Below are 57671 nucleotides of genomic sequence, written 5' to 3'. Positions count from 1 at the left end.
ACTTTTCAAAGATTGCTCAGAAGATGGTTGCGCTATACTATCAAAACAATGTTGTACATGATCAAGATATACTCTATGCAATTGATGATGAAACATTGAATAAGATATGTATGGATATTGTAACAACAAAAGAATTTCAGGATATTACAAATCATAAAGAGAGGTTAGAGGCATATGTAGTTTTTTTTAAGAAACAAAACAGCAAGAAAGATATTCACCAAACAAAGAAGAAAATGTTAGAAATCGTTAAGGCTGGCAGTAACGAGAAAGATATTGTCATGTTGTTAGAAGAATTTCACAAAAAAAGTAGAAATATCCATACCTTAAAAAAATAAGGTCTATATCTAAAGTTGTTTTTGTGATACTTAATGAGAGATAGATTGAGATAAAGACGATAAAGATTAATCATCTCCATTTACATAAATAATATTGTTAAGGGGGGTCTATCTTTAATATGGAAAATTTAAATCAAAAAATCAAACACCTTGTACAAAAAGGTAAAGAAAAGGGCTATTTAACCTACGAAGAATTGAACGATATGCTGCCCGACGATGCAGATATTTCTCCTGAAAAGATTGATGATATTTTGATGATGCTCGATGAGTTGGGAATTGATTTAATTGATGAAACAGATATAGAGGCTCGCGATACCGCTGACGCTGAAGAAGCAGAGGTCTTTCCAGAAGTAGATTTGGAATTTGGTGAAGTTCCGACAATTACAGAAAAGATAGACGATCCCGTCCGTATGTATCTTACCCAAATGGGAGAGATTCCCTTACTTACGAGAGAAGAAGAGATCATGCTGGCAAAAAAGATCGAAATTACGAGAAAGAGATTCCTGAAGAAGGTACTGCACTCCGATCTATCTTTGGCAACGTGTTTAAGAATATTGGAAGATGTAAATAATGGTGAACTCTCGTTTGATCGTACCCTAAAAGTCAACACGATGGTCGATAATGGTAAAGATGAAATTTTAGAACAGTTTCCAAAAAACGCTAAGATTTTAAAGACTATTCTTCAAAAGAATAAAGAGGATTATTTCCTTACCAAACGAAAACAAATTTCTGAAAAAGAAAGGATAAAACTGCTTCGAACAATCCGGAATAGAAGGCGAAAGGGAATTGATCTCCTTGAGGAAATCAATATTCGCACAAAACGAATACAACCGATGATGAAAAGACTCCAAGAGATTGTTTTTGAAATGAGTGACTTAGAGATACAAATCATGGAATGTAAACCACGCCCTAAGTCTAATGGCCGCCATAAAGAATTGGAGATCCAATACGAAAATCTGGAGAGTATGGTTTTAGAATCACCTACCAGACTAAAGCGCCGTGTGGAGTCTATTGAAAATATCTATAGGGAGCATGAGGCTGCCAAGAGAAAACTTTCTGGTGCAAATCTAAGGCTGGTTGTAAGTATTGCTAAAAAATACAGAAATCGTGGCTTGAGTTTTTTAGATTTAATCCAGGAAGGTAATACGGGTCTTATGCGCGCAGTAGATAAGTACGAGTATCGAAGAGGTTATAAATTCAGCACCTACGCTACATGGTGGATACGTCAGGCGATTACCCGTTCGATTGCTGACCAGGCAAGAACGATACGCATCCCCGTTCACATGATTGAAACCATGAGCAAAATTAGAAATGTTTCGAAAAAGCTTTTACAAGAAAAAGGTCGTGAACCGACAATAGAGGAAATTTCTAAAGAGGTAAAGATTACTGTAGAAGAGGCAAGGCGGGTTCTTAAGATATCCCGACATCAAATATCTTTAGATAGACCAGTTGGTGAAAGCGAAGACAGTTCATTTGGTGATTTTATTGAAGATGAAAAGGCAGAATCTCCTGTATCTGCAGCAACTCAGGAGATGTTAAAAGATAAAATTGAAAGCGTATTGGAAACATTGACCTATCGTGAGAGAGAAATCATTAAACTGAGATACGGTATAGGGGATGGATACACCTATACTTTAGAAGAAGTTGGCAAGATATTTAAGGTCACAAGGGAAAGGGTAAGACAAATCGAGGCAAAAGCCGTACGAAAATTGCAACATCCGATCAGAAGCCGGAAGCTCGAAGGATTCCTTGATGGAATTGGTAGTTATTAACCGTTAGTAGCTTATCTGATTTTGTTATAAGTGAAATTATTTTAAAGAGGAATCTATGAACGAGAGGATAGCGGTACTTCGGAACTTGCAATCAATAGATACAAAGTTAAAAAGATTGGAAGGCGATAAACTCTACAGGAGCTACGATGTTCAGAAAAAACAAAATCAAATTCAACAAGAGAGGGAAAAGTTATCAAAAATCAGTGAAGAGGTAAAAACAGCTCAAAAAGATATTAATATTAAAGAGCTTGACTTAAGAAGTATAGAAGCAGATATCAATAAATTACGAATTCAGATGAATCAGGTCAAAACAAATAAAGAATATAGCGCAATGAAGACTGAGATTGGAGGAAAGGAAGCTGACAAATCGGTTTTAGAAGATGAAATCTTGCGTATGATGGAAAAATATGAAGAAACGCAGGGAAGATACAAGTCTTCGGAAAAAGAAATTCAGCAGGAGGAATTAGAATTAAAGGATCTTCAAAAACGAGTAGAAGACGATTTACAGTTAATAGAAGATGAAATCACCAAACTCAAGAAAAAGCGGAGTGAATACACAGCCTTGGCAGATAGTGAAGCTTTACAGCATTATAGTAGACTAGTAGGTCACAAAGATGCTGTAGCTATTGTGAACGTTGTGAATAAAGTTTGTCAAGGTTGCTTCATGTCTATAACATCACAGACGCTTAATCAACTTTTATCTGGTAAAGATCTCACCTTTTGTCATAGTTGCGGCCGGATCTTATATCTGGATAACAGCAATGAAGAATGAGGATGAAGTAGACAAGGTGGTCGCCGGTTCTCATACTTGTAAAAGAGAACGGGAGGAAAGTCCGAGCTCCATAGGACACAGTGCTCCGTAACCCGGAGTCTTGGTAACAAGAAGGAAAGTGCAACAGAAAATATACCGTCCACGTATAGGTGGATAAGGGTGAAATGGTGGGGTCGTTTACGACTTAATGTAAGAGCCCACCGCTTCAATGGCGACATTGGAGGCATGGCAAACCCCACTGGGAGAAAGGCTAAATAGGGAGGGATGAAGTGGTCCGCTTCGTTATTACCTCTGGGTAAGCCGTTAGAACCTGCTGGCAACAGCAGGTCTAGATAAATGATCACCCACGACAAAACTCGGCTTATTGTCTACTTAAAGCAAATTCCCTCCGATAATGTGAATTACCGGAGGGAATTTTTTATTTCTTCTTTTCTTTTTTTACCTCTTTTTCTTTTCCTGATTCTTCCGTCTTTTTCTTTACGGTCGGGTTATGTTTCGCACATGTTGTGCACATAAGCGTCTCCTTTCAAAAATGCAATCGCTAAGATAAAATACGGTTAATGGCTCTTTATTGAGAAAGATCTACTCTATGATAGTGCGAGGATTCGGCGCTTATCATATAAAAATTTATCGTAGCTGCTCGAATTTAATTCTATACGAAAGGCTGATGAAGTTAGCGTAGGATTTGCACGTGCCGTAATAATAATAGCATCCTGATCTATGCCAAGCTGTGGATAATCCCAGAATCATCATTGTTCTTGAAGTTTACATCAACATTATAAATAAAGAACGCACCCTCAGGATTTTCTGGTCTGGAAACTGCAATAAATTGACGTTGTACGGTAGCTGATTCTTCAAACGCTTCAGCTATAATCACCCAGCGATTCCATGTTTGAATGGGATTTTTATTGCCTTAGGCACTTTACCAAACGCTAAAAGAACACAGTCTCCGCTAACTGCATATCCTTTGGGGTTCTTAGGAATGCCGGCCTAACTTTAATGGTAGCCGCCGGAGTTAATCTTTCAGCTTTGACTGCCGCATGGATACCCCCTACAAGTGTTAAAGCAAACTGCATAATCAAGAATGCTTTAAATACCTCCCGCATAAAACGCCCCTCTCCTTTCCAGATTTGTACTCCTAAAAGTTATGAGGAAGTTAGCGGGTTAGTTAGCTGGACTTCAATGGGTTTAATTGTCTTATGTATTATTTCCTTAGAATGGATAACATTTAATTTTTTAAACAGAAATTCAAATTTAGCCTCAAGTTCCTCACCGATCTTATTTTTTACGTCAGAAGGCAGATTCCAAAATCTTTCCTTAAATGGGCCAAAACCCATTTTTCTTGTCTTATAGATAAATTGTTCATCGGTTTCTCCCTCTTTGCGGTCAGCAACACAATTTTTTTTCAGAAATTCATAAATATCAGTTTTAAAATCCTTCGGGAAGGAACTGTTCTCATAGATCATGTTTTGGAATTCAGTAGCAAGGTGTACTTCGGCGGTACCGGTCTCCGGAAATTTATCAAAAGCATCGCTCGGAAGCGTAGACGCCCCATGTTGCACCGCTCCACTAAGACCGTATCGATCCCTGGCTACTCTTGATAAATCTCTTAGGGTATCAAAGTCTAGTTTCACTTTAGCAATCGTCCCATCTGGCAGAGGAACTCCTCCGTGAGAAGTGCCTGTCTGCACACTGATCTTACTAATACCTGTTAATCCTTTTCCCTTTGCAATTAAGGTGCTATTATAACCGTCCATGAATGCAGTCAACTCTTCAATAGTACTATTCTTCTTACCCACTTCCCCTATTTCACCGCCGATAGATATGGTAATTTCTTTTGGTTCTAATGTCCTGATATAAGCGGTAAATTCAGCAGCAAACTCGAAATTAAGTCTTTGTTGCTCGGTAATGTTTGGTTTACTGAGATCTACCAATGTTGAGGTGTCGATATCAATATTATAAAAGCCCGCTTCGATGGCTTCTTTAATAAGTCCCTTTACCGTTTTAATCTCCACATCTCGATCTTTCTCATATTTCTTTGCATTAATCTGGAAATGGTCTCCTTGGATAAACACCGGACCTTCATGTCCTTCTTTGATAGCAGCAGCAAGAATGACCGATGCATATTCCGAAGGCCTTTGATCTGTATAACCAATTTCAGATCTTGCAATTTCGAAGATAAAGGCACCTACATGATTCTTTTTTGCAGCTCTAAAAATGGAACGTGCCACATCATATGTTAGGCCTCTTATATTAATGGCTGGCACGGTAAATCCCTTGTATTGTTTCTTACCCATAGCTTCATAAAGTGATTGAATAGACGAAGAAACAACAGAAAGTTTATTTCCTGTAGTACGGATCAACCATCGGCATATATCTCTCATAGTATTGTCTTTATTAAAGACGGCATTGTAAACAATCGTATCTATTTTTTTATTCCTTAATGCATTACTATCAAGTATTTTTATAGCACCTGCTTTTTGCATGTCAATAATACCTTTAAGATCGTTTAACAAATCTTCTTTGATACGATAAAGCATGAGTTGTTAACTCCTTCTCTTTTTACTTTTGGCTAAAAAACTTCTCATAAGTTAATACATCTTCTTTACTTCCGATAACGAGAGGTACCTTTTGATGCAATTCGGTTGCCTGAATATTCAGAATGCGTTCTTTTCCTGTTGACGCCTTACCACCAGCCTGCTCAACAATAAAAGCAAGTGGAGCAGCCTCGTAAAGTAATCGTAATTTTGCCTTTGGTTTCTTTGGATCTTTATAATCAACAGGATACAGGAATATGCCTCCGTAAAGCAAGTTCCTGTGAAAATCTGATACCAGCGACCCTATATATCTTAGGGAATAAGGTCTTTCTGTTGAAGGATCATTTTCTTTGAGATAAGCAATGTATTTTTTTGTTCCCTCATCCCATGTATTTGCGTTTCCCTCGTTAATGCTATATATCTTGCCCTTAGATGGAATGCGAATATTTTCGTGCGAGAGTAAAAATTCTCCAATGCTAGGGTCTAATGTAAAACCATGGACTCCCTGCCCTGTGGTGTATACCATCATGGTACTTGACCCATAAATTATATATCCTGCTGCAACTTGATCTGTTCCTTTTCTAAGACAATCCTCAATGGTTGATTCCTTCCCCGTTGTCTTTCTTCGATAGATCGAGAATATAGTCCCAACACACACATTGGCATCGATATTCGATGAGCCGTCCAGGGGGTCAAAAAGGAGGACGTACTTACCCTTTGGAAATTCATCTGGTATTGGAATAATATCTTCATTTTCTTCTGATGCCATGATACAAAGGTGGCCACCATGGTTCATCGATTTATATATCTTTTCATTAGCATAGACATCTAATTTCTTTACTACATCACCGTGGATATTATTTTCGCCTGTGATGCCCAAAATATCTGCAAGGCCTGCCTTATTTACCTCACGGGAAATAGTCTTTGCGGCAATAGTTAAATCCCATAGGAGACAGGTAAAGTCCCCTGTAGCATTTGGATGTAATCTCTCTTGCTCAACAATGTGCCTTTGGATGGTAACAACCTTACTCTTCTGCATATAGCTTTAGTTTCCTCCATCAATACCACAAGGAAAGATACATAGAAGTACCCATTTTACAATCTTAATACTTAAAGTCAAACATTATCCAAGTACAAAAAATGTTATCAAAATCAGAATAAATAAAATTAACAGACTAAGGCAAATGGTAGTATTGGTTTTGTTTAATTACATACTAAATCTTAAGATCCGATAAAATAAAATTAACAATCGAAGAGGCTTTGTCATCGATGTGGAAAAAAGGTATACCAAGTTTAGGATTTTTGTCTCCAATAACGGCAATTAAGTTCTTATCTCCCTGGCATACTAACTCAGTGCTAACCTCAGTACGAAACACTTCTATCTTTGGTATTGATTCGGCCTTATAACCCTCAACAAGAACAATATCCATATCTTGTAAATAGGTGCTCACAATATCTGATAGGAGAAATTCCCCGGGTGTCCAGCGAATAATACCCATCATCGATTGAGAAGATACCACAACCGCATCAGCTCCCGCCTGTGAATACAACCAACTATCCTTACCTTTTGTATCTAATTCAATGTGATGATGACTATGTTTAATTGTAGCGAGTTTATAACCCCTCAATTTCAGTTCTTTAACGAGTCTTACCATAAGGGTAGTTTTCCCACTGTTAGACCTGCCTACAATAGACATTACTAGAGTTTTTGGTTTCATAATCCATAAATTATAAAAAATACATTTCAAAAACAAACTAAATTCTGCTAATTCTTCATTAATAGTTGCATTACGTGGATCAGATTTCACCTTGACAACCTGTTTTTGTTTAAGTACACTTTATTACACTTTTAACTATATTTCAGTTTTTACCATTAATTTCTTTATGTTCGCTGTGTTATGGATAATGCGGAAAAAACAGTAGATAGGCGACAGCTTTTTAAAGACTTATTTGCCTTCATGGGTAATACAGTCGCAGACTATGCTCAGAAAAAAGTCAATCGCATAATGCCAAAAGGAGAGTATTTGCGGCCTCCTGGTGCGGTCGAAGAAGCAGAATTTCTCTCCTTATGTACCCGATGTGATGAGTGTATTAAAGTATGTCCTGCAAAGGCTATCAAGAGATCTACTGGGCTGGCAGATGTAGCCATAGGCACGCCTGTTATTATACCGAAGGAAAGTCCGTGTGTTTTATGCAATGGGTTACTCTGTAGTGCGGCTTGTAAGGAAGGCGCCCTAAAACCTATCGAACGGGTGGACAATGTCAGGATAGGTATCGCAAAGATTAACCGGTCACAATGCTTGGCATGGGGAGATCAGGATTGTCAGCTATGCTTTATAAAATGCCCTCTCCGTGGAGATGCAATATATCAGGAAGATGGCAAGCCGGTGATTAACCCTGATAAATGTGTCGGTTGCGGGGTTTGTGAGCATGCCTGCCATACAATAAATACTATTTGTGCTATTAAGATTACCACAAAAAGATGACTTTCCGCCTTTACTACGGACATAGTTGAATATGCATTAAAGGGAGAATTCAATGCAAGATTGTAAAATTCCTTTTACCTGTGAGCTTTGCGAGAAACAATTATCTTGCCAATTAGATCAAATAGAACACAACAAATGGGTAATTGTTCAACGGATGAAAGAGATTACCTATAAAATTGTTGTGATGAGCAATAAAGGCGGGGTAGGTAAAAGTACGGTAACAACAAACCTTGGTGTTGCCCTGGCTCAGAAGGGTTATAAGGTTGGAATAGCTGATGCAGATATCCACGGTCCTAATATCCCGATAATGTTAGGCGTAGAAGGGAAAAGGCTTAAGGGGAGTAGCGGTGGCGTGCTGCCTTTGGAAGTATTGCCAAATTTAAAAGTCGCTTCCCTCTCCTTTTTGATTGAAGACCCATCAATGCCAGTTATTTGGAGAGATTCTGCAAAATGGGATTTTCTTTGTGAATTAATGGGAAGCGTATGTTGGGGAAATCTAGATTATCTCTTGGTAGATTTACCACCGGGAACCGGAAACGAGGCCATTTCTATTATAGAACTTATTGGAAAAGTAGACGGTTCCGTAATAGTTACAACTCCACAAGATGTGGTTTTATTAGATGTAAAGAAAGCGGTACTCTTTTCCCGAGACAGTAATGTCCCTATTATCGGAGTTGTTGAGAACATGAGTAGCCTTGTATGCCCTCATTGTAGCCAGCATATCAACGTATTTAAAACAGGCGGAGGGGAAAAAATTTGTACGGAACTAGGCGTAGCATTTCTTGGTAAGATACCTTTAGATCCGGGAATTACAGAAAAATGCGATAATGGCGAAGCCTTTGTGGCAGCCTATCCCAATTCTGATGCAGCAAAATCATTTGAGAAAATCGTTAAAAAGTGTGAAGAATTTGTTAAAACCCGTAAGGATGAAGCAGATAAAGTTACTGAATTTCGGGAGATCCCTCTTTTAGGTAAGATACCAGTAGATCCGGATTTTATTGAGGGATCCAATAAGTCATTAATTTAGCGACTCTACCGATATCGAATAAATTATAATTTAAAGGAACAAGCATGCTTTAGTGTTTTTAAGTAGAAATACATAAGAGTATTCAATCTTGAATCATCTCTTCTGCCGCATTTCGAAGCATCCCCTTCCCAAAACCATTTTTATAAATGGATAATTCAACGGTAATGGTAAAGGTAGCGATATGTTTCGCTCAATAAAAAATAAATTAATCTTTCTCTTCTTAATCGCTGTCCTTACACCGTTATTGGTAATGCGACTTATCGCGTATCCTACAGCACGAAAATCCTTTCAAGAAACAACCATTAGTAATCTACAATTAGTCGGCTCTAAAAGAGTATCACAGATACATGATTGGTTAAAAACACTGCGAAATACCACTGAACATCTTACATATAATTTACCCCTACTATCTGCAACCGATTTAACAAAAGTAACGGCTGATACTATTTTACAATTCATTGCTCACATTTCTCCCGAAGTAAATTTTCACGAATTTATCTTGAGCGATACATCTGGCGTCATCACAGCATCAACAAATGAGAAGCTTATAAAATTAGACATATCTCACAGCAAAGGCTTTCAACATGCCATAAAGGGTATATCGTATATTTCAGATACTCATTCTTCGCTTTTTCATGGTCAGGGTAAACTGACAAATCAGCCATCAGGGTTACTTCCAGTCTGTATCTCTCTGCCTATAAGAGGAAATGGTAAAAATGTATCAGGGGTAATGATGATCCAAACTGATTTATCCTTCCTTAAGAAGGAATGGAAAGAAATACCTTACGGATATAATTATGATGTATATATCATTAATCAACATGGCGTGATGATCTCTGAATTAAATTATGAGAAGCAATCGAAGGATATAAAGGATGCGAAGAAAAATACCATGTTGGAACTTGCAGTTGTTGAGCCGCAAACTAAAAAATTTACAAAGAGTATAATCTCCTGTCTGAAAGGAAATGATGGGTTTGATGTAGACGGCTATATAAGCTACACAGGAGAAAAAGTGCTGGGGGTATGGTTTTGGATCCCTGAACTTAAATGGGGTATTATTACAGAAATTAGTGTTGATAAAATATCCTTGGCAATGAATAGCTTAAAAAATCCCTTTTTAAAGATACTTTCTTATTTAACCATTGCCGGAGTAATTTTGGCAGTTGCTGGAATTGTATTTGCCTTTTTCATTGGAGAAAAGATAGCCAATCCCATTATGGAATTAATAATTGCAACCCGTAAAATGTCGGCAGGAGATTTATCGCAACGAGTAGTGGTAAAAACACAAGATGAAGTACGGGAATTAGGGGATGCATTCAATGTGATGGCAGAATCGGTACAGGAAAAGACATCAAAGTTGCAAGAGACAACGAACTTTTTAAATAGTATTCTGGTTGGCTCTACCGAGCATTCAATTATTGCAAGTGACCTTGATGGAAACATTCTGGCGTTCAATGAGGGTGCAAAAAGAATGTATGGGTATGAGCCGGAGGAATTAATTCGTAAGTCGGGCATTCAAATATTGTATACAAAAGAAGACGTTGCATCAGGTAAGGTTAGAAAGATACTGGAAACAACATTATTGACAGGCAGATACAAAAACGAAGTGCAATTAATTCGGAAGAACGGGGAAATATTTACCGGATACACAACCTTTACAACTCGACAATCCACGGATGGAAAACCAATTGGTTTTGTAATGATTGCAAGGGATATAACAGAGCAAAAATTATTAGAACAAATACTCCATAATTATACAATGCAACTCGAGAAGATTGTTGAAGAAAGAACACAAAAACTAAGGATATCAGAAGAAAAGTATAGGCGCCTTTTTGAAACGAGTAAGGATGTTGTATTTTTCTGCGATACTGAATGTCAATTTATAGATATTAATCAAGCCGGCGTGGATCTATTTGAGTATGAATCGAAAAATGAGATTTTAAAATTGAACTTAATCCTGCACCTGTTCTTCAGCCCAATTGAAGGAAAAGCAATGAAGGAAATAGTATGTAAGAACGGTTTTGTTAAGGATTATGAGGTAGAACTAAAAAAGAAAGATGGGACCAAAGTGCCCTGTATGATGACAAGTAATCTAAGACGGGATGAGCGAAATAATATCATTGGTTACGAGGGAATTATTATTGATCTGACAGAAAGAAAGAGGATTGAACAAGAGAAGGATATTATGAACAACATAAACAAGATCCTTGCCTCGAAACTCGATATTCGGGAAGTATACAAATCTTTCAGTGAAGAGCTTAATAAAGTTATTAATTTCGATCGAATGAGCATTACCCTTCTTGATGAGAAGAGAGATGAGCTTTTAATTTTTGCCGTATCGAAAGAGTATAGCGCCTCCAAATTAGAAGAAGGTTTGCATTATTCTAAATATGGAACACTGGCGGGAAAAGTGGTAGACAACGGCGAGGTTTATATGGTTAGAGATACATCTCAAGGCCCTTTTTCCACAGACCCAATTCTCTTTAAAGAGGGAATTAAATCGCGTTTATCCTTTCCCCTAATATGCAAGGGAGAAATCATTGGAAGCCTCAACTTCGGGAGCAAAAATATTCATAATTACTCTGAAAACCACGTTGACATTATTAACAAGATTGCCCCTCAGCTAGCTATTGCAATTGACAATACACGTCTTTTTGATAAAATTAAAGAATCCGAAGAAAAATACAGAAATCTTGTAGAAGATATTGAGGATGTAATATTCAGACTCGATAAAACAGGGCGATATTTATTCCTCAATAGCGCATTAAAGAATGTAACGGGATATGACCCTCAAGAGTTTTACGATAATCCTTCCATCGCCAAGGAGATTATCCATAAATATGATATAGAATCAGTTAAAGAAACAATACAAAATGTTCTTAACGGTGATTTAAAAGTTTCAAAAGATTTAGAATACCGGATTTACTGCAAAAACAAAGAAGAACTCTGGGTTTCTCAGAATACATATCCAATCAAAAATAAAAAAGGGAGCATTATTGGTATTGAGGGAATTATCAGAGATATCACGGACAAGAAAAAAATAGAAGAGCAAATAAGGCGTTCTGAGAGATTAGCCTCTATCGGAGAATTAGCAGCTTCGATCGCCCATGAGATACGTAATCCTCTTGGTGCAATATCAAATTCAGTATGTATGTTAAAGAGGGATTTAGCCTTAAAAGACGACGATCAGAAATTATTTGAAATGGTAGTCGAAGAAACAGATCGTCTCAATAGTATCATAACAAATTTTCTTACCTTCGCACATCCAGCTGAATACCTTTTCGTAAAGAGCGATATTATTGAAATTATCGACGAAACGCTTTTCCTGCTCCAGCAAGATGCAAAATTTAATAATGAAATTAAGATTACGAAGGCGTATGAAAGTAACATTCCAAAGATTTATATGGATCAAAATTGGATTAGAAAGGTCTTTTGGAACTTATTAGCAAACTCAATTGATGCTATGCCGAAAGGTGGACAAATTTTTATCCGTGTGAGAAGGCCAAAGATACCCAATGATGACGAAATAGAAATTGTAGTTGCTGATAATGGCAAGGGGATCGCGCCTGAAAATATAAAAAAGATATTCGAGCCTTTTTTTACCACAAAAAAATCAAAAGGAACAGGATTGGGGCTTTCTATTGTACATCGTATTGTAGATAATCATAGTGGTGTAATAGATGTAAAGAGTAAGCGAAATAAAGGAACTGTATTCACCATTCGCTTACCTATAAAAAACAAACAGGTCAAAACCGTCTCAGCATAAACTTTTTAAAAATTATGTTTAATATTCTGGTTGTTGAAGATCAAAAAAATATGCGGGAATCTCTCGTAATCGCTTTTAAAAGAGCTGGTTATTACGTGGATAGTGTCGATAATGGAGAGAAGGCTGTTGAGCTACAGAAAGACCACCTTTACGATTTAATTATCGTTGATCTGAAGATGGAAGCAATGGATGGACTGGAAGTGCTATCGCATATTAAGCACATTAATCCATCGACAGAAATTATCGTTATGACTGCATTTGGTACGATTGATAGCGCAATTCAAGCAATGAGAAAAGGCGCCTATGATTATGTTACCAAACCCTTTCAACTCTCGGATATACTTTCTGTAATAGAACGGGCATTGGAAAAAAAGCGTTTATTAGAGAAAGTCAATAATCTTCAAAAAGAAACCAAAGAAAAATATAAGTTTGAGGGTATTATTGGAAATTCTCCCATGATGATGCGGATTCTTAATATACTTATGGAACTGACAAACAGTGAAAGTACCGTTTTAATTACGGGAGAAAGCGGAACAGGAAAAGAATTGGTTGCGCGCGCAATTCACAATAATAGCCGTAGAAGTGAAAAGCCATTCGTTGTAGTAAATTGTGGAGCATTGCCAGAAAATTTACAGGAAAGCGAATTATTCGGACATGTCATGGGCTCTTTCACAGGCGCGGTGAAAGATAAAAAAGGGATTTTTTTAGAAGCTCAGGGAGGAACCTTATTTTTAGATGAAATTGGCGAGACATCACTCTCAAGTCAAGTCAAACTTCTTCGCTTTTTACAGAATGGAGAAATACGAAAAGTCGGAGATAATAAACCTCTCTATCTTGATGTTCGGATTATTGTTGCAACGAATAAAGATCTTGAAGAAGCTACCAAAAATGGATCTTTTAGAAAAGATTTATTTTATCGGCTTAATGTAATCAGAATCCATTTACCACCTCTCAGAGAGAGAAAAGAGGATATTCCTGTTTTAATTAACTATTTTATCAACATATACTCGAATAAACTGAAAAGAAAACCTCCGGAAATATCCGGAGATGCAATGGCGCTCCTCTTAACCTACCCCTGGCCTGGAAATATCAGAGAGTTAGAAAATGTTATTGAAAGGTCTGTTACTCTGGCAAAAAGAGACCACATTACGGTAACTGACCTGGCGCTGCAAAATACACCTTCGGCAGATACCCCTGTTGATAGTATGACAGAAAGAGGAGGTATCCGAGCCGCTTTGGCACAACAAGAGAGAAAGACTATTATAGAATCGCTACGGAAACACGCCGGAAACCGTAAACAGGCTGCAAGCAATCTCGGGATATCCACAACAACTCTGTGGCGGAAGATGAAAGAATATCAAATCATACCCAAAACGAGTTATAATACGGAAAGTACCTGAAAACTCCACATCATGAACATTATAGATAAATACTTTAGAAGGATAAACCGATTAAGAATATCAGTAACTGACCTCTGTAATCTTCGATGCGTCTACTGTAGACCAGAGAATGGATTGGAACTCACAAAGCATAAGGATATTCTAACCTATGAAGAAATTGTGATGATTGTACGGCATGCCATCAAATTGGGAATCAAAAGCTTTCGTTTAACAGGAGGAGAACCCCTTTTTCGAAGAGATATTGAACATCTATTACGCATGTTAGGAGATGTTCAAGGCATAGAAGATCTTGCCATAACAACAAACGGCATTTGTCTCAAAAACTATACAAAGGTAATGAAAGAAATCGGACTATTCAGATTAAACATTAGCCTTGATAGTTTAGAAGAATCAAAATTCGAAAAGATCACACGAGGCGGAAATTTAAAGGATGTTCTTGATGGTATTGACGATGTTATTCATTTGGGATTCAAAAATACGAAGATTAATGTAGTTGCTATGAAGGGAATCAATGATGATGAATTTGAGGAATTTGCAAGGCTCACGCTGGAGCGGGATTTGGAAGTACGTTTTATTGAGTATATGGCAATGAATAAAGAAAACCTCGCTTCTGAGGATAAGTTCATCCCCATGTCCGATATTATCGATATTATCGGAAAGAGTAATGAGTTAATATCACTCCCCTCTCCCAATTTAGGAAGCGGCGCTGCAAAAATATACAGGATTAGAGGGGCCGTAGGAAAACTGGGATTTGTATCTGCGGTAAGCCAGCCTTTTTGCAATTCCTGTAATCGCCTTCGTTTAACCTCTGATGGGAAGCTTCGTTCCTGTTTGTTATCCGGTGGAGAAGTAGACTTAAAAAATATTCTGAGAAATAACCCCACGGAAGAAATACTCACCAATGCATTTATCCGTGCCGCAAATTTGAAGCCTCCCGTACATTCCGGTAAAGGGCATGTAGTCATGCATCAAGTGGGAGGATGAGCAAAATGCAACAATTAAGCCATTTTGATGAACAGGGTGCATCGCGTATGGTAGATGTTAGCAATAAGGAAATTACGGAGAGAATTGCTGTTGCTCATGCAAAAATTATCATGAGATCAGAAACATTTCAACTTATTATGGATAAAAAGATCCAAAAAGGAGATGTCTTTGAGGTAGCCCGTATAGCCGGTATTATGGCGGCAAAACAAACCTCTAATCTCATCCCCATGTGCCATCCACTCAATTTGGCAAGCGTTAAGATTGATTACACAAACAATGATTCAGATACCATTAACATATTTGCCGAGGTGAAAGTTACGGGGAAAACAGGTGTAGAAATGGAGGCTATTACCGCAGCAAGCATCTGTGCAATTACCATATACGACATGTGCAAATCTGTCGACAAAGGAATGGTGATTAGCGATATTCATCTGGTAAAGAAGTCTGGTGGCAAGAGTGGAACTTTTGTCTTTGCACAGTCAGTGTAAATGGACAACATCAAACCAGGAAGTATCATCAGAAGTTCAAAGTGGTCTGAACCTGTCGAGTTACGAGTAGGGTGGATTAAGGCGTTGATTTTTACGCCAAATCCACTAATACTATTTCCAGTGCTGTCTGTTTTGTCGGAATAATAGGGGAGTATTGTAGAGAAGTCTTTTTTATACGTTTAGGAATGCGTTTTATACTTTTTCGTTGTTTCATATATTTTTCTACCATTGAGAGTAACTCTTCCATCCGAATTATGAGAATAAAATCAATGAAACATTTAGGCGCCCTTAAACCCCTTTTAACACCCTCTGCGCCAATTCATTCGGCAATTTTGCTTCCAGGATTTTTTTTGATGCCACTTCCGTATTGTAGGATACCCGCTTAAAGCAGAGATGTTTTGAAGAGGAATCAAATACTACATAACAGCCACAAGCGTTTCCATCCCGCGGTTGCCCTACGGAACCTACGTTGATATAATATTTCCATCCTTTGCTCAAATCGATATGAAAAGATTCTACTTTATTTGTTGATTCCTTTTCAATAAGCATGAGTCTCATATCATAATTGTCTGCTGGAATCAGGACTGAGGCGTTTACTGTTCTTATCTCTTTTGTATAAATATAGGCTGCTGGACGATGAGTGTGCCCACCAAAGGTTACCTTTGACCATAAATTCGTATATTTCAGTACACCTGCATTCTTCGCATATTCGTATCCTTTCGGATAGGCGGGTGTGCTATGTACGATTTCGAATTCTTCCTTACCCAATTTCATCCTTAGTGAAAGGCGTCTTAAAAATTTAAGATTCTTTTTCGTTAAGAGATCTTTAGTCCAGTCTATAGCAATCTTTGCTACCGGATTCATTTCTGTGGTAAGAGACGGCTCACCAACTGCCTCTCTGTCGTGATTTCCACCAATAGCAATCCCTTTTTTCTCTAATAACTGAAAGGCATTCAGTAAATTGTCTCTTTCTAATGGACTCAAATATGGTTGAGATGATATTTTATATATATTTTCTAAAGAGACTTCCCTCCTACCGTAAACTAAATACCGTATAATATCGCAGCACTCATTTGGCGATGCACCATAGCCAACAATATCACCAACAATTAATAACCTATCGATATCATGTTCCTTATCGGCGATTTCTTTAATTACTGCTAGTAAAGCATCCACATTGCTATGGATATCCGATATAATAACGTTTTTCATCCAAAAACATTTTTCCTAGAGAAAAGGTCTAAATGATACTACTTAACAATTTTTTTAATTCTTCGGCTGATGAAATCCTGGAAGAAACATGTACCTCTAATAATCCCTGAATAACCTCTTCTAATTTTTGGGACACCTGATCGTTTATCTGATGGGGTAAGGTCTTTTCTGCTTGCCATAATTTCTTTGTTAGTATTTGATACAATATAAGTCCTATAGAGTACAAGTCTGTCCTGCCGTCGAGCCGAATAGCTGAGGAAATATCTTCATAATGAAATTTTCTTGGTCTGTCTTTTAAATAAGCAAGCATTTGCAATTGTTCCGGTGATGCATATTCTTTACTGATCCCTTTAATGATCCCTCCCTTTTTGATAGCTAATTCAAAATCAACAAGGTGCACTAACTTTGTTTTATGGTTAAGGATCAAGTGTCCGGGTTTTAAATCACAATGAATATAGTTCTTACTATGAAGATATTGCAGAGGATCGCAGACGGTAATAAATAATTTAATAATTTCCTCAATAGTTCTGATGTCTTCAACATCCTTTTCGTTAAAGTAATCAAGAAGGTCATATCCATGAATGTGCTGCAATACAATAAAATTTTGCTTAATTAAAAATTTCCCATCTTTGAATAACTCAGCGTGTCCAAAATCGTAAGCTACCGGTATTTGAATATGATTCAGTTCCTTCAATATATAATACTCTTCTGAAAATTCAAAGTCTGGAGAGTATTTTATTCCTTTTTCCGGCATATCAATCAAAACGGCATAATTAGACTTATGCAAACTCGCCTGACATTTAAAATCACTAAAATGATATTTATTAATTCTATACATGATACATTATTAAAATTAAATAAATATTGTATCTTTATTAAAGACGGGAAATTTTCGAGATTATAACGGAATATAGTGATAAAACAAGAATTTTAAAATTTCTAGAAAAAATAAGAAAGAAGAATCATCATACAGAATTCTAGACTAATTATGGCTGAAATAAACCAATACAATATTTTCAATTTATAATCCAAATAGTGTATAACTCTAATTTAGCTAATATATTAAGTAAAAATACAAACTCATATAAGAAAAACTATCAATGGCGCCGATATTAAAAATCTATAACAGAAATCATAAAATTATAATCGTAGAAATAAGTCATATCTCTCAATATAAAAGGACTTATAAATTCTATCCACAATATTGAACATTATACGATATTTTTTTGACTTAAGAGAGGAATAATAATTGCGTCTTATTGATAAGTTTAGTTGTGGTCTTATCACAGAATTTACTTGTTTATTTCATGATATTTTAATAAAAATTTTTCACAAGGAGGTGTAAAGGATAAAAAATAAAAACATCATTACGTATTTTTTTGCTATTGTATTTAATTTGTATAAGAGGTAGTATTTTGCTAGGAGAGGACAGGTTTATGAAATGCATTTCTAACAAAATAATTGGCATGTGGTTATTGTTAATAACATTAGGGATATTTACTTTAAATTCCGGAGTTGCTCAAGCTGGAGACCCAAATGGAGCTGAAACATATTCAGACAGCATTGGAGGTTTGAAATATGCTGTTAACTTTACATGGACGTTACTAGGAGCTTTTTTAGTATTTAGCATGCAGGCGGGATTCACCTTTTTAGGTGGATTTTTAAGACAGAAGAACATGCTTGGTTATATGGCTCACTGCTTCATTGATTCTACTCTTGGGGCAGTTATTTTTTATCTTTTCGGATTTGCCTTAATGTTTGGCGGCTCGAAGCTGGTACCCGGGCTTGATTATGGCAATTCTTTTATTGGATGGGATGGATTTTTCCTGAGTGGAAGGTCGTACGATGTTCAAACAATTATGTTCTGGCTCTTCCAGATGGTATTTGCAACAAAAACTGTTTCAATTATTGCAGGTGCTGTAGCGGAGAGAATGAAATTTGTGCCTTATCTTATCTATAGTTGTCTTATGTGCGGCTTAATTTATCCTATTTACGGGCATTGGGTTTGGGGTGGAGGCTGGTTAGGCTCGCTTCCGATTGGAGCCGGAGTAAAAGATTTTGCGGGTTGTGCTACGGTACATACCGTGGGAGGTATTATGGCGCTGATCGGAGCATGGGCATTGGGTCCAAGGAAAGGAAAATATAATCCTGATGGTTCGCCGAATGCCATTCCAGGTCATAATCTTGTATACGTTGTTATAGGTACCCTTATTCTTGCCTTTGGTTGGTTTGGTTTTAATGCGGGCAGCACCTTGGCAGCGACAGATTTGCGTATGTCTGTGATTGCAAGCAATACCTTTATAGCTGCTGCAACAGGCGCCTCTATTATGATATTTTTCACTTGGGCCAAGATGGGTGTTGTGGACTTACCATTTGTTTGTAATGGCGCCTTAGCAGGATTAGTGGCTATTACAGCACCTTGCGCCTATGTGGCGCCATGGGCAGCCGCAGTAATCGGACTTCTCGCTGGCTTAGCGATGAGATGTGCCTTTTGGTTTGTAGAAGCTAAGATGAAAATCGATGATCCACTTGGCGCAGTAGCTGTACATGCAGCCAACGGTATCTGGGGTATGATAGCTGTGGGTATTTTTGCAGATGGCACCTATGGTGGTGTGAGTGGTTTGATTACCGGTTCGGGTTCACAATTGTTGGCACAATTCATTGGAACATTAGTCGCTATAGGATGGTCATTGGCATGGGGTTGCGCCGTATTCTTCTCATTAAAATATACGATAGGTATACGGGTATCCGATCTTGTAGAATCTGATGGAGTAGATACCCACATCCATGGTTCTCCTTGTTATCCTGTTGAGCCAGAATTCATTGCTCCTATGGTAGGAGAGGAAGAAGTTGATATACAACAGGAAAAGAGACAAGCATCTTTACTTGAGGAAGCATTAAGCAGAGACGCTGACAGGGAAAAGATATACTCAGATAAACTCGGCCGATGGGTATATGCCAGACTTAAAACGGATACGAAAAGGCGATAATTCTCACCGTGATTTAATGTAATTAGACCCTATTCAATGGATGGAGGCTTTTCATGAAAAAGATAGAAGCAATAATTAGGCCAGAAAAATTTAATATTGTTAGGGATGCCCTAACTGAATTGGGCTATCCAGGAATGACGGTTACAGAAGTGAAGGGGCATGGCAGTCAAAAAGGTATCAGCGAGGTATGGCGTGGAAGGAGGTATCGGGTTGATCTCTTATCAAAAATCAAACTCGAAATTACTGTCAAGGATTCTGATGTGGATAAGATTGTAAATACCATTATTAATGAATCCCAAACAGGAAGTATCGGCGATGGGAAGATATTCATTTTCAATGTAGAAAATGTTTATCGCATTCGTACAAAAGAAACCGGTGAGTCTGCAATATAAACTACATGATATAAATTAAATTTTTCTGCTGATGTTGTCTCTATTCACGTGAGGCAACATCAGCTATTTTTCATGAAGGACTAAAATTGAGAAAATACTTTTTTGTATTCACATTATTCATCGGATTACTAATTTTCCTAATTAAGGGTACCTTCGCCGGAGACCCGGGAGGCACCCGAACCTATTCTGATAGCATATTAGGATTAAAATTTTCTGTAAATTTTGCATGGACATTGCTCTGCGCTTTTTTAGTTTTTAATATGCAGGCAGGCTTCACTTTTCTCGGTGCTGGTTTTCTTCAAAAGAAAAATACACTCAATTATCTGGCAATGAGCTTTGCAGATTTTTGTATTGGATCAATTGTATTTTGGTTATTTGGTTTTGCATTGATGTTTGGTGGCTCAAAGCTGGCACCTGGACTCTCCTGGGGAAATCAATTTATTGGTTATAGTGGATTTTTACTTATCGGAGATTCCTATGACGTATCTGCATCTGTACTTTGGATATTCCAGATGATGTTTGCCGCCTCTGCTTGCACAATTGTAACAGGCGCTGTTGCAGAGAGAATTAAGTTTCATATACACATTATTTATAGCGCATTCTTATGCGGCGTGATCTATCCTTTGTTTGGACATTGGATGTGGGGTAAAGGATGGTTAGAATTGCTGCCCTTTGGAGCAGGCGCAAGAGATTTCGCCGGTTCAGGTATCGTACACGGAATGGGTGGTTTGATTGCTTTTGTCGCAGCATGGATGATAGGTCCCAGATTTGGAAAATATAATCCGGATGGTAGTCCGAATGTAATACAAGGCCATAATATGGTATATATTGTGATTGGAACCCTTATTTTAATTTTTGGGTGGTTTGGTTTCAATGCAGGCAGCGCACTTGCTATCACAGAATTAAGGATAGCTGTTGTTAGTGTAAACACCTTCTTATCTGCTGTTGCTGGCGCTATTACCCTTCTCTATTTTTCCTATTTCAAAACAACAAAATCCGACGTTATAATGACTTGTAACGGGGCATTAGCAGGTTGTGTAGCAATTACAGCATCAGGAGCTTATGTACCTCATTGGGCAGCAATTATAATTGGGGTTATTGCAAGTTTAATCACAAGAACCTCGCTCTATTTTATCGAAAGTAAACTAAAGATCGATGATCCTGTTGGCGCCATATCTGTACACGGAGCAAATGGAATTTGGGGTTTACTTTCTGTTGGAATTTTCTCTGATGGAACGTATGGTGGTGTAAGAGGTTTAATCACCGGTTCAGGTTGGCAATTGTTAGCTCAATTTATTGCTTGTGTAACATTAATAACTTGGTGTCTTGTGGTTGGTTTTTTGTTTTTCTTTGCACTTAAACGTTCTTTTGGGTTAAGGGTGCCAGTAAATATAGAACGTTCTGGTATTGATATTTATGAACATGGGGCAAGTTGTTATCCTGGATTATAATTTAAAAATCTAAATAAGACACATCTTCACAACAGATACTTTTAAAAATGCTATGAGGATTAACCGTTTTGTAACCTAACTTCTATAATAGGTTATGTTAAAGTATATGGTTAAATTTTTAGAGCTTTTCATAAGTAAATCCTGTTACTCTTCTCTTCTTCCTTTCCATTGTTTTAATCCCTTGTATCTCATCTTTATTATAATTATTTTGGTTTTAATCAACCATTTAGAGATTTAGCAAATATTATGCAACACAACAACTATTAACTGCAAATAAGTATTATGTTGTTTGATTATAATTGTATATAACATTATTTTTTAAAATATAATCTTTAGGTATAAAATTTGTTAGTTATATCCATAAAACTTAATTTTTTAAAATAATTATTACATTATTCAACATACTATAAATTTTAGCCTAATCAACTCAGGTATTAGTTAATGGTTTTTGCCTCATATAATTACAGAACTGGAGGCTTATATATGCTTAACCATAAATTTCTCTTCTGCTTTTTGATACTACCTCTTATTCATGTACTCGTAGCTTTTTCTGCATTCTCGCAGAATTATGTAATCAATGGAGTTCTGGAAAAAAGTGATCTTGAAATGGAAATTAAAGATAGTATTGTTCGCAAAGAATCTTTAACCATTAAAGATCATCGGGTTTATATTCAGGTAGTACTCGACGAGGGTGCAAGGAATATTGCAAATCATAAAAGATATAAAGAGATGTTTTATCTGCTTCCGAAGGAAGTAGTTTATGACGACGGAAGTAAATATATTTTTTATTATAAAGATAATACAGAAATCGAGATAGGAAAAGTAAAAAGTTTTTTAGGTTTTATGCCCTATATCACTTTAGCTGAAGGTGTAATGATAGTAAGCTCCCCTACCGATGCTAAGTTATCGATTTCACGAGCTAATAACTATCAGGATATTCCAAAATCAATAATACACTCTGAACAGTGTATGGAAGCAACTTTACGTAAGAAGTGTGGCCAATGCCATATATTGGAATATATATTTTCACACAAAAAGTGGATTGAGGAAGATATCCTACATGCATTTAATAGGCTGCAAATGGAAAAAGAAGAAAGGCTTACTGAAGATGAACAGAAGATAATTGATTTGTTCAAAAAATACCAAAAAGGCGAAGTCGATAAAGAAAAGCTTGCTGAATTTACAACACTAAAACAAATCGGAAAAACTGACATAGTTAATTTTACAAAAGACATTTATATGAATAATTGCGTGCCTTGCCATAATCCATCAAAGATAACAGACGTTTCTCTGCTCTACTCAAAACGGAGATGTAAAAGTATCGTTGAACGAATAAAGGAAAAAGAACCATCTCTCTTTTTACAAAAAGATATGGATAGTTTAGCCAGCTATTTATGGGAAATAAAGCTCAGGCCATATAAGAATTAAATTCATATTTTCATGAAAGGAGGTGATGAAACGGTATGCCTTACATGATGGTCTTTTAATGAGAATTGTTTCGTTCCATGGTATTGATGGTATCATAGCTCTTTAGTAGCGGTAAAGTAGCAGCAGTAGTAAGAGGGTATTAACTTAATAACTTTAAAAGGAGACGACAATGAGAAAAGAAGCTATTCTAGGCATTTCGTCGATTTTTGCATTATCGATGATAGCACTTTTTGCATCAGACGCGATAGCACAAGATGCACCGAAAATTGACACAGGGGATAATGCATGGCTGCTTGCATCCGCAGCGCTCGTTTTAATCATGACACCAGGTCTAGCATTATTTTATGGAGGTATGGTAAGGGCCAAGAATATGGCGAACACCCTTTGGTTAAGTTTTATTGTTATTTGTATTATAAGTATACAATGGATACTCTGGGGCTATAGCTTGTCTTTTGCGCCAGCAAACTGGTTTATCGGTGGCCTTCAATGGTGTGGACTTGGGGCAGGTATCGTTGGACAAGCACCGAGCGATGTTTACGCTACAACAGTGCCACACCTCTCATTCATGATGTTTCAATGTATGTTTGCTATTATTACCCCTGCACTTATGACAGGTGCTTTCGTAGAACGATTTAAATTTAATGCATGGTTATTATTCATACCCTTATGGGCAACTGCAGTATATGCGCCAATAGCACATTGGGTATGGGCCATAGACGGCTGGCTGCTAAAAATAGGTTCATTAGACTTTGCTGGCGGAACAGTTGTCCATATCTGTTCAGGTGCCTCAGCGCTGTCCCTGATTTTATTTGTCGGAAAACGGAAAGGATATCCAAAAGAGGTAAAGCCTCCCCATAATCTTCCCTTTATGATGTTAGGTACCGGTTTACTATGGTTTGGCTGGTTTGGTTTCAACGCTGGGAGCGCAGTTGCTGCCAATGGTTTAGCTGCAAGTGCTTTCGTTGTCACCAATACAGCTGCAGGTGCTGCAGGATTTACCTGGTCTGTTATGGAATGGATCTACCATAAGAAACCCACCTTACTTGGTGTTTGTTCAGGTGCAGTTGCTGGTTTGGTTGCTATTACACCAGCCTCAGGCTTTGTAGGTCCTATGGCATCAATTGCAATAGGAGTTGGTGCCGGGGTAATATGTTTCTATTGTGTAACAAAGATGAAAAAAGCTTTAGGTTATGATGACGCCCTTGATGTTATTGGCATCCATGCAATGGGCGGAACATGGGGCGCCTTTGCAACAGGCATCTTTTGTAGTACTTCTGTAAATCCTGCTGGCTTTGACGGGGCAATCTATGGTAATATTGCTCAACTGGGAAAACAATGGGCAGGTATTCTGGCTGCATGGGGATGGGCTTTTGGAATTACTTCACTTTTAGCTTGGTTTGTAAATGCGGTAATTGGTTTAAGGCCGACGGAGGCAGAAGAAACCACTGGCATGGATATTACCCAACACAAAGAAATCGCTTACCATTTTTATGAAACAGAACAGGCTTAATTATTTATTGTAAAGTAACCGTAGAATATAAAATGCCTAATCCAGTAATTCAATGAAATGAGCAGGATATTTTAATTATGAAGGAGGTTCATAAATGAAAAAAATTGAAGCAATCATAAGGCCGGAGCGCCTAACCATTGTAAAAGACGCATTGGAAGAGTTAGGTTATCCTGGCATGACGGTAACCGATGTAAAAGGACATGGCGCCCAGCGGGGAATAACCGAACAATGGCGTGGAAGAACTTTCAGGGTAGACTTGTTATCAAAGGTAAAAATAGAGCTGGTTGTTTCTGACCAAGATGTCGAAAAAATTGTTCAGTGCATCACTAAAGAATCACAAACGGGCAGCATTGGTGATGGAAAGATTTTTATTTCTACCATTGAGGATGTACTTCGTATTCGTACCGGTGAAAGGGGAGAAAAGGCAGTCTAAAAATTTTTAATAATTCATATCTTTCATTCATTATTAAAAGGGCGTTGGTTTTCTCATAACTCCAACGCCCCTATTTTTGATCCATAGCTATCAATAAACATAGAATACATACATGTTAACACATGCTATAGCCATTCAAGAGATGAAACTGAACAGAGTTGGCAAAAGTTGAGTCCTGGGTTGTATGCTGATGTATAGAACGCTTGAAATATCAATTCACCTCAAGGAAATTTCTCTCATGATTGAAAAACGTATACATTCATTACCCTTATGGTTTTTTCAAAACCTGATAAAATATAAGGAGATTCATCATTTTGTGTCCAGTAGAATTGGGGGATTTAGCAATCCACCGTATAATTCTCTCAATCTTGGGTTTCATGTTGGGGATAATCCAAAAGTAATACTAAAAAACCGGGAGAAACTTGCCTTAGTACTTGGAATCCCTCTGAGTAATTTCACTACTGCAAAGCAAACTCACGATTGTAATGTAGAAATTATAACAGAAGGCTTGAGAGGTAGCGGTACACTCAATTATGATACAGCAATAAATGCAACGGATGCAATGGTAACAAATATACCAAATATCTGCCTTATGGTTCTTCAGGCTGATTGTGTCCCTATTCTATTCTTCGATTTGAAGAAAAAGGTGATCGGAATTGCCCATGCGGGATGGCGAGGAACAGTCCGTATGGTAGCTAAAAAAACCGTGAGTATATTAAAGAAAAAATTTCAATGTTCATTGAATGATATTTTCGTAGGAATTGGACCTTCTATCGGTCCGTGTTGTTACGAGGTTAATTTAAAAACCCTTACTCCAGACGGTAAAACCTTTGATATCAAAAGTGAATATATCGATAATTATCGCTCAGGAAATAAAGGTTATTTCAATTTATGGAGGGCAAATAAAATACAGCTAATACAAACAGGTATCCCAGAAAAAAATATAGAAGCTGCTGAAATTTGTACCCATTGTAATCATGATACATTTTTCTCATACCGCTATGAGAAAAGAGAAACAGGAAGATTTGGAGCTGGAATAATGCTTAGTAATTTATAATATCTTACAACTTGAATCTCTAAGATAAATACTCGAAATATTGAACATACTCTTAGTATAGCGGTTAGATCCTATTCAGAACCTTTTATAAACTTTTCGTGATATAAACACTTCCAGCTCATAGCTCTTCCGTAATGGGGATATAGTCCTATTTACTTGCAAAAAATAGAAAATCTAAGGGTCAGTAACATCATCCTTTACGATTTCAAATCCTATTACAAAACTTAAGAAATTTTACAGGAAATAATCTATAAACCTTTATTGTAAGAAAATTTGAGGAAAAATACATTTATTTCTTCATCTTCCCTTTTACTTTGCCTTTTACCTTAAGTTTCGGACTTATTTTTGACTTTGGTTTTGTTGTCCCTTTACTTTTGATTTTCTCTTTTCCCATAAGAATCTGTTCAGCTTCTTCAGCATCGATATCCATAATATATTTTATGCCCGTTACTTCTGCTGCATCACGAGTAAGACAGGCTATATCATTTCTTGTTAGATACTCTAGTGAGAACTTTCTTGCACCACACATCAATTGTCTTAGCCCCTGGGATAAACGCTGGTAATATGAATATACACCAACTGCCCCAGGAGGTACTGTCCTGCCGTTAGAACCAAATAATCTCTTTACTTTAGGCGCTAAAACGAATATCTCATCCATAGTCTTACCATAAATTTCGACACTCCTGTCAATTTCCTTTTTCTCTATTTGTTCACCAAGGAGCTTTCCGACATGTGCAGCAAGGAGTGGTGGGCGCGCCATTCCTACAGCCTTGACATAAGGTGCGCCAAGCGCAAGCACCTTGAAGATATCATCCTCAAACGCAAATCCACCAGCAAGTATAACATCTGGAACATACATACCCTTAGATGCTAGTTTATGTACATAGTTATAGGTAAGAGCAGATATATATAAGGATGGCACCCCCCATTCATTCATCATATGCCAGGGACTCATACCAGTTCCACCACCAGCGCCATCAACTGTCAATACGTCAACTCCTGCAACAGAACAATAGCGAACTGCCCTGGCAAGATCGGCAGGCCTGTAAGCGCCTGTTTTCAAGAAAACATATTTAGCGCCCGCTTTCCTTAATTCTTCAACTCTTCTCACAAATCCTTCTTCTGTAACCATTCCAACCCTGGAATGTCTTTCAAATTCTTTAAATGATTTCCCAAAGACAGAAGCTGCAGCATTATCATAAGGATCGGGTAGCACAATGTAACCACGGTCTCTTAGCATTCTCGCCTTTTCCAGATTATCAATCTTAACCTCTCCCCCAATATCCTTAGCGCCTTGTCCCCATTTCAATTCCACAGCCTGGACACCTAGTTTTGTGATACCGTATTCCAGCACACCTAATCGGCTATCTTCAACATTTTCCTGCATTACAATCGCTCCATAACCTTCCTGCTGCCAATCCTGAAAGGCCTTTACACGATATTCAATATCAGGACAATAGGTAATTCTCCCTTTTTCAATCGTAGAATTGGAATCCATACCACCGACATTTTCACCGATAGTTAATGCTGTACCTGAAATCGCAGAGCCAATAGCTATTCCATCCCAATGTGTTTTAGCAACTTTTGTTGAGCCTAGACCGGGAATCATGATCGGTAACTTTAATTTAATCCCTTTATCTTTTCCTAGCCTCGTTTCTGTATTTACATTCTCAAAAATTGCCTTATCGCTATTTGTCTCTATTCCTTCAGCTCCAACAGTTGTTCCCATGATATTCAAATGGGAAAAGTCGACAGGATAACCCTTGTCTGCGCCTGCAGTAATGCTTCCAAATGGCTGTGGATATAAATTCTCAGTTGCCCGAAAGGAAGATTTTCCGATTTCACATAAACCAGGACACTCATCCACACAGACAGAACACATACCATTAGATTGCGTTCTATCATTAGGTGTTCTGTTTTTTGTACGTGTTGCTATCGAAGCATTTGGTTTTGAAAACGACATTTACGAACCCCTTTCTATAATATAAATTTATCAAGCTCTTATGCTTTGTTAGTGATGATTTCAAATTTTGAATATATACACATTTCCAAATTTACTGTCAATATAATTTTAATAAGAAGTGAAATAATTTACAAATATATAAAATAGCATAATACATACCAAGAGTACTTTTAGAATACACTCTACCTGTACTGAAATATGTATAGCATTAAATATACGCTGGATTTGCAACTGATTAAAGAAATATAATTTATTTGTAAATACAAAAGGGAGAATATATAATAGCTATTAAACATCTTATTTGTAGCATACTTTCCGCCACTTTCTTTCCTTCCGGGAATATAAAACAGGGTTGATAGTGGTTTATTAATATAGATAAAATTCATATATACTTACTCTTCTTTAAAGATTTTTAACTTACTTTATTCTAAAATAATATACAAACCTCTACAGGCTTATTCACTATGAGGGGATTAGATATGAAATTACGCGCAAAGACATTAAGTAACAGGGATTCTATCAGAGAGAAGATAGAAAAGATCAAAAAGGAAGTAGGAAAAGTTATTGTCGGCCAGGAAGAAATGGTTGAAGGTATCATAATTGCGCTTTTATCAGACGGGCACATCCTCTTAGAAGGATACCCGGGGCTTGGAAAGACCATTACCGTTAAAACAGTTGCTCGTGTGCTCGATGCAAAGTTTCAAAGGGTACAATTTACCCCTGACCTCATCCCTGGCGATATAACAGGATTTGAGATACTAGATCCGGAAACAAGGAAAAGCAGGATACAGAAAGGACCTGTATTTACCAATTTATTACTTGCAGATGAAATTAACCGGTCACCCGCAAAGGTTCAAAGCGCTCTTCTTGAGGCAATGCAGGAAAAACAAGTAACCATTGGCCGGGAAACCTACCCTTTAGAAAAACTTTTTCTTGTACTGGCAACCCAAAATCCTATTGAAATATCAGGCACATATCTCTTGCCAGAGGCTGAAATAGACCGATTTATGTTTAAATTAAAAGTGTGTTATCCATCATATGCAAGTGAAAGAGAAATTACTCAAAGGCAGGTTCTGGACACAGAGTCTACCTTAGATGTTATTTTAACGCCAAAAGAAGTGCTCTCCTTAAGACATACCATTGCAGAATGGCTGCCTTTGCAAGAAACATCAGCCATTGTAAAATACATTACGCGACTCGTCAGAGCAACAAGACCAGAAGACAACAGTGAATTAAGAGAACTCGTAATGTACGGGGCTTCTCCCCGGGCAACTATTGCTTTAGCAAAGGCATCCCGTGTATATGCCTTTATTTATGGAGATGATGTTGTATTACCCGAACATGTTCATAAAATGGCTTATCCTGTCCTTCGTCATAGAATCATCCTCTCTCACGAGGCTGAATCCCAGGATATCGATTCTGATGATATTATTGAAAAAATACTTCATCGGGTTGCAAGGTTGGAATAAGCAAGATGAGGAAAAGGATAAGGCTCTCCTTGCAGCGATTAATTGGGAACTTTTTTGATGGAATATTCTCCAGCTATCTCCATGCCCCTCACGGGTTAGAGCTTGATGAACTTCGGAGATATCAGCCTGGCGATGATTTTAGGTCTATCGATTGGAAAACAACTGCAAGGACAGGAAAATTACATGTGCGTATAAAACTTGTAGACAAACGCGTAACCATCTTCTTCCTTGTTGACAGAAGTAGATCAGAAAAGTTTGGATCTCTTGTAAATACAAAGGAAGATATTCAATCATCTGTCCTTTCACTTCTTGTTTATGCAGCCTCAGAAACTGGTAATGAGATAGGCTTCGTTACCTTTACGGATAAGGTAGAAAGTTATATCCAACCGAAAGCCGGCGCAAAAGAGGCATTAAAAAATATAAAAATTATTTTACTGAAAACCCCATCCAGTAATTATACTGATTTAAATACCGCATTCAGATTTTTAAACGAACAATCGCATTTTCCATCTCTCGTATTTATACTATCAGACTTTTTAGCACCTTATAATTATAAGCAATCTCTTAAAACACTCTCATATTACCACGAGGTAATCCCTATCATTATTTCAGACAGAATGGAAACCAACTTACCTGACGCAAAAGGATTTTTATCTGTTCAGGATATAGAAACCGGTATAATAAAATCCCTGGACATTTCAACAGCATTAGAAAAATCAGCGCCTTATCTGGCCTTGTTCAGAAAATTGAACATAGATTATCTTACATTATCTACCGGGGAAGATGAGGAAATATGGATAAAAAAAATCTCGGAGTTTTTTGACAAACGCATCAGAAGAGGAGGGAGAAGGAGACGATGATCTACACTCTTATTATTTTATTTATTAGTGCATTTCTTTTTGGAACGGGTTCTATTCCTGTCTATACGCAAACATATGCACAAGAACAACTACAAACCCAGGAACCGGCAGAAACAGAACAAGCCCCTGTCCTTACAGATAAACCAGTTGAAATCTGGACATTTATCGATGACTACAGAATAATTACTGGTAAAATATTGCATGTAACAGTTCAGATTGTATGGAAACTAGGAATAACGGTTAACCTTGAAGATTTAGACAAAATCGATCTCCATCCGTTTAAAATTGAAGGTGTAACAACAGGAGAACGCCAGATCTTTGATAATGATCATGATTATATCGTAATTACCTATACCCTTTCTTTACCCTCAGATGCCAAAGATGGTATTTATTCTATACCTTCTTTTTCTCTCTCTTACAAAAATGAAGTTGATAAGACTGAGGGCATGTCATCATCGTCACCTATCGCAATACAAAAAACACCCATCCTCGTTGGAGGAAAGATAGATAAAGATGTCATTACCCTGGGCGATAGAATTAACTATACCCTTACCATACGGCATGAGAAGAATATAAAATTATTATGGGAAAATATTGAAAAACTAAATTTCTCACCCTTTGAAATTCTCAAAAGGGATATCGAAAAACAAACTGAAGGAAACATTGAAAAGATACTCATTAACTATACCCTTTCTCTCTATGAACTAGGCGGGAAAAAAAAGACCCCTGAAATTCCCAATGTATCGATCTTATATTACACAGAGAATACTTCTCAAAACAAAATAGCTGATACTGCAACTATTGAAACGAAAGAAGTTCAAACTATTCCTATACCCATTATTATCAATAGCCTTCTTAAAGCGGTAGATGTGCCTCTGGAGGGAATAAAGGGTCCCGTATACCTATCAAAAGAACATGTCTTTTGGTACGGATATTTACCGATAAGTTTTGGAGCCGTTTTGTTATTATTTTTATGCGGAATAATTATTCGGTCTACCACAAAAAAACTTTCCTATAATATACCAAAGCCTGTATTTGAGACACCACAAGCTACCTTGCAAAGGCTAAAGAATAGTATAGCATCATTTCAGTTTGCCCATGAAGATGCAGTAAACCGAAAGAATATACACGATATTGATAAGGCATTAAGAGCATATTTGGGAATCCTTATCGGTATTCCAAATGAACTGGCGCAGTCCATCACAACATCAGATTTCCTGAGCTATGATACGCAAAAACAAATATCAGAAGAGACTTCGGCTGTTATCCAAACAGTGCTAAGACAATTAGACACCCTTATATTTGGAAACCATATTGAGAAAGAAGCGGTAGATAAAATAACGCAAGGAGTGGAGGAGATAATAAGACTCACTGGTTCAAAATCATTAGGATAAATATATTCGGATAAAAATGGATATGAGATAATGACAATCGCAAATCCCTGGTTCTTTCTACTTCTTATTCCTTTTGGTCTCTTATATCTCTTTTGGAGAGAGAGAAAGTTTATTGGGTACTCAAGCCTTTATCTTGCAAGAGAATCAAAAGGTTTTAAAAAGATTATAGGATATGTATTAAAACCTGTATTTTTTGGAGCTGTGTTTTTTTTAATAGTAGCCATTACCCATCCGCAAACAAGATATTATGAGGAAGAGACCATTCTGCATGGGCGGGAAATAATCCTTTCTGTAGATACCTCTTTTAGCATGACAGGAACAGCAATCGAAACTATTAAAAAAATTGTTGGTGATTTTATAAAAAAACGACCACACGATCTTCTTGGTGTTACCATCTTTGGTACTGATGCGGCCCTTATTGTTATGCCTACCATGGAAACTCAATTACTCGAAAAATCCTTAGAACGTGTACAAGCTTCTCAGGTCGGTTATCAGACAGCTATAGGAGAAGGGCTCTTTACCTCCATCTCGGCTTTGTTTGAAGAAGAAATGGGAAAAATGTTTACTATTAAAGACCTCAGAAACAGCATCAATAAAGAGTACCTTGCAGAGTACGCCATCTCTTTTATCAAAGAAATGGAAAAGCGGAATGTGTTGAAAAACAAACTTATTATTCTCTTCACTGATGGAATATACAATATTGGCATTTCACCAACAAGACCGTTACGATTGTTGAAAAGAATGGGAATAAAAGCATATGTAGTGGCAGTCAAGGCATCTGACGTTACTGGTGTTGATCCTGAAATTGCCGCCCAGCATATTGAGGAGCTAAAGGAGGCCGTTGAATCAACGGGGGGCAAGTATTTCCATGCAGAGAACTTTGATGAGGTCGCCAAATTTTATCGTGAAATTGACAGGATCGAAAAAGATAAAATTGTCGTAGAAAGTATTACGAAGAAAAAAGACCTTTTTATTTACCCCACATTTGTTAGTCTATTTTTTCTTTTCATCTCTATTTTTATTGAAAATTTTTGGATACGAATTCCCTGATGTATTTTAAGGCCAATTCTATCATTCTTTAAGAGGAGAAGATTATGTCTGGAAAAAATCTTATAAAATTGTTTCTTCTCATCGCTGCCTGCTTCTTACTATTCTATGGCTATGCATATTATAAGGAATACCACACCTTAGCCCAGTTAGATGAAAAGATTAAAATGGGAAGATATCAGGACGCTTTAATCGCAATTCAACAGCTAGAGGACTCTCTCACATTCGGAACTTTAGAAAAGGTAAAGGAAGATCCCCTTATCTCATACAATAAAGGGGTGATATATACCCTTATGGAAAACAAAAAAAAGGCGAGTGCAGAATATCGAAAGGCTATGGAGACAAAGGACCCTGTATTAAGGGCAAGAGCAATTTATAATAATGCGAATCTGATTGCAACCGATATGGACTTTTCTACTGCCGCAATGCAATATGCCGAAGTATTAAAGATTGATGCCAATGATTTTCAGGCAAAGAAAAATCTTGAAAGGATGCGATTGGGTGAACAGCAATTCAACACCATGTTTAGCCCGGAACAACAGGAGCGGGAAGACAGGATCGAGGCATTAAAACTCATTCCATGGGGTACGAAATACAAGTATAGCGGGGAGCAAAAGATTCGGTGGTAATCTTCCTGCTTTGTCAGGCCAGAACAAAGAAGATTTACAATTGGCGATTTGCAATGTATAAATCACCAACCAACTTGTGAAAACATCAACTTTAGATACAGCCAATTATAGAGCAGTATGCAGAGCTAAGTCAAAAGTTGATTTTATTAATAAATTAAAAATTGTAATTTTGTTATACATAGTAAAATTTAACATAAAGAATACTGTATGTTATTTTTCAATTACGAAGAATACAAAATTCTTGTTTATACCCTTTCCGGTCTTATCTTTCTTCTCTACCTATTTCTTTACAGAAGAAAGCATGCATGGCTAAAGGCCTTTGGACAAAGGGCTTTAATAGACAGATTTAGTAAAATTCCTAACATTTACCGAAATCTCTTAAAAGGCCTCAGCATCAGCGCCGCCTTTTGTGCCATGAGCCTTGCAATCCTACAGCCTAAATGGCAAACGACGCAAGACTATTATGAAAAAGAAGGGCTGGAAATCGTATTTGTACTCGATGTATCGATTAGTATGCTTGCTGAAGATGTAAAACCAAACCGATTACAGCGTGCAAAGATGGAAATATCGAATCTCGTCCGGGAATTAGAAGATGACCGTGTCGGTTTGGTGGTATTTGCAGCCAGGGCATTTTCACTGTTACCGTATCCCACAAATGATTACGAAAAAGTTTTCTTACGCATACTCAATATGATTAACGAAAACTATGTACGATTTGTACCTTACGGAACAAATATTGGCAACGCATTCATTCTGGCTATGAATTCATTTAGTAAAGAAAATGCAAAGAAGATTATGATTTTTCTTACGGATGGCGAAGAACAAATTATTACCAGAAGTCAGATTGCAGAAGCCGTAAAGTTGTTATTAGAGAAAAAGGATATCGCTATTTACGTAGTTGGCATTGGAGATTCCAAGAAAGCATCTCCAATACCCAAAAGAGATAAAGAAGGAAACGTAATAGGTTACGAGGCAACAGAAGAGGGAGAAACGATCTACACGAAACCTAATCCAAAATTTTTAGGAGAAATCGCAGAAATAGTCGGCGGAACATATCAGCATGATGCCACAGGTGATGAGCTCAAACACATATTCACGCAGGTTATTGAACAAAATAAAAATATTATTGGTATTAAAAAGAAAAATATCATTAGAGATGTTTCACAATATTTTTTAGGTGGCGCACTAGCGCTCCTCGCACTGTATTTTATCCTCTAACAAAATAGTAATTAACTTACCCAACACATCATTCCCCCATTCCTTGAAGAAGTGACAAACATAGAGAAAGTAAATAAACTTGTCAAAAAAGAGATTTATTATATAGTATAATATTCAATATTTCCACAAGCCTTATCGTAACAACAACATACACAATACACTACTTTCTCATGCCGTACTTACGCAGTACCTTTTTTAGCGGCTAACGGTAAAACCTTCTCTTTGCTCATATCCATGATATGATCTGTTATCCTCTCTATAGTATTTCTCTTTGCATCTAATTGGCTATGACTATACCGCATGGTCATACCCACGTCTGAATGATATTGAGGCAAAGCAATGTCTCAGGCTATGGAATGAGAAGTTATTAATCCCGATACTCTTAAATAGTTTATTGAAATGCTGGCTATGTGAGGCCGCAACTACCCTTGTTATATCCCTATCCTCAAAGACATTCTCGCCGCATTGGGATTGCTTGTAGGCTTGCAGCTCTGTTGCCAGAAAGCTTGATAGTGGAATAGTAACAAGCTTACCCGTTTTGCTCTGTACGAATGTTGTTAGGCCTTTAGGGAAGTCAATATCAGACCACTTAAGACGTAAAACTTCACCTAGACGCATACCAGTAAACAGACTAGCCAATACCATTAGGCGATCTTTACCCGTTAGCCGATCAAAGATTAAGCCAACTTCAACACCTGACAGTATACGATCTCTTTGCTGTGTGACCTTAAACCGTTTTACCTCTTTGCATGGGTTTCGATCTATCAAGCCTGCTTTGATTGCGGTATTAAGGATATGAGTAAGGATAATAACATCTAGATTAATGCTGGATTCCTTAACACCATCTAGCTTTTTACGGTCAATCCTGTACTTTTCAATGATAAATGGTGTGATCTTATCAAGCCTGTGTTCTCCTATATGCCGAACAATGGCATTTACTGACGTTCTCTTTGATACAAGGGTATTCTCTTTAGCTGTCTTGTGTAACTCCAGGTAAATCTTGCAATAGTCTGCTAGTGTAGGTATGGCTTTCTTCTTGGGTAAGTTCAATTGACCTCTTTCCCGATCTTAGATAAACAAGGTAAGCCGCTTTTCTGCATCTGTTTTATTCCGTATATCCTTGAAGGTAAGAGATTGCCATTCCTTATTATCATCAAAGAATTCAATACACCAAGTCCCGCATGTCTTATATTGACCATTTGACCTCTTTGGCCGATCACCTGGACAATAGCTCTTGCCTGGTCTACCATTGCATGGGATAGCCTTACATTGCTGGAAATACTTCCGATACCTAACCGCCATAGACTTATTCACCATCCTTTTCTAAACACAAAAGGCAACTGACTAACATAGGATAGTATGCTAGCCGTTGCCCTTTGTCGCCCGATTGCTCAGGCATATCGCACAAGCGTCTATCCACGCTGTTTATTTCTAACATCGTACTACCGTACCTTTTCAGATATTGCAAGGATATTTCGATTTTGTTTTATCTGTTTTGACCTCTTCTCTTGGAGTATGGGGGGGGGACAGGGTAGCCACCTCAAAACATAGAATCATTATTGTTTATATATCCTCATACCCGCTATATCTAATTTTAAAAGAGTTTGCATATATTCTTATCTCTTTTTACCTTTTGCTATCTGTTTGTATCTGGTGTATAATACCCTTACCAATATGACTAAGAAACAAAGAGAAAGTACAGCCAAATATCTGTATGACATAAGTAAGGGAATAGCCCTTTTAGCCATTATAGGCAATTTACTAAAAGATAAATGGGACATTCCTACCCTTATCTTTGGTAGTCTTGCTGCATTATTTACTTTCATTGTCGCTTTTATTTTAGAAGGGAGTATTAACCATGAGTGATATGGCTATATTTTTTATGATACTTTCTATTATCGCTTTCATAGGTCTTATTTATACCTATTACACCCAGAAGCATTCAAAGAAACCGTCTTGATTACATTGACCATCAAATAAACTCTTTGGTTTATGTTCAGGTGGAAAGTTACAATACAAAACCTCTATAGTCTTTGGCTTTTCCTCATGGCCTTCCGATTTATGCGAACCCTTGAAGGATTGAAACTCATACCGATACCAGCCTTTGTATAGCTCGTCATATAAGCCATTCTGATAGTGTGTGACCATTACATGACCTTTTGATATTATGGAGCAATTCCGAAAGCCTGTAATGGTCATCCTGGGTAAAATTTTCCTTGCCGTAATAGCTTCCTGCACCCAAATAGGGGGGATCAATGAAGAAAAGCGTATCTTCGCTATCATACCTCTGGATACATTCGGCAAATGGTAAATTCTCGATACAGACATTGCGTAACCTGCCTGCTACCATCTCAAGACTATCAATAACATTCCGGAAGCTCTGCACTGGATTTCTACCGGTAACAGAAGGGACAGCAAAGCCGCCTCTCAACATATCACCGGAAAAGCATGTCCGATTAAGATAGAACCATTGGCAGGCCTGCTCTATCGGATCACCTGAAATATTACCCTCTTTCCACCTGGAGCGTATCTCCTGCCACAACTGCCGTGAGTATGGCATGTATTGAAGTGTTTCGATAAGCCGTTGTCTCTTCTCCTGGTTTTTGATCACCTGGAAGAAGTTAATCAGGCAATTATCGATATCATTTAAGACTTCTACCTTGCTAGGTGGCTTGCCAAACAGGACATGTCCAGCACCGGCAAAGACCTCACAGTAAAGGGTATGCTGTGGTATGTGCAGGACTAGCCAGTCCTTTAAGAAATACTTGCCGCCAATGCGATTAATTGGACTCTTAAAACCTATGCTCATAGTATTATAGGGTATCATTAGTAATGATACCCTTGTATCTCCTGTCTTTTCAAAAGGATACGAATCCGATTCGTACCCTTACAAGGATAGTAAACGGATTACTACCCTTCATGGTGTCGGTTAAAGCTACACCCTTTGTTATCCTTGAGCATTCTTATCAATCCAAACATCCAAGTCTTGTTTGCGAAATCGATTTAATTTTCCGATTTTTACAAAGGGGATTTCCTTCCGCATTGTAATGGCGTAAAGTGTTGCAAGCTTTATGTTTATATAAGCCGCAGTTTGATTCATGTCCATTAGTCCGTTGGTAATCTCAATTGTTTTTAATTCCATTCCGTTTATTCTCCTAAAAGTCTAAGTTCCTGCATAGGGGTGGGGGGGATACCCAAGTTTAATATGTATAACATCCCTGTCCGCACCGTATGTTAAAATAAAAAGACTCCTAATGGTCAATTAACATAATCAGGATGTGTATACTTTTCGATCAAATCGCACCTGCCTAATTCCTTCAATGTGTCGCATACAGATTGCCCGCCAGTTTTCCAGTAATGATATTTAGTAGGACTGTTATACGGGATCACCAGGACGCCAAAATCAGTAATATAAGGTTTCACCTGGTCAGGCTCGCAATTCTCGCCCATAATGGCCATTCTTTCGGCTAGTTCGTATGGTATGGTCTGAGGCTTGATCTTGCCTGCATCGATTAATTTTTGTGCTATTTTCTCTGGAAGCTTAACTGTTTGATCTTTTTTCAATTCCAGATCACCGTTTGCCGTTTTTATCACTACATTGTTAATTACTTTATAGGTCATTTTATTGAATCTCCAAAATTTCCAAATCGGCCATGTTTGTTAAATCAATAATATCGGTTTCCTGAACTGGGTTTTGACTTGGGTTAGCGGTAGTAAGATTTTGAGTTTTCGCATCATCCTTATGGGTGTCTTTGGCAGCTATTTTTTCTTGTTCCTGAGGTAAAGATTCTGGTACAAAATTTTTTCCATCTTTTTGGAGGTTTGTAAAATCGTCTGTACCAGAATACGCCCTAGAGACATGCGGGTTTGTGGTCATTTTTGGATTCTGGTACACTGGTACAGGATATATACTCTGTACCAGAATACTAGAATATAGAAATGGTTTTCCTTTAGCGCCCTGACCATCTCTTTTGACCTTATTTGTTTTTACCAACTCCCGAAGCGTTTTCTTTTTTAAACTGTTTCCACCTTCAACCTCGTTCATTATTATTTGCTCTGTTACTGGCTCGTTTTGTTAAGATTGTCTCTGGCAGGTCATCCCCATACCGTTGGATAGTTTGCAGTGTCCTGTAATGCTCATGGCGTTTCATAATCATTAGGGTGTCGACAGATCCAAAGATAGCCTGGCTACCTAAGAAGCTATCTTCTGCACTTGATTCCCCTTTACGTGAATGATGTACACACAAGACGTGTGTTCCTGTATCCCGTGCAAGTCTTAATATCGGCTCCAAAGCATTCGTAACTTGGTGATAATCGTTCCCATCTTTGACTTTTGTAAATCTGAATAGTGGATCAATTACCAACAATGCAGGCTTTAGTTTCTCAACGACACCTTTAATCTGGCTAATGGCATCCGCAGGAGCACCGCCAACATAGATATGAATTTCTTCGTTTCCTGTCGCTCCCATATCCTGGAAGTGCTTTTTTATCTCAGACCTTTTTTCCTCTAAAGCCAGATAGATAACCACCCCTTTCAGAATCTCTTTATCAAGAAATAATTCACCCGTAGCAACACTTAACGCCAATCCTCTGGCAAGGGTAGACTTGCCCACCTTTGGCTTAGCCACAACAATAGAAAATCCACCTGTTGGCAGCAGACCATCAACAAGCCATTGTGTTTGTTCCTCTGGCTCCTGGAATAGGTCGCTAAGCTTTGTAAATGCCATTGAGTTTTTTTCTTTCGAGACCAGCTTCTGTAGTTATCTCTGGTGTCCACGCAGGAGTGCCCCTAATAAGTTCTATAAGCCTTTCCTTGTTGCTTCCTGGTATCCTCGCCCAATTAATAACGTCCTCAGCCTTTTGGAGATTTGGTAGCTCGACAATCCTCAACTCTCCCGCCTTACCGTGCAAGGCATTGGCTATCTTGATAGCATATGCTTTGCCTGGTTTATCATTGTCGGGCAAGATAATTATTTTTTTCATCCCTGATAGTATTTGAACGTGCTCATCCCTGATAGGCGAACTGGCACCTGAGTCAAGACAGGTAGCAGGTAATCCCCAGCTAGTGAGCAAATCGGCTTTGGCCTCGCCTTCAACGACAATACAAGCCTTCGATCCAACAAGCTCGGGTAATCGGTATAAAACGGGATCACAGCCACGCCAAAACACCCACTTACCATTCTCTAAGTGTTTGAATATGAACTCTTTAGAATGGCCTTCCCTGCCTGGCTCTATCCTTTCTTTGGTGTAAAGCACCTGGCCGTTAACGTCTTTATACTCAAACTTAGCTACAACTTTCGGCTTAACGTCTGTATTGGTCATACCTGCCATTTCTCCGATCTCCTTTAAAGCCGTTGGAAAGTCCACGCCTTTCAACTCTTGGAAGAAGGTGAACACATCGCCCTTAGCGTCACAGGCAAAACACCTGTAAAGCCCTGACTCCACATTAACGCTTAAGCTGGCATTGTGGTCATCATGGAATGGGCATAGCCCTAATACCTCTGGCTTGCCGTTGACCTTCAAAGAAGGGATATGGGATTGATAGAAGCTTGCAAAATCAAGACTTTTAAGAATGCGGTCTTTATTATTCATCGCACCACCCCTTATGTTTGTCTGTAGTCTCAATGATGTAATCTATAGCGTCTACGACAAAAGACCGTTCCTCAGTAAATCCCGCCCGAAGTATTTTATCCTTAAAACATAAAAGGCACTCTTTGAGCCTTAGCGGTAAGGCTGCTTCATCTATCATGCTTGCCACTCCTATAAAAGTTCTGTGAAATAAACTCTATAGATGTAGTGCTACTTTTCTGGTAGCATCCGCTATTTTTGAGGTAGTAAATTAAATAAATTTTAAGTGCTTTGTGTGTAGGTGTTTGTGACTTGTCTTGTGGTATGGAAATAAAAAATGCTACTTTTCAGGTAGTAAATATCACTAAGAAAGTAGCATCTTCAATGAATCGTTCTGCCTTTTTGATTCTATTTTTGATTTGAAATCGTTCTGAATCCTCTGGAATTGATCTTTATTTACTTCCCGTATTACCTCATGAACATAGAAATCTTTGTCTTTATTCTCTAAGAGATATGCGATATACCTAAGTCCAAAACAATCATTAATCTTCGTAAGCTTGCCGTTATATTGAATTGTCCAGTACTCGCCTTCTTTGCGGAATATGTTAATTTCTGGTTCCTTTATTCCTCGATCTTGTCCGTTGGCTTGTCCCTGCATCTCTGGTTCAAGACTCATTCCGCAATATTCTTCTATGCCTTTTACTAATGCCCTTGCATAGTCAATTTCTTCTTGCGCATTAATTCCTAGTGTGTTAGTAATAACGGTGTCACTATTAGCCTGCAATGCTATAAATGCATGTCGTATAGCCAGAATTCCTAGTATATGATAATCTTTAATAGGCTTATCAATTCTCTTCTGGTTTTTCTTTGGTATTAAGTGTATTAGTGTTTTGTTTATCAAAGCCACTTCTAGCAATCGTAAGCCTTCTGGTGAAAGCGGCTTTGATTCTGCAAAAACATATCTTGTGTTTAACAGTTTCTTGAATAATCGATGTGCTATTCTGTGGAGTTCTGGATTGAATAAAGTTCTTGCTTTGTGGATTATATCTAAACTTGTCTTTGTTACTTCATTGGTTTGATCTAATAATGCTGGTAATTTGCCATATAACGGACACCACTTAATATTTACTCGTTCCATATATTACTCCTTAAGGTAATCCTTAGTAATAAAGAATTAAGGACAGGTCATCTAAGGAAATGACTTTTCGCTTCGTCAAGCTAGTCCTTAATTATGAATTGTCTTATTTCTGATCTTGTCTTGAAGTCATCAGTATTTGAATAACGGTATCCAATCTCTGATTGATAGCTGCTGTAGTGGTATCAATTTTCTGGCTGAGGTATCTAAAGTCTTCTTCTTGTTTCTTCTTAATTTCTTTTAATTCTGCCTTAATGTCTCTTATCTCCGTCTTAATCTCTGTAGTCCTCTCGTCTACTACCTGGTAAATTAGCTCTAATGTCACTTTCTTGATAGTCTGTGATATGATTTTCTTCATGACTCACCCTAAACACAAAAGGCCAATTGCAGAAGGTCATGGCTTCCACAATCAGCCTTTTTATTATGGACGTTGCCATCCATAGTATAATGTCTTTCCGCAATGACCATGACTCATTACAGAACGGTTATCTTTGCACTATGCTATCATGTACATAGTATTTATTCAAGTTTCATATATACCTGCGGCCTTACAAGTTATTGCTCTGTAGTATCACATACTTTGACGTCTACCTTCTGCACCAGTTTTGCCATGCTCTCTTGTACAACACGGGAGAATATCGATACGTTGTGTGTGCTTGCCCCTTCTAGCAGTCGCCTTTGCTGGAACGATCTATCCATTAAGGCTACTGTTTCAATTACCTTTGTATTGCCTTCGTCTAGCAGTTCATGCAATCTTTTTCTAGCCTTTACCCCTAAAAGATAAAGGTCATTAGTCTCTGTTCTCTTGATAACATCAATCATTGCCTGCACCTCAGCATCAGCAAAAAGAGTGGGGTTCGCTAAATAGTCGCCTATTGTTCGGTTATCAAGTCCTATATATTTGGCAATTTTATTTTCTGATATTCCCTGATCCTGCATTGACTTAATTTGTGCTAATTGTGTTTTTGTAGCTTTGGTATAACCCTTCCTTCTCGCCATTGTTGATAACTCCTGAATAAATTTGACTAAGTTTCCTTATACTTAAAAAGACATATCCCTTAATTTCATGTCGTACTTACGTCGTACCTAATCATAAAAACATATCAAGATAGATAAAATTACACAAGAATTAAATTCCCTTGAAAGCCTTGTGAATGCTGATAGAATAAAACATCGTAAGGATATATCAAAAGAGGTCAAAAAGGCTATAATATTATATAGTATAATACTATCGTCTTTAATCAGACCTCCATTTATCAAGAAATGAGAACTTCGGCAACTTTTATCTCTTATTAAAGATGTAGGGCGAGGCTTTAGCCTTGCTTCCCCGCCGGAATGCATGTACTATGACCAAGAGAGTAAATCGAAAGGGTCGCCCTACAGAATTGAAATTCCTATGCGTTAAATTAGGCCTTTAGCAAATTTTTGGATACTATATTTCAACGTAGGAATTGAAAATCCTCAACTTCTATCAGGACTGTAATTTCTAAACATAAATATCAAGCCAGAGGAATTATGAAATCTCTATCAAGTCTGAATCTTGTAGCTATTCTCCTTTATTGTTCTGCGGGCATATTCATCGGTCTAAGCGTCTACACGTTTTATTATGCACAAGGTGCATCCTATCTCTCAAACGAACCTAAGGCTTGCGTCAATTGCCATATCATGCGTGAGCAATACGATGGCTGGCAAAAGGCAAGTCATCATGCAGTTGCAACATGCAACGACTGTCATATACCACACAGGTTTATACCAAAATATTTAGCAAAATTAAAAAATGGATTCTGGCACTCGAAAGGTTTTACCTTTCAGGATTTTCACGAACCAATTCGGATTCATCCGGAAAATCGTCTCACATTACAAAAGAATTGCCTGTATTGTCATGGGGAATTAGTAAGTGAAATCGCTACTTACCCGGGGGACAATCGGCGAATGTTGGATTGTATCCCTTGCCATAGAAACGTCGGTCATGGTCCAACACAATAGTATTTGATAGGTTACATTTATATGATTATGGGTTGGATAATAGAAAGGATCAGATTTTTATACAATATCATTTCGCATCCCGTTTAGAGTAATTACCAACATTTAATGCGTAACTAACTGAGGATAAATTGAGAAGGAGTAAGAATATGAATTGGGAAAATACAAAGATTACTTATCTGCTACTAGTCATTGTAATTGCGGTAGCAACGGTAAGTGTTATCCTGCTATTAGAGAACGTTTCACAGCGTAAGAAAGAAGCGAGACAACATGTATTTCGCGTTGTGGAAATAACGGAGGATACCATTGATCCCGTTATCTGGGGAAAAAATTATCCACGTCAATACGATGGATATCGGCGCACCGTAGATGAAGAACGGACCCGACATGGCGGGAGTGAAGCTTTTAACAGATTAGATGAAGACCCCTACTGGCGTGTGATTTTTAATGGTTATGCCTTTGGTATAGACTATCGAGAAGACCGGGGCCACGCTTATATGCTATCTGATCAGGATATGACGGAGCGACTCAAAGTCGTTGCACAGCCGGGGGCATGTTTACATTGTCACTCATCCGTTATCCCTGCTTACCGCGAGGCAGCTATTAAGGCTGGTGTATCTGCAGACGACTCCCACCGGCAAGAACAAATCATGAAAGGTTTTGAAATTGTTTGTGCTATGCCATATCAGGATGCCCGTAACATGGTTTCTCATCCTGTGTCTTGTATAGATTGTCATGATTCAGAAACCATGCAACTTCGTGTCACCCGGCCAGGCTTTCTCAATGCTATCCAGACATTAGCCAAAGTAGATTATCCATTACCGCATTTACCGAGTATCGAGCGTTGGCGTAAAGATGGGCGTAAAGATGAGTATGATGTGAATACCATGGCAACACGGCAAGAAATGCGCTCATTCGTTTGTGGTCAATGCCACGTCGAATATTATTTCAAGGGTGAAGGTAAGCTTTTGGTCTATCCATGGCAAAAAGGACTAAGAGTAGAACAGATCGAGAGCTATTATAATGAAACAGGTTTTAAAGATTGGATACATAAAATCAGTGGCACACCCGTGCTAAAGGCACAACATCCGGAATTTGAGATGTGGAGCCAGGGAATCCATGCCCGTAGCGGTGTTGCATGCGCAGATTGCCATATGCCTTATAAACGTGAAGGTGCAATCAAAATCAGCGATCACCACGTACGAAGCCCATTACTCAATATTGATAATGCATGCCAAACCTGTCATCATTTTAGCGAAGCAGAACTCAAAGCTCGTGTTGAATTGATTCAGGATCGTACAAAAGCCCTCATGATCCGGGCAGAAGAGGCAGTCGTTGCTCTCATTCAGTATCTACAAAAGGCAAAAGAGTTTGGAATACCTGGCGAACAACTAAAGTTGGCACAGGATTTACAACGCAAAGCACAATGGCGTTTGGATTTTGTTGCAGCAGAAAACTCAATGGGCTTCCATGCCCCGCAAGAGGCAGCACGTATCCTTGCAGAGGCAATTGATTATGCCCGACAGGGCCAACTTGAGGTAGTGAAATTGCAACCTATAACACAATAAATCAAGTTACTTCCGGCAGTAACTCATAAAAAACAAGGACCGATATAGGGTAATACTTTAGCCTTGCTTCTCCGCCAGCACATACACGGGGATAACAATCCTAAAGAGTCTGTGCAAAAAATCTCATTATTTTTTACCACGATACATTAAAATAAACGTTAATTATCTGCTACTATATGTCTTATCAGATGAATTACATAATTTTTCCACTACGCACATCTTACAAACTGGCTTCCGGGCAATACAGGTACGCCGACCATGGGTTCCCAGAATGTGACATGATCTTGTCCATTTTTCCTGAGGTATAATTTTACATAATTCCATTTCAACCTTATCAGGATTATGAGATTGGGCTAATTCCAGGCGATGGGCAATACGAAAGACATGGGTGTCCACAATAATGGCTTGTTTTCCAAAAACATTACCTAAGAGTACATTAGCCGTCTTCCTGCCAACGCCAGCCAGGGTTAAAAGCTCTTCCATAGTATCAGGAACTTGCCCATTAAACCGCTCCACTAACTCCTTGCAACAGGCAATAATATTCTTTGCCTTATTTCTATGAAAGTTTATAGAACGGATTTCTTCCTCAAATGCCTCATGGCTCACATTGGCATAATCCTGGACTGTTTTATATTTCTTAAATAGTGTTTCCGTTACCATATTAACCCGATCATCTGTACACTGTGCAGACAGGATAGTGGCAACGAGTAATTCTAAAGGATTCTTGTAGTTGAGATAAATCCTTGCGTCAGGATATGCCTTCTCAAGGAGAGATAGTATCTTTTTTACACGTTCTAAGGAACTACATGTTTTTCTTCTTAGCTTCATTTCTCATCAGCCTTAATATCGGTTACTTCTGGAACTGGCACTAGCCCAACTCCCACAGTAAGTAAGGTACTCTGCGGCAACTTCGCCTCAATCTGATCTAACATGAGCTGCAATTCCACCTTTGTATCCACCTGTAAGCCAAGGCACAAGGCAATCCCGGCAGCATCAGTACTGATGCGTTCTCTAAGTTTCAGCCTGTAAGCGGCAGACTCTTTGCGAAGTTCGTAGGCGTGGAATTGCATCGGATCACCATCGCGAATACCCTTGATATGATCGAAGGCAAATTCCCGCCGCATGTAATCGAGCAAGCAGTCCTGCAAGACCAAGACAAGCCGTTTGTGAAGGTGCTCGAATGTGGTGATCTTATGGTTAAGTTGGACGAGGATTGTCTTTGCCGTCATCTTCCAGTTCATACCGAAGGGCTTGTCCGAAGTGGCGTGTTCACGATTCACATAGACCTTGTGCTGCCGGAGAAATCGCTGTCGCTCCGGCCAAACAGTCCCTGTGGTATCGAGCGTCTGCAACTCGATGCCGATAAAGTCGCGCGGTTTTCCGTCGCGAACTGATACAAGGCAGTAGCCAATGCTGCCGCCGGGAACTGCAAGTTCGGCAACGATTCGCAATTCGTTTCCAGGTTCGTGCAGCTTGCGTAGGTGAACGCAGTCGGTGAAAACCTGTCTCCGATCTAGAAGTCGGAACGGGCAAATTATCACTGGCTGCGGCTGCCGCCCATAAACTACCGTACAGGTGCCAATGGTAATCTCCGGATCGCTCTTGCGGTTCTTCAGGCATTTCCGATTTAGAAATGGGCACTGCTGCGCGGCAGCCAAAGCCTTCCAATCTGCAGGCTGAAAGGCCGACAGTCCGTAGAGTCCGGCCACTTTCGTTACTAGGACAGATTTAGTCATAGAAGCAGTCTGCACCTCTCCTCAGCGAACCGCAGGTACTCGTGGGACACCTCAATTCCGACCGACTTACGGTCCAGCCAGAAGGCCACCAAGTTCGTTGTGCCAGTGCCGGCAAACGGGTCCAACACTATTCCCTTTTCCGGACACGTTGCAAGAATAGGTATTCGGCATAAATCCTCGGGATATGGTGCAAAGTGGAGTTTCCTCTTCTGGGTATCCTCGGAGAGAATATCCCACACATCACTCGGCTTCGCACCGTTCGGGTGGTATCTAAGGAAGTAGAACCCACGCTCGGCTAATTCTCGGGCCCGTCCTGACACTTGCTCGGAATCGGAGTGAGTTGCGCGCTGCTGTCCGCGGATGATCATGCGAAAATCAGATAGTTTGCCTAGTCGCACCTCGTTTAGGATGGCATCGAGAGACTTGTAGGCAGCTTGCTTTTCTTCCTGGTTAAGTGCCGTGGAAAGCTCAATCTGCCGGCGATACCTAACACCAGAAACCCCTGTCGCTGACACTACAGCACCATTAATCACCTTTGCTTGGCCAGGTTTGCACCGAATGGCATCAGCGTCATAAAAGTAGTGGTCAGACTTGACGAAATGAAAGATGTTTTCGTAGACGTTGCGCAATTTGTCCTTGGCATTATCCGGCCCGCCTTTAACTTTGTTCCAGATGACGCTGTTACGCAAAAGCCATCCTTGACAGTCGGTCATGGCAAGCGCGACTCGCCAGGGAATACCAACGAGGCTCTTGCGATGATATGCATCGCCGACATTCAGCCAGAAAGAGCCGGTTGGCTTGAGGACCCTCTTCACTTCAGCAATAATGGCGAAAAGCTTTTTGACGTACTCTTCGTATGTCTCCTCAAGCCCAATGCCTCCATTCAAATACTCACGCTGACCCCAGTAGGGCGGCGAAGTCATACAACAGTCGATGCAATCAGGAGAGAAGGACACAAGCATCTCCAGACAGTCTCCGAGAATGAATAGCGGTTGGCGATTTCCAGACCGGAGATACTCGCCGAGTACCTCATTGGTCTGTACAAACTTACTGGAATCGCTCATTGCTCGACATCCTCCCCGCATTTCCACTACCGACCGGCAGAGTTAGGCATAATCTATGATCAACCAAGCCTTTTACCTCTTATCTTTTCACCCTCGATTAATCTTACTTTGCTTATTTTTCCTTGCTCTGAGTCTTACGTTTGTCCGCAGTTCTTACGGATGAACCCTCTTTTTTTCTATGTTGTTTCGGACAAATATAAATATCAACCATCTCCTCTTTGTAAAATACAATGGCGTGTCCGCAGGATCCGAATCAACGAAATTTACCTCTCTCCTCCGGCTCAGAGCCTTCATCTCTCTAACCGTATTCTCAAAGAAATGAGATTGATGACCATGTCACATTCGTATGAGGGTGGGAATATTTCTTCCGGCATTACAGCGCCAGCCTTACCTTAGCCTTCAACTCTGGTGCCTAACATTAATTACATTGATCCGTATACTATGCGGAGTTACAGGTTTTTTCCCTATAACATGCCTTTGATATGGTAAATACTATCATGATAATCCTTCAGACACTGCCACTTGTCTCTCTTTGCACTTGTTATCATGCCGTCTTATATGGATCAGTATAAAATACTCTTATTCCATTTCAAAGTCTATCTAATTGTCAGGCTTATTTTCAATGGATGATAGGAATTCTTTAAAAAGGATGATAATACAAAAACGAAGAAGAGTGCAAGCTTTTTTCGTTTTTTATGCGGAAAGAACGTAACAGGCCTGAGGCAACTCTGTCAAACCTGGATGCTCATCAGGTTTAACGGTCGATTACCCGATCAAAATACCATTTTTTTGTCAGCATGTTATAGGATATCTGGCAAGTAAGATTATCGCTGATAACTACACAGTATCGTTTCTTTGATACACCTTGAATGGTTTGATCTACCCATTCATTGACAACTTCTCTTATACGAAAAATTCTTCCACGTAATTTGAAGCTATACGGAACTGCATAATTAATCGTCAGGTCGTTAACAGGTACCCATATCGAAGATTTCACCAAATGAATCAGGGTAAATACAGATGAAAAACACCAGAGTGCAATACAAGCAACGGAAAAACATATCGAGATTATAATAAGATATTGTCCTCCAAATAAGTTAGATAGTTGAATGGTACTATAGGCATATAACCCCAGAGCAAAAGCAACCTCCCAATATCCTACAGTAAACACAAGACCATCATCGCAGAAAGCTTGTTTTCTTATAGCCAAGATAACCAGAAACGGTAACCACCATAAACCTACAGACCAAAAAAACAGGGAAAATCCCTTTAAAAAAGGAAGGAAATCTGTGAATGGCCCATGCATGATATGTATGTGCTGATAGAGTGCGATACCAGTAAGCGCTGTTAATGCTGCTGCTCCCATATTCATCCAATAAGGTGACAACGCTGCATCGCTACTCAATTGATAAAATACCAGTCTTAACATAATGAATGCCGTGAAGATGAGGTACAGACATGCACCCACAGACCATAAGGCAAATGAAAATAATTGGATAAACGTTACGTGCTGCATTGCATGTTCTGCGATAGTTATACCAAGGAAAGCTGTCGATTGCGTGCCCACTATGGTAAAAAACCAACCACCATGCAGAATATCCTCAATCTTCCTGTCTTCAGATTTTCGGTGAAGGAATACAATGCTAAATGAGGAGAAAGAGGCGCCTAGCCAAAGACTAATGGCTACATACCAAAGTATATGAGCTGCCGTAGAGAAATGAAATACTTTAGATAAACAAATGCCAATAAGATTAATTGCACTAACAATGGTAAAGAAATAAAAACTTTTCTCTGGATTGAGCAATTCATTTAAGGAATTCTCATAGAATAGCGTGATCTGTGTTGCCTTAAAAATAATTGCAGAAAAGAATATGACCAGGCTTGTTACAAAAAAGTATGGGACAATGGTCTCGAATCCATGTAATGACGAGATAGACATAACCATTATGGTAGCCATGACAGCAGTAAACCATCGGGTATCCATCGAATAGGTTGCGACCTTTAATATATTCATAAATAGAGTTAATAAAACACGACAAAAGAAAGATATTTACTATAAGGAAATAAGATACCGTTTCATTGAGGATTAGTGGATGAAGATGCTTATTATGGTGGTTCCTTTGAGAAGTTATTTTGTAGGAGGTGTTAAAATCTTGTAGAAGTTAAACACCTCCTACTATTGCAATATTTAAGTAGTACCCAGCGCTTGTTTGTTTGTGTTTGACAAAGTCTTTTCTTCCATAAAGGATAGACACATGAGGCATACAAGAGATACGAAGATAAATCCCAGATAATAATTATCGGTGTAATCCTTAATTGTACCCAGTATTATCGGAAGGAAAAAGCCTCCGAGACCTCCGGCTGCTCCTACCAGACCGCCTACAGAGCCTGTATCTTTCGGGAAATTTTCTGCTACCAGTTTATACACAACGCCATTTCCAATACCAAGACAAGTTCCCATGATATAGAACACAACGAGTGAAGTCACTAACGATACATTCAAATTAAGGAATACCGTTATGACAAGCACGACTAAGGTAAGGGCTATTATTAGCTTTCTTCCATTAAACTTATCTCCCAAATACCCCCCCAGGATACGGGTAAACGATGAAAGAAATACAAATATTGATGTATAGCTACCTGCTTTTACAGGACTAATGCCATAAAAGTCAATCAGATAAGATGGCAACCATATCGAGAAGCATACAAAAAACCCAAAAAACATGAAGTAAATTAAGCAGAAAACCCAGGCTAGACCAGACGATTTATATATCTTTAGTTTCTCTCTGAGAGTTGGAACTTTTACATTTGCCGGCCTTGGTGCATTAGAGGTAAAAAACCAATACACAAATGCCATCAAGAGTAAAGGGATTGCATAAATGATAAATGCTTTATGCCATCCTAAAGATTCAGCGATAAATGGCGCCCCAAAACCAGAAATAGCAGTACCAGCATTTCCCACACCATAAACTCCTAATGCAAGCCCCTGTTTTTTCTTTGGGTACCATTCTGAGACATGGGGAATTCCAATGGAAAATGATGAACCGATCAAGCCAAAAAAAAGCCCACCCACTAATAAAAAGCCATAACTATTTGCGAAACCAGTTAAAAGCAAAGATGCAAAACCAAACAGAAGCATAATAGTAAAAACAAGCCTTCCACCAAATTTATCCGTCACAATACCCATAGGGATCTTTGCCAGCGAACCGAGCAATACAGGCATTGCAAGTAATAATCCCACCGATGTGGAAGACAAATTAAACTCTTCCTTAAAGTAGATTGCCAAGGGAGCGAACAAGGTCCAACCAGCAAAACAGAGGGCAAATGCCGTTGTTGCAAGTATCATTACCTTGGTATTCCCGTTCGGCGTTTGTAAAGATTCACTCATAAGAACCTCCTAGAAATAGTAAACTAAGCCTATAAATTTTAAAATTATTATTGATTCCTTTATTATAAAGAGAGCGATGCCTGAATAGATTCAAATTCATTTTTCACCTTTAAAGGACATTTATAGAGACCCTCTGTAACGAGAGTACTACTTTGCCTTATAAAGAATAGCTTACCACTCTTTGTTTTCATGAGGGTATAGAAGCCATTCACCTGACCGTCCCTGAACAGCATTGATAGTGTTTTCTCATGGTCAAAAGGATGCGCATATAATTCATTTATCTTTTTCCCAATTACATCATCAGGCGAGGCAAACCCAAAAAGTCGTGCACCTGCACTATTAATATGTATGATAACCCCATCATAGGAAGGCTCGTACTCATACCATCCTTTTACATCCTGCACATCGGGAGATGTTTTTGATTCATCCTTTGCTGATGATATATTTTTGTTGTTCATAGATACCTCCTCTTATTAATCCCTTTTAATGCTTTCATTACCAGGTTACTGCCGTTTTTTCTGATGATTGTTTTGCATTGATTTTTACTGTCTCTTTACCTTCATCCTCTGTGTAATTATGCATAGTATTCTCAGATTTTAAGACAGGAATTTGCTCCTTGAATTTAGAAATATTACTCTTGATAAAATCTTCATCCCTTTTTGTCACAATAGAGCCAAATACATATAAAGGGTTATAAACTTCGTACTTTTGTTCCCGGAGATACCCACGCTCTTTTCTTACTTCATAACCATCCAGAATAGCTATAACAAAGCCAACCAGGAAGACAGTCGTTACACCCAGTAAGGCTTTCTGTGGTAAAGATAGGCCTTTTAACATATACCCCGCATTTAACTTCCTGTACATCAAGGTAGCCATAACGAATGCTGGGACGATTATTACCATCATAAGGGACTTTACCATTGAATTGATATTATTTATGGTACCAAGCGCCTCATCTGCATCGATCTCCACGATTAATCCCATATTTAAGTCCTTAACCCAGCTCCAGGCGCCCACAACCTTGAATCCATCATAATCCATATATCCTTCCAAATCGTATCCACTTGTTTTTTGCGTAATACACTTCTTTACCCCTTTTGTTATAAGATTGGTATCTGGGTCAACTACCTTATGGCATGTCTTACAGGTATCACTGCTATTTTCTTTTATATGATCTGAAAATCTCGATTGCGTAATCATCGTACCATCTTTATTTACCAAATAAGCTTCCCCGGTTTTTCCTAGCACATCATTCCGTATACCATTATTCAGGGCAGATGCATCCATCCATACCAGGACTGCACCAATTACATCGTAATTCTGCCCCTTGATTGGATAAGACATAAACAGAGAAGGCAACTCTTTATCTGTTTCGCCCTGCATATCATTTATAGGAAAATGGATTACATCAGAAATATACGTTTTACCGTCATACAGAGTTTCCTGAATATTACGGAATGATTTTTCTTTTATAATATTCATGCCCAGCATGGATTTCTCATTTTCAGTTGTAGCCTGAATTACCCCTGCTGCATCACAAATAAATATTCCTTTATAATTGTAATCTGCCTTTGTGCACTCTAATTGCGTTTTTAACCTTAAATATTCATGTTCATCTTTTCCCTTTACGAGACTCACAAAATCCTCACTACCATGGATAAACAGTGCACCCTGAATGGTGTCTGAAATAGCCCTGGCATGTGACTTTCTTTCTTCCCACATGTGTGTAAGGAGATCTCTTTGTTCTTTTACGATGCCTTCCAGATTCCTTTTAACACTTTGTTTTAATTCGGCACTTGCCTTTGGAAATGCAAGCATTCTAAACAAAACAAGGGGAAACAATCCAAAAAATATGAAAGTAACAATAACGATAACAATGCGTTCTTTAAGTATTCGTATCATATTTCACCTCTTCTACGTTAAATTCTCCAAAGTATATAAATTATTCTATGCCTTTTTTTGTAAATTCAGCAAGACATGCTTCTATGTCACTGGTACTAAAAGGTTTTGTAATTACCTTATTTGCGCCTTTTTTGATAGCCTCTTTCACGACATCCTCATCTGTATAGGCGGTAATAATAACAATATGAGAATTAACCCTTATTCCTTTCATTTGATCTAAGAATTCGATACCATCCATTCCCGGCATCTTCACATCTAATAAAATAATTGAATAACAGCGCCTCTTAATCTCTTCCAATGCATCGAAACCATTATTTACTGCCTTTGTCTCAAACCCAAGATCAGCCAGGGAATTCGCCAATACTTTTCTATATCCTTCTTCATCATCAACAATCAATATTTTTCTTGCTATCATTTCCATAATTCTTCTATTTACCGTAATATCATTATTTGTGAAGATAGTTACGCAACCGATATACCTATAAAAATATAAAACATTTAGATTGTTCTAAGCATTTTGTATTTTTATAGTTATGAGAAATAAAAATTTTTTTTAAATAATTTTTAACAATGTAACTGCAACCAAATTGTTTCATTTGAAAATTCCTGCAATAATTGTAAGTGTTTAATGTGAAAAGATATAAGTGGAATAATAAAAGTTTAATAAGTGGAAACAATTTGGTTGCAGTTTAAGAATTAAGGAATAGTGTATGATTTAATACCGCACGCACGAGAGAAGAGAAATTAAAACACAACATCTCCTTTTTCCTTGCTAGTACTAACTAAATAAAATTCCAATTGTAAAAGCAGAAATAAAACGCTTTGATGAAGATTTCAGGCCATTAACAGATGAAACACTAAAGTATTGATAACTACTCAAAATACGGCACAAAACCGGGGCAGGGAAGAACACAAGATTCGCCCTTACTATGATCCAACAATATTTTGTGTAAATAAAAATATTGCTTAAAAGAGACTCAATCGGATGACATATTTCCTAACAATATGCATGATCTGTCGTGCATCTGGAATTATTACGGTGTGAGAATACTTGGAAAGAATTCTGAGGAAAAGACAAAAACCAACACTTACCGTATTTTCCTCAAGCTAGAAGATCACTTGAGACAATAAGAGAGGTGCAAGTTGCTCTGCATATGGCCGTACACGGGCAATGGCAAATAGAATAGTGTTAGGTCAATACAAATGCAATGATAAGTCAAATGAGATTACAGCTATACCGGAATTGTTGCGTTTATTGGATATCCATAGATGGATGTTACGGATGCAATGGGATGTCAAAAGGAGATTGCTAATTGGTAACTACCAGGCGAATCTTTGGTGGTACGCCATAGAACATTGAATTTATTGAAGCAGGAAAAGCCAAGAAAGATTGGTGTAGCAGCAAAAAGAAAGCTCTCTGGCTGGAGAATGAGTATCTCTTTAAGGTAGTATCGAGCAGATCTATAATACTGTCATTACCAAGAGGTCTGCCCGTCCGCTCGTTACAGTTACACATCGAGGCTCATAGGCTTCTTCATCCGATAGACCTCTGGAAAGGAATTCATCTCACTTGCCAAACTATTTTAAAAACAATGTCATAATGTTGAGGAGCAAAACCCAACGTTTTGGCTATTTGTCATTCACGCGTTAATGTCAGCGCGTACGTGTTACAGTAAGTTGAATCTCGCCTCGGTTATTCCAGTACATAAGGTTTATATCGTTAGCAAAGCAGTAAAGTGTACCTGTCAATTTCGGTGATATCCTCGCTTCCACTCCGATACGAAAGCAGGTATCTTTATCTCCATCAAGCGAACCGATCAGAGTAAACCAGCACTCTTTTGGAACACGGCGTAGCCATTCGGTTGCTCGCAACAGTAAATTAGGGCTTATGTAGCCATCAGCATCGCAGGCAGTGTTCCAGTCTTTCCATTGGCCGCTCGCTTTAAAATAATATTCCTCTCCGGCAACCAGTCTTATCTGCGTATTATTCCACTTCTTGGATGCCCGGATCGTTTTTGTGATAGTCTCTCCGATTTCCATACCGTCCTTGATATTAAGGATTTATTAAAACGCCTAATGTTGGCTTTCGCTCCTCAACCCAACCTACCTTACTGAAAAACGCCGCAGTTGGGGTCGGGTACAATGGGTTGTTGTGTGGCGCCCTGGAGGTATGGCTTACGCACTTTTATCACTAATTCAAGTTTTCAACTTTGACCCGTTCGTCGCCGTTGCAGCCATCGCTCAAATGAAGCCTGGCTCTCGCTCGACTTCTTACCTAGCAACATTCCTTCAACCCCAATATCTTCATCTAAATCAGGCCAATGAATACCATATCCTGCCCCACTAATTTGGAAGTTAGCTCGTTCTGCTGGGGTTCCATAAGCTAAACGAGGATACCAGCCAATCGGAATCGCGATGGTACGACCATCTTCTAAATCAACCGAGAGTGTATCATCCGTAACAGTCACGTTGATAATTCTACTAAGGGTTAGCGTTGCAGAATGCATCCCATTCATTTCTTATAGTTAACAACAATTGAAACCGAACGTATAAGAGACACAACGAGAAAGTATTTCAGAAGTTCTCTGTACCATAGAGGCAACAAAGCCGTTGAACGATCGGATTAAAGCCTTAAGGGTTTCCCAACAGATGTTATAGGAAAGGGTTTCTTTTGCCCATCGAATCCATTGTTCAGCAGCATTCATGTTTGGACTATAAGAAGGTAAATGATGTACTTGGATATTGGTTTCTTTCTGTATCTCTTTTATGATGCTCCCTTGATGGTAAGGTGCATTATCCCAAACAGCATCAATATGATAGCCAGGCAAACAAGTACGGATTTTCTTCAGAAATCGAGCAGTATTTTGTTGATGAAACTTCTTCACCTGCAAGGTGATGATTTTTCCCACAGGCCGTACTACAGCAACATAAAAAGAGAGTTTCTTCTTGCCTGGACTCAGAGAATCAACACAAGCCTCCTTTGCCTTGGGACACCACATTCGTCTGAGAAGACCATCCTGCCAGATATGCCCTTCATCGATCCAAACCGTAACACTCTTTGTTGGACGACTTTGCTCCAAGCGCTCAAGAGCCATGGCGAACGCTCTCTGGTCTTTTTCCTTGGCCTTGGTAAACTTCTTGTGTGGCCTTTTCAGGACAAAGCCCAACCGACGCAAATACCGTCGAGCGGTATGAGGATGAACCGTTTTCCCAAATACTTTTTTTATGTAAGCGGCCACACTCTTACCACTCCAACGACCGGTTTTTATCCCACTCTGGCGTGGTGGTTTTTGTACTGCCTGATCCAGTATCTTAAACTCCTTTTTGTTCAGGGATGGCTTTTGAGTACTTTTGAACTGGGGTATCAAACCCTCTCTTCCTTTCTGATTGAACTTATGCACCCACTCACTTACGGTTTGACGTCTCCGGTGGATTTGACTGGCAACGCTTTGTATCGATTTACCAGAAGCAATGAGCGCCAATGCCAGATATCGTTCTCTCAAACGCTTATTTTCAGAAGAAATACTTTTCTGAAACAGGGTTTCCGCTGTTTCTCCCCATTTCGAATTCAATTGAAACATAGGATAATTCCTTTCATAACTTATTTACTTATTTACAGAACTATCCTTTTAAACAATTTTATTCGTTGTTCGGTTTCACTTGTTTAGTACTATAACAACTCCAAATTCTCGTGCATAATCCGCTCAATGTTTCGTAATTCTTTTCGATTAAAGCCATAGTTGGCAGCTAATGCTACATCAGGGTCAAGCCAGAATTTAGCACTCATCCTCTCTCGGTCTACATGCATATGGCGCGGTTCGCCGCAGTCGTAGGAATAGAAGTAAAAACGATAAGGCCCAATCCTTAATGTCGTTGGCATCTTTTTCACATTTCAGGGGATAGTCAGAGAGTTTACAACATCTGCTGCAAACTCAATTCCCTCAAAACAAGTAAATAGCTTATCACGATTTTAGACGTTTTGCAATAGCTTCTTTCGGTATCCAAGGTCTAGCCGCCGAACGGGCCAAGCTCACCGGCGAGCCGCTTTTTGGCGCATCCGGCGCAGCGATGGGAGTGAAATAGGGGGAGGGGTCATAGGGTCACACCTTGATTCGTGATTTAATTTCTTCTAATTGTTTATGAATTTTATCATCTTCTGATATCGTTGATTGCATAATAGATACTCGCCGACTTATGGAAGAATAACCAAGGCCAAGCAAATTCCCGATCCCCATTTTCATGAGGACAAGTTTCTTGATTATTGAAAATATTCCTTCGCTTATTTCCCCGTGATAAGATGTGATGGTATGCCCCCTCAAATTCTATGCGCCATTGTCTTGACATGGCAGACAACATAGGAAAATGAGCTACTCTTGTCAACAATATAATCACGAATCAAGGTGTGACCCTTTTCCTTCCCTTTTCCTTCCTTTTCTCTAGTAAGATATGTATTGACGTGAATATGTGAAGCTGTTATTATACCTACGTTGAATGATTTTATGTAGGACTTCTGGAAGTACTACCTGTCTGCGTGCAGGCACATACAGGCAGGTATAAGCGATTCTGGATATCTTAACTATTTTAATGGGTAAAAGGGAAAAACTAATAACACATAAGTTGCGCATAAACCAGACAAAAATCGTGCTAACCAGCCATAGATAAGGGAAAGATGGCAGTCATGGCTGAGAGAGCCTGAAAAATCTTGTT

58 protein-coding genes, 1 other RNA gene and 1 pseudogene (1 of these 60 running past the window's edge) are annotated in these 57671 nt (G+C 38.5%); 27 read left to right on the top strand and 33 right to left on the bottom strand.

Features of this window, described 5'->3' with window-relative positions; all coding sequences use genetic code 11:
• From dnaG to rnpB, 4 genes are all read left to right on the top strand, one after another.
• Positions 1-335 carry the final stretch of a DNA primase gene (gene dnaG, locus FBQ94_RS08455; RefSeq protein WP_007219994.1) on the top strand. The gene continues 1444 nt to the left of window position 1, outside the view, so 335 of the gene's 1779 nt are visible here — the last part of the coding sequence; its start codon lies beyond the left edge, outside the window; it ends in the stop codon at positions 333-335.
• A gap of 119 nt (positions 336-454) precedes the next feature.
• Positions 455-2107: an RNA polymerase sigma factor RpoD gene (rpoD, locus tag FBQ94_RS08450; RefSeq protein WP_007219995.1), complete on the top strand. Its 1653-nt coding sequence runs from the start codon at positions 455-457 to the stop codon at positions 2105-2107.
• Between the two features lie 55 nt (positions 2108-2162).
• Positions 2163-2879 carry a zinc ribbon domain-containing protein gene (locus FBQ94_RS08445; RefSeq protein WP_007219996.1) on the top strand — a complete coding sequence of 239 codons (717 nt, stop codon included), beginning with the start codon at positions 2163-2165 and terminating at the stop codon, positions 2877-2879.
• Between the two features lie 4 nt (positions 2880-2883).
• An RNA gene (gene rnpB / locus FBQ94_RS08440) (RNase P RNA component class A) lies at positions 2884-3258 on the top strand.
• Positions 3259-3597: 339 nt separating this feature from the next.
• On the opposite strand, the gene FBQ94_RS08435 is transcribed toward rnpB, so the two are convergent.
• From FBQ94_RS08435 to mobB, 5 genes are all read right to left on the bottom strand, one after another.
• Positions 3598-3756 (bottom strand): hypothetical protein, encoded by a 159-nt coding sequence (locus FBQ94_RS08435; protein WP_007219997.1) that lies wholly within the window; start codon positions 3754-3756, stop codon positions 3598-3600.
• A 55-nt stretch (positions 3757-3811) separates the two neighbouring features.
• Complete coding sequence (locus FBQ94_RS08430) at positions 3812-3985, bottom strand: hypothetical protein (RefSeq protein ID WP_007219998.1); 174 nt, start codon at positions 3983-3985, stop codon at positions 3812-3814.
• Positions 3986-4024: 39 nt separating this feature from the next.
• On the bottom strand, positions 4025-5419 hold the full coding sequence (locus FBQ94_RS08425) for a class II fructose-bisphosphate aldolase (RefSeq protein WP_007219999.1): 1395 nt from the start codon (positions 5417-5419) through the stop codon (positions 4025-4027).
• A gap of 22 nt (positions 5420-5441) precedes the next feature.
• A complete protein-coding gene (fbp, locus tag FBQ94_RS08420) occupies positions 5442-6455 on the bottom strand; it encodes a class 1 fructose-bisphosphatase (protein ID WP_007220000.1) in 1014 nt (337 codons plus the stop codon).
• Between the two features lie 175 nt (positions 6456-6630).
• Positions 6631-7224 (bottom strand): molybdopterin-guanine dinucleotide biosynthesis protein B, encoded by a 594-nt coding sequence (mobB, locus tag FBQ94_RS08415; RefSeq protein ID WP_007220001.1) that lies wholly within the window; start codon positions 7222-7224, stop codon positions 6631-6633.
• 90 nt (positions 7225-7314) lie between these two features.
• On the opposite strand from mobB, the gene FBQ94_RS08410 reads away from it, so the two are divergent.
• The 6 genes from FBQ94_RS08410 to moaC all read left to right on the top strand — a co-directional run bounded on the left by FBQ94_RS08410 (position 7315) and on the right by moaC (position 15567).
• Positions 7315-7902: a 4Fe-4S dicluster domain-containing protein gene (locus FBQ94_RS08410; protein WP_007220002.1), complete on the top strand. Its 588-nt coding sequence runs from the start codon at positions 7315-7317 to the stop codon at positions 7900-7902.
• A 52-nt stretch (positions 7903-7954) separates the two neighbouring features.
• Positions 7955-8929 carry an Mrp/NBP35 family ATP-binding protein gene (locus FBQ94_RS08405; protein WP_007220003.1) on the top strand — a complete coding sequence of 325 codons (975 nt, stop codon included), beginning with the start codon at positions 7955-7957 and terminating at the stop codon, positions 8927-8929.
• A 181-nt stretch (positions 8930-9110) separates the two neighbouring features.
• Positions 9111-12695: a PAS domain S-box protein gene (locus tag FBQ94_RS08400; RefSeq protein ID WP_007220004.1), complete on the top strand. Its 3585-nt coding sequence runs from the start codon at positions 9111-9113 to the stop codon at positions 12693-12695.
• Positions 12696-12709: 14 nt separating this feature from the next.
• The gene (locus FBQ94_RS08395) at positions 12710-14095 is read left to right on the top strand and encodes a sigma-54-dependent transcriptional regulator (RefSeq protein ID WP_007220005.1); all 1386 of its coding nucleotides are present in this window, start codon (positions 12710-12712) and stop codon (positions 14093-14095) included.
• Positions 14096-14107: 12 nt separating this feature from the next.
• Positions 14108-15079 (top strand): GTP 3',8-cyclase MoaA, encoded by a 972-nt coding sequence (gene moaA / locus FBQ94_RS08390; protein ID WP_083849110.1) that lies wholly within the window; start codon positions 14108-14110, stop codon positions 15077-15079.
• Positions 15080-15084: 5 nt separating this feature from the next.
• Positions 15085-15567, top strand: a complete 483-nt coding sequence (moaC, locus tag FBQ94_RS08385; protein WP_007220007.1) for a cyclic pyranopterin monophosphate synthase MoaC — start codon at positions 15085-15087, stop codon at positions 15565-15567.
• Positions 15568-15855: 288 nt separating this feature from the next.
• On the opposite strand, the gene FBQ94_RS08380 is transcribed toward moaC, so the two are convergent.
• Positions 15856-16779, bottom strand: a complete 924-nt coding sequence (locus FBQ94_RS08380; RefSeq protein ID WP_007220008.1) for a metallophosphoesterase family protein — start codon at positions 16777-16779, stop codon at positions 15856-15858.
• Between the two features lie 28 nt (positions 16780-16807).
• Complete coding sequence (locus FBQ94_RS08375) at positions 16808-17617, bottom strand: serine/threonine protein kinase (protein WP_040543115.1); 810 nt, start codon at positions 17615-17617, stop codon at positions 16808-16810.
• Positions 17618-18215: 598 nt separating this feature from the next.
• Here FBQ94_RS08375 and FBQ94_RS08370 point away from each other — a divergent pair.
• The 7 genes from FBQ94_RS08370 (at position 18216) to pgeF (ending at position 26040) form a co-directional block, all read left to right on the top strand.
• Positions 18216-19769 carry an ammonium transporter gene (locus tag FBQ94_RS08370; protein WP_007220010.1) on the top strand — a complete coding sequence of 518 codons (1554 nt, stop codon included), beginning with the start codon at positions 18216-18218 and terminating at the stop codon, positions 19767-19769.
• Positions 19770-19822: 53 nt separating this feature from the next.
• Positions 19823-20161, top strand: coding sequence for a P-II family nitrogen regulator (locus tag FBQ94_RS08365; RefSeq protein WP_007220011.1), 339 nt, complete (start codon positions 19823-19825; stop codon positions 20159-20161).
• An 86-nt stretch (positions 20162-20247) separates the two neighbouring features.
• On the top strand, positions 20248-21612 hold the full coding sequence (locus tag FBQ94_RS08360; protein ID WP_007220012.1) for an ammonium transporter: 1365 nt from the start codon (positions 20248-20250) through the stop codon (positions 21610-21612).
• A 483-nt stretch (positions 21613-22095) separates the two neighbouring features.
• Entirely contained in the window at positions 22096-23040 is a 945-nt protein-coding gene (locus FBQ94_RS08355; protein ID WP_007220013.1) for a hypothetical protein, read from the top strand.
• A 169-nt stretch (positions 23041-23209) separates the two neighbouring features.
• On the top strand, positions 23210-24550 hold the full coding sequence (locus FBQ94_RS08350) for an ammonium transporter (RefSeq protein ID WP_007220014.1): 1341 nt from the start codon (positions 23210-23212) through the stop codon (positions 24548-24550).
• A gap of 94 nt (positions 24551-24644) precedes the next feature.
• A complete protein-coding gene (locus FBQ94_RS08345; protein ID WP_007220015.1) occupies positions 24645-24983 on the top strand; it encodes a P-II family nitrogen regulator in 339 nt (112 codons plus the stop codon).
• A 238-nt stretch (positions 24984-25221) separates the two neighbouring features.
• Positions 25222-26040, top strand: coding sequence for a peptidoglycan editing factor PgeF (pgeF, locus tag FBQ94_RS08340; protein ID WP_007220016.1), 819 nt, complete (start codon positions 25222-25224; stop codon positions 26038-26040).
• A 289-nt stretch (positions 26041-26329) separates the two neighbouring features.
• Here pgeF and FBQ94_RS08335 read toward each other — a convergent pair whose 3' ends face one another.
• Complete coding sequence (locus FBQ94_RS08335) at positions 26330-28003, bottom strand: FMN-binding glutamate synthase family protein (RefSeq protein ID WP_007220017.1); 1674 nt, start codon at positions 28001-28003, stop codon at positions 26330-26332.
• 479 nt (positions 28004-28482) lie between these two features.
• Here FBQ94_RS08335 and FBQ94_RS08330 point away from each other — a divergent pair, with 479 nt between their 5' ends.
• From FBQ94_RS08330 to FBQ94_RS08305, 6 genes are all read left to right on the top strand, one after another.
• Positions 28483-29472 carry an AAA family ATPase gene (locus FBQ94_RS08330; protein WP_007220019.1) on the top strand — a complete coding sequence of 330 codons (990 nt, stop codon included), beginning with the start codon at positions 28483-28485 and terminating at the stop codon, positions 29470-29472.
• Positions 29473-29477: 5 nt separating this feature from the next.
• Positions 29478-30332 (top strand): DUF58 domain-containing protein, encoded by an 855-nt coding sequence (locus tag FBQ94_RS08325; protein WP_007220020.1) that lies wholly within the window; start codon positions 29478-29480, stop codon positions 30330-30332.
• On the top strand, positions 30329-31726 hold the full coding sequence (locus tag FBQ94_RS08320) for a hypothetical protein (protein WP_007220021.1): 1398 nt from the start codon (positions 30329-30331) through the stop codon (positions 31724-31726). Before FBQ94_RS08325 ends, FBQ94_RS08320 begins: the two co-directional genes overlap by 4 nt.
• Positions 31727-31756: 30 nt before the next feature.
• A complete protein-coding gene (locus FBQ94_RS08315; RefSeq protein ID WP_007220022.1) occupies positions 31757-32776 on the top strand; it encodes a vWA domain-containing protein in 1020 nt (339 codons plus the stop codon).
• A gap of 44 nt (positions 32777-32820) precedes the next feature.
• Positions 32821-33402 carry a hypothetical protein gene (locus tag FBQ94_RS08310; protein ID WP_007220023.1) on the top strand — a complete coding sequence of 194 codons (582 nt, stop codon included), beginning with the start codon at positions 32821-32823 and terminating at the stop codon, positions 33400-33402.
• Positions 33403-33609: 207 nt separating this feature from the next.
• On the top strand, positions 33610-34620 hold the full coding sequence (locus tag FBQ94_RS08305) for a VWA domain-containing protein (RefSeq protein WP_007220024.1): 1011 nt from the start codon (positions 33610-33612) through the stop codon (positions 34618-34620).
• A 179-nt stretch (positions 34621-34799) separates the two neighbouring features.
• Here FBQ94_RS08305 and FBQ94_RS08300 read toward each other — a convergent pair whose 3' ends face one another.
• From FBQ94_RS08300 to FBQ94_RS08290, 3 genes are read right to left on the bottom strand one after another with little or no spacing between them, the layout of a single operon-like run.
• Positions 34800-34922 carry a hypothetical protein gene (locus FBQ94_RS08300; RefSeq protein WP_285442089.1) on the bottom strand — a complete coding sequence of 41 codons (123 nt, stop codon included), beginning with the start codon at positions 34920-34922 and terminating at the stop codon, positions 34800-34802.
• The gene (locus FBQ94_RS08295) at positions 34912-35670 is read right to left on the bottom strand and encodes a tyrosine-type recombinase/integrase (protein WP_285442088.1); all 759 of its coding nucleotides are present in this window, start codon (positions 35668-35670) and stop codon (positions 34912-34914) included. The genes FBQ94_RS08300 and FBQ94_RS08295 overlap by 11 nt, the downstream gene beginning before the upstream one ends.
• An 18-nt stretch (positions 35671-35688) precedes the next feature.
• Positions 35689-35922: a hypothetical protein gene (locus FBQ94_RS08290; RefSeq protein WP_285442087.1), complete on the bottom strand. Its 234-nt coding sequence runs from the start codon at positions 35920-35922 to the stop codon at positions 35689-35691.
• A 372-nt stretch (positions 35923-36294) separates the two neighbouring features.
• On the opposite strand from FBQ94_RS08290, the gene FBQ94_RS08285 reads away from it, so the two are divergent.
• On the top strand, positions 36295-36486 hold the full coding sequence (locus FBQ94_RS08285) for a DUF6722 family protein (protein ID WP_040543119.1): 192 nt from the start codon (positions 36295-36297) through the stop codon (positions 36484-36486).
• 250 nt (positions 36487-36736) lie between these two features.
• On the opposite strand, the gene FBQ94_RS08280 is transcribed toward FBQ94_RS08285, so the two are convergent.
• The 10 genes from FBQ94_RS08280 to FBQ94_RS08235 all read right to left on the bottom strand — a co-directional run bounded on the left by FBQ94_RS08280 (position 36737) and on the right by FBQ94_RS08235 (position 42322).
• On the bottom strand, positions 36737-37447 hold the full coding sequence (locus FBQ94_RS08280) for a DNA adenine methylase (protein ID WP_007220028.1): 711 nt from the start codon (positions 37445-37447) through the stop codon (positions 36737-36739).
• 120 nt (positions 37448-37567) lie between these two features.
• Positions 37568-37762, bottom strand: coding sequence for a helix-turn-helix domain-containing protein (locus tag FBQ94_RS08275; protein ID WP_007220029.1), 195 nt, complete (start codon positions 37760-37762; stop codon positions 37568-37570).
• 116 nt (positions 37763-37878) lie between these two features.
• Positions 37879-38241 carry a hypothetical protein gene (locus FBQ94_RS08270; RefSeq protein WP_007220030.1) on the bottom strand — a complete coding sequence of 121 codons (363 nt, stop codon included), beginning with the start codon at positions 38239-38241 and terminating at the stop codon, positions 37879-37881.
• Position 38242: 1 nt separating this feature from the next.
• Positions 38243-38665: a hypothetical protein gene (locus tag FBQ94_RS08265; RefSeq protein ID WP_007220031.1), complete on the bottom strand. Its 423-nt coding sequence runs from the start codon at positions 38663-38665 to the stop codon at positions 38243-38245.
• The gene (locus tag FBQ94_RS08260) at positions 38652-39347 is read right to left on the bottom strand and encodes an AAA family ATPase (RefSeq protein ID WP_007220032.1); all 696 of its coding nucleotides are present in this window, start codon (positions 39345-39347) and stop codon (positions 38652-38654) included. Before FBQ94_RS08260 ends, FBQ94_RS08265 begins: the two co-directional genes overlap by 14 nt.
• Complete coding sequence (locus FBQ94_RS08255; protein WP_007220033.1) at positions 39328-40212, bottom strand: CHC2 zinc finger domain-containing protein; 885 nt, start codon at positions 40210-40212, stop codon at positions 39328-39330. Before FBQ94_RS08255 ends, FBQ94_RS08260 begins: the two co-directional genes overlap by 20 nt.
• Complete coding sequence (locus tag FBQ94_RS08250; RefSeq protein ID WP_007220034.1) at positions 40205-40369, bottom strand: hypothetical protein; 165 nt, start codon at positions 40367-40369, stop codon at positions 40205-40207. The genes FBQ94_RS08255 and FBQ94_RS08250 overlap by 8 nt, the downstream gene beginning before the upstream one ends.
• Before the next feature lie 183 nt (positions 40370-40552).
• Complete coding sequence (locus FBQ94_RS08245) at positions 40553-41326, bottom strand: hypothetical protein (protein WP_007220035.1); 774 nt, start codon at positions 41324-41326, stop codon at positions 40553-40555.
• Between the two features lie 103 nt (positions 41327-41429).
• Positions 41430-41681: a hypothetical protein gene (locus FBQ94_RS08240; protein WP_007220036.1), complete on the bottom strand. Its 252-nt coding sequence runs from the start codon at positions 41679-41681 to the stop codon at positions 41430-41432.
• A gap of 197 nt (positions 41682-41878) precedes the next feature.
• Positions 41879-42322, bottom strand: coding sequence for a hypothetical protein (locus FBQ94_RS08235; RefSeq protein WP_007220037.1), 444 nt, complete (start codon positions 42320-42322; stop codon positions 41879-41881).
• Positions 42323-42838: 516 nt separating this feature from the next.
• Here FBQ94_RS08235 and nrfH point away from each other — a divergent pair.
• Positions 42839-43309: a cytochrome c nitrite reductase small subunit gene (gene nrfH / locus FBQ94_RS08230; RefSeq protein ID WP_040543121.1), complete on the top strand. Its 471-nt coding sequence runs from the start codon at positions 42839-42841 to the stop codon at positions 43307-43309.
• A gap of 146 nt (positions 43310-43455) precedes the next feature.
• Positions 43456-44874 carry an ammonia-forming cytochrome c nitrite reductase subunit c552 gene (locus FBQ94_RS08225; RefSeq protein WP_007220039.1) on the top strand — a complete coding sequence of 473 codons (1419 nt, stop codon included), beginning with the start codon at positions 43456-43458 and terminating at the stop codon, positions 44872-44874.
• A gap of 162 nt (positions 44875-45036) precedes the next feature.
• Here the strand turns inward: FBQ94_RS08225 and nth are convergent, their stop codons facing one another.
• The 8 genes from nth to FBQ94_RS08185 form a co-directional block, all read right to left on the bottom strand.
• Positions 45037-45702, bottom strand: a complete 666-nt coding sequence (gene nth / locus FBQ94_RS08220; protein ID WP_007220040.1) for an endonuclease III — start codon at positions 45700-45702, stop codon at positions 45037-45039.
• Positions 45699-46610, bottom strand: a complete 912-nt coding sequence (locus tag FBQ94_RS08215; RefSeq protein ID WP_007220041.1) for a NotI family restriction endonuclease — start codon at positions 46608-46610, stop codon at positions 45699-45701. Before FBQ94_RS08215 ends, nth begins: the two co-directional genes overlap by 4 nt.
• A complete protein-coding gene (locus FBQ94_RS08210; protein WP_007220042.1) occupies positions 46607-47674 on the bottom strand; it encodes a DNA-methyltransferase in 1068 nt (355 codons plus the stop codon). Before FBQ94_RS08210 ends, FBQ94_RS08215 begins: the two co-directional genes overlap by 4 nt.
• Before the next feature lie 754 nt (positions 47675-48428).
• Complete coding sequence (locus FBQ94_RS08205) at positions 48429-49688, bottom strand: tellurite resistance/C4-dicarboxylate transporter family protein (RefSeq protein WP_083849113.1); 1260 nt, start codon at positions 49686-49688, stop codon at positions 48429-48431.
• Between the two features lie 174 nt (positions 49689-49862).
• The gene (locus FBQ94_RS08200; protein WP_007220044.1) at positions 49863-51062 is read right to left on the bottom strand and encodes an MFS transporter; all 1200 of its coding nucleotides are present in this window, start codon (positions 51060-51062) and stop codon (positions 49863-49865) included.
• A gap of 62 nt (positions 51063-51124) precedes the next feature.
• Positions 51125-51520, bottom strand: coding sequence for a PAS domain-containing protein (locus FBQ94_RS08195; protein ID WP_007220045.1), 396 nt, complete (start codon positions 51518-51520; stop codon positions 51125-51127).
• Between the two features lie 37 nt (positions 51521-51557).
• Entirely contained in the window at positions 51558-52964 is a 1407-nt protein-coding gene (locus tag FBQ94_RS08190; protein ID WP_007220046.1) for a cache domain-containing protein, read from the bottom strand.
• A gap of 40 nt (positions 52965-53004) precedes the next feature.
• A complete protein-coding gene (locus FBQ94_RS08185; protein ID WP_051006117.1) occupies positions 53005-53379 on the bottom strand; it encodes a response regulator in 375 nt (124 codons plus the stop codon).
• Between the two features lie 753 nt (positions 53380-54132).
• Here FBQ94_RS08185 and FBQ94_RS08180 point away from each other — a divergent pair.
• Positions 54133-54275: pseudogene (locus tag FBQ94_RS08180) on the top strand (ISAs1 family transposase); the annotation flags it as partial.
• Between the two features lie 342 nt (positions 54276-54617).
• On the opposite strand, the gene FBQ94_RS08175 reads toward FBQ94_RS08180, so the two are convergent.
• The 4 genes from FBQ94_RS08175 to FBQ94_RS08160 form a co-directional block, all read right to left on the bottom strand.
• Positions 54618-55004, bottom strand: coding sequence for a hypothetical protein (locus tag FBQ94_RS08175; protein WP_007220048.1), 387 nt, complete (start codon positions 55002-55004; stop codon positions 54618-54620).
• 164 nt (positions 55005-55168) lie between these two features.
• Entirely contained in the window at positions 55169-55480 is a 312-nt protein-coding gene (locus FBQ94_RS08170) for a DUF2442 domain-containing protein (protein WP_352246515.1), read from the bottom strand.
• Positions 55481-55489: 9 nt separating this feature from the next.
• Positions 55490-56545, bottom strand: coding sequence for an IS630 family transposase (locus FBQ94_RS08165; RefSeq protein ID WP_040543127.1), 1056 nt, complete (start codon positions 56543-56545; stop codon positions 55490-55492).
• An 89-nt stretch (positions 56546-56634) separates the two neighbouring features.
• Positions 56635-56844, bottom strand: a complete 210-nt coding sequence (locus FBQ94_RS08160; RefSeq protein WP_083849173.1) for a DUF4160 domain-containing protein — start codon at positions 56842-56844, stop codon at positions 56635-56637.
• Positions 56845-57671 lie beyond the last annotated feature (827 nt).

This window comes from Candidatus Jettenia sp. AMX1, assembly GCF_030263775.1.
In the GTDB taxonomy this organism is placed as follows: domain Bacteria; phylum Planctomycetota; class Brocadiia; order Brocadiales; family Brocadiaceae; genus Jettenia; species Jettenia caeni.
This window is presented reverse-complemented; position numbering and strand designations above follow the sequence as displayed.

Coding starts and splice junctions, on each gene's coding strand:
- FBQ94_RS08430 (WP_007219998.1), bottom strand. CDS start 3,985: ATGCGGGAGGTATTTAAAGCATTCTTGATTATGCAGTTTGCTTTAACA.
- FBQ94_RS08270 (WP_007220030.1), bottom strand. CDS start 38,241: ATGACCTATAAAGTAATTAACAATGTAGTGATAAAAACGGCAAACGGT.
- FBQ94_RS08285 (WP_040543119.1), top strand. CDS start 36,295: ATGACTAAGAAACAAAGAGAAAGTACAGCCAAATATCTGTATGACATA.
- FBQ94_RS08315 (WP_007220022.1), top strand. CDS start 31,757: ATGACAATCGCAAATCCCTGGTTCTTTCTACTTCTTATTCCTTTTGGT.
- FBQ94_RS08215 (WP_007220041.1), bottom strand. CDS start 46,610: ATGACTAAATCTGTCCTAGTAACGAAAGTGGCCGGACTCTACGGACTG.
- FBQ94_RS08255 (WP_007220033.1), bottom strand. CDS start 40,212: ATGAATAATAAAGACCGCATTCTTAAAAGTCTTGATTTTGCAAGCTTC.
- FBQ94_RS08235 (WP_007220037.1), bottom strand. CDS start 42,322: ATGGCGAGAAGGAAGGGTTATACCAAAGCTACAAAAACACAATTAGCA.
- FBQ94_RS08165 (WP_040543127.1), bottom strand. CDS start 56,545: ATGTTTCAATTGAATTCGAAATGGGGAGAAACAGCGGAAACCCTGTTT.
- nrfH (WP_040543121.1), top strand. CDS start 42,839: ATGAAATCTCTATCAAGTCTGAATCTTGTAGCTATTCTCCTTTATTGT.
- FBQ94_RS08185 (WP_051006117.1), bottom strand. CDS start 53,379: ATGATAGCAAGAAAAATATTGATTGTTGATGATGAAGAAGGATATAGA.
- FBQ94_RS08205 (WP_083849113.1), bottom strand. CDS start 49,688: ATGAATATATTAAAGGTCGCAACCTATTCGATGGATACCCGATGGTTT.
- FBQ94_RS08245 (WP_007220035.1), bottom strand. CDS start 41,326: ATGGAACGAGTAAATATTAAGTGGTGTCCGTTATATGGCAAATTACCA.
- FBQ94_RS08300 (WP_285442089.1), bottom strand. CDS start 34,922: ATGCGGTATAGTCATAGCCAATTAGATGCAAAGAGAAATACTATAGAG.
- FBQ94_RS08225 (WP_007220039.1), top strand. CDS start 43,456: ATGAATTGGGAAAATACAAAGATTACTTATCTGCTACTAGTCATTGTA.
- FBQ94_RS08370 (WP_007220010.1), top strand. CDS start 18,216: ATGAAATGCATTTCTAACAAAATAATTGGCATGTGGTTATTGTTAATA.
- FBQ94_RS08355 (WP_007220013.1), top strand. CDS start 22,096: ATGCTTAACCATAAATTTCTCTTCTGCTTTTTGATACTACCTCTTATT.
- FBQ94_RS08250 (WP_007220034.1), bottom strand. CDS start 40,369: ATGATAGATGAAGCAGCCTTACCGCTAAGGCTCAAAGAGTGCCTTTTA.
- FBQ94_RS08365 (WP_007220011.1), top strand. CDS start 19,823: ATGAAAAAGATAGAAGCAATAATTAGGCCAGAAAAATTTAATATTGTT.
- FBQ94_RS08335 (WP_007220017.1), bottom strand. CDS start 28,003: ATGTCGTTTTCAAAACCAAATGCTTCGATAGCAACACGTACAAAAAAC.
- FBQ94_RS08375 (WP_040543115.1), bottom strand. CDS start 17,617: ATGTATAGAATTAATAAATATCATTTTAGTGATTTTAAATGTCAGGCG.
- FBQ94_RS08275 (WP_007220029.1), bottom strand. CDS start 37,762: ATGGAATTAAAAACAATTGAGATTACCAACGGACTAATGGACATGAAT.
- FBQ94_RS08305 (WP_007220024.1), top strand. CDS start 33,610: ATGTTATTTTTCAATTACGAAGAATACAAAATTCTTGTTTATACCCTT.
- rpoD (WP_007219995.1), top strand. CDS start 455: ATGGAAAATTTAAATCAAAAAATCAAACACCTTGTACAAAAAGGTAAA.
- FBQ94_RS08380 (WP_007220008.1), bottom strand. CDS start 16,779: ATGAAAAACGTTATTATATCGGATATCCATAGCAATGTGGATGCTTTA.
- moaA (WP_083849110.1), top strand. CDS start 14,108: ATGAACATTATAGATAAATACTTTAGAAGGATAAACCGATTAAGAATA.
- FBQ94_RS08200 (WP_007220044.1), bottom strand. CDS start 51,062: ATGAGTGAATCTTTACAAACGCCGAACGGGAATACCAAGGTAATGATA.
- FBQ94_RS08170 (WP_352246515.1), bottom strand. CDS start 55,480: ATGAATGGGATGCATTCTGCAACGCTAACCCTTAGTAGAATTATCAAC.
- FBQ94_RS08395 (WP_007220005.1), top strand. CDS start 12,710: ATGTTTAATATTCTGGTTGTTGAAGATCAAAAAAATATGCGGGAATCT.
- pgeF (WP_007220016.1), top strand. CDS start 25,222: ATGATTGAAAAACGTATACATTCATTACCCTTATGGTTTTTTCAAAAC.
- FBQ94_RS08310 (WP_007220023.1), top strand. CDS start 32,821: ATGTCTGGAAAAAATCTTATAAAATTGTTTCTTCTCATCGCTGCCTGC.
- FBQ94_RS08195 (WP_007220045.1), bottom strand. CDS start 51,520: ATGAACAACAAAAATATATCATCAGCAAAGGATGAATCAAAAACATCT.
- FBQ94_RS08410 (WP_007220002.1), top strand. CDS start 7,315: ATGGATAATGCGGAAAAAACAGTAGATAGGCGACAGCTTTTTAAAGAC.
- FBQ94_RS08330 (WP_007220019.1), top strand. CDS start 28,483: ATGAAATTACGCGCAAAGACATTAAGTAACAGGGATTCTATCAGAGAG.
- fbp (WP_007220000.1), bottom strand. CDS start 6,455: ATGCAGAAGAGTAAGGTTGTTACCATCCAAAGGCACATTGTTGAGCAA.
- FBQ94_RS08405 (WP_007220003.1), top strand. CDS start 7,955: ATGCAAGATTGTAAAATTCCTTTTACCTGTGAGCTTTGCGAGAAACAA.
- FBQ94_RS08400 (WP_007220004.1), top strand. CDS start 9,111: ATGTTTCGCTCAATAAAAAATAAATTAATCTTTCTCTTCTTAATCGCT.
- FBQ94_RS08350 (WP_007220014.1), top strand. CDS start 23,210: ATGAGAAAAGAAGCTATTCTAGGCATTTCGTCGATTTTTGCATTATCG.
- nth (WP_007220040.1), bottom strand. CDS start 45,702: ATGAAGCTAAGAAGAAAAACATGTAGTTCCTTAGAACGTGTAAAAAAG.
- FBQ94_RS08210 (WP_007220042.1), bottom strand. CDS start 47,674: ATGAGCGATTCCAGTAAGTTTGTACAGACCAATGAGGTACTCGGCGAG.
- FBQ94_RS08280 (WP_007220028.1), bottom strand. CDS start 37,447: ATGATACCCTATAATACTATGAGCATAGGTTTTAAGAGTCCAATTAAT.
- FBQ94_RS08190 (WP_007220046.1), bottom strand. CDS start 52,964: ATGATACGAATACTTAAAGAACGCATTGTTATCGTTATTGTTACTTTC.
- moaC (WP_007220007.1), top strand. CDS start 15,085: ATGCAACAATTAAGCCATTTTGATGAACAGGGTGCATCGCGTATGGTA.
- FBQ94_RS08345 (WP_007220015.1), top strand. CDS start 24,645: ATGAAAAAAATTGAAGCAATCATAAGGCCGGAGCGCCTAACCATTGTA.
- FBQ94_RS08160 (WP_083849173.1), bottom strand. CDS start 56,844: ATGCCAACGACATTAAGGATTGGGCCTTATCGTTTTTACTTCTATTCC.
- FBQ94_RS08265 (WP_007220031.1), bottom strand. CDS start 38,665: ATGAACGAGGTTGAAGGTGGAAACAGTTTAAAAAAGAAAACGCTTCGG.
- FBQ94_RS08175 (WP_007220048.1), bottom strand. CDS start 55,004: ATGGAAATCGGAGAGACTATCACAAAAACGATCCGGGCATCCAAGAAG.
- FBQ94_RS08290 (WP_285442087.1), bottom strand. CDS start 35,922: ATGGCGGTTAGGTATCGGAAGTATTTCCAGCAATGTAAGGCTATCCCA.
- FBQ94_RS08320 (WP_007220021.1), top strand. CDS start 30,329: ATGATCTACACTCTTATTATTTTATTTATTAGTGCATTTCTTTTTGGA.
- FBQ94_RS08325 (WP_007220020.1), top strand. CDS start 29,478: ATGAGGAAAAGGATAAGGCTCTCCTTGCAGCGATTAATTGGGAACTTT.
- FBQ94_RS08445 (WP_007219996.1), top strand. CDS start 2,163: ATGAACGAGAGGATAGCGGTACTTCGGAACTTGCAATCAATAGATACA.
- FBQ94_RS08260 (WP_007220032.1), bottom strand. CDS start 39,347: ATGGCATTTACAAAGCTTAGCGACCTATTCCAGGAGCCAGAGGAACAA.
- FBQ94_RS08240 (WP_007220036.1), bottom strand. CDS start 41,681: ATGAAGAAAATCATATCACAGACTATCAAGAAAGTGACATTAGAGCTA.
- FBQ94_RS08425 (WP_007219999.1), bottom strand. CDS start 5,419: ATGCTTTATCGTATCAAAGAAGATTTGTTAAACGATCTTAAAGGTATT.